The organism is Enterobacter sp. MGH 4, from assembly GCF_000534735.1.
In the GTDB taxonomy this organism is placed as follows: Bacteria; Pseudomonadota; Gammaproteobacteria; order Enterobacterales; family Enterobacteriaceae; genus Enterobacter; species Enterobacter intestinihominis.
In genome coordinates this window covers 1,899,592-1,957,262 of sequence record NZ_KI973289.1, presented here as the reverse complement: position 1 = coordinate 1,957,262, position 57,671 = coordinate 1,899,592, and the positions used below count along the sequence as shown (strand labels likewise).

At 56.7% G+C, this 57,671-nt stretch carries 50 protein-coding genes and 1 pseudogene (2 of these 51 only partly in view); 23 read left to right on the top strand and 28 right to left on the bottom strand.

The genetic code is table 11. From position 1 onward, the window contains the following. The 3 genes and pseudogenes from L350_RS13160 to L350_RS13170 all read right to left on the bottom strand — a co-directional run. Positions 1 to 2,399 (bottom strand): annotated as a pseudogene (locus tag L350_RS13160) (fimbria/pilus outer membrane usher protein) (it extends 144 nt beyond the left edge of the window). Positions 2,400 to 2,421: 22 nt separating this feature from the next. Next, positions 2,422 to 3,096, bottom strand: a complete 675-nt coding sequence (locus L350_RS13165) for a fimbrial biogenesis chaperone (RefSeq protein WP_022647515.1) — start codon at positions 3,094 to 3,096, stop codon at positions 2,422 to 2,424. 69 nt (positions 3,097 to 3,165) lie between these two features. Continuing rightward, positions 3,166 to 3,702: a fimbrial protein gene (locus tag L350_RS13170; RefSeq protein WP_022647516.1), complete on the bottom strand. Its 537-nt coding sequence runs from the start codon at positions 3,700 to 3,702 to the stop codon at positions 3,166 to 3,168. A 256-nt stretch (positions 3,703 to 3,958) separates the two neighbouring features. Between L350_RS13170 and ybiB the strand changes: the two genes are divergently transcribed. Then, positions 3,959 to 4,921 (top strand): DNA-binding protein YbiB, encoded by a 963-nt coding sequence (gene ybiB / locus L350_RS13175; protein ID WP_032624610.1) that lies wholly within the window; start codon positions 3,959 to 3,961, stop codon positions 4,919 to 4,921. A gap of 116 nt (positions 4,922 to 5,037) precedes the next feature. On the opposite strand, the gene ybiJ is transcribed toward ybiB, so the two are convergent. The 3 genes from ybiJ to mcbA all read right to left on the bottom strand — a co-directional run bounded on the left by ybiJ (position 5,038) and on the right by mcbA (position 6,232). After that, positions 5,038 to 5,298 carry a DUF1471 family protein YbiJ gene (gene ybiJ, locus L350_RS13180; protein ID WP_003858474.1) on the bottom strand — a complete coding sequence of 87 codons (261 nt, stop codon included), beginning with the start codon at positions 5,296 to 5,298 and terminating at the stop codon, positions 5,038 to 5,040. 285 nt (positions 5,299 to 5,583) lie between these two features. Then, positions 5,584 to 5,850 (bottom strand): DksA/TraR family C4-type zinc finger protein, encoded by a 267-nt coding sequence (locus L350_RS13185; RefSeq protein WP_022647518.1) that lies wholly within the window; start codon positions 5,848 to 5,850, stop codon positions 5,584 to 5,586. Between the two features lie 118 nt (positions 5,851 to 5,968). Continuing rightward, complete coding sequence (gene mcbA, locus L350_RS13190) at positions 5,969 to 6,232, bottom strand: DUF1471 family periplasmic protein McbA (protein WP_022647519.1); 264 nt, start codon at positions 6,230 to 6,232, stop codon at positions 5,969 to 5,971. Between the two features lie 242 nt (positions 6,233 to 6,474). Between mcbA and rlmF the strand changes: the two genes are divergently transcribed. Next, positions 6,475 to 7,386 (top strand): 23S rRNA (adenine(1618)-N(6))-methyltransferase RlmF, encoded by a 912-nt coding sequence (gene rlmF / locus L350_RS13195; RefSeq protein ID WP_032624608.1) that lies wholly within the window; start codon positions 6,475 to 6,477, stop codon positions 7,384 to 7,386. A gap of 43 nt (positions 7,387 to 7,429) precedes the next feature. Here rlmF and ybiO read toward each other — a convergent pair whose 3' ends face one another. The 6 genes from ybiO to rhtA form a co-directional block, all read right to left on the bottom strand. Further along, positions 7,430 to 9,640, bottom strand: a complete 2,211-nt coding sequence (gene ybiO / locus L350_RS13200) for a mechanosensitive channel protein (protein WP_022647521.1) — start codon at positions 9,638 to 9,640, stop codon at positions 7,430 to 7,432. 120 nt (positions 9,641 to 9,760) lie between these two features. Next, positions 9,761 to 10,483: a glutamine ABC transporter ATP-binding protein GlnQ gene (glnQ, locus tag L350_RS13205; RefSeq protein ID WP_032624607.1), complete on the bottom strand. Its 723-nt coding sequence runs from the start codon at positions 10,481 to 10,483 to the stop codon at positions 9,761 to 9,763. Then, positions 10,480 to 11,139 (bottom strand): glutamine ABC transporter permease GlnP, encoded by a 660-nt coding sequence (gene glnP, locus L350_RS13210; RefSeq protein WP_010428919.1) that lies wholly within the window; start codon positions 11,137 to 11,139, stop codon positions 10,480 to 10,482. Before glnP ends, glnQ begins: the two co-directional genes overlap by 4 nt. A 93-nt stretch (positions 11,140 to 11,232) precedes the next feature. Further along, on the bottom strand, positions 11,233 to 11,976 hold the full coding sequence (glnH, locus tag L350_RS13215; RefSeq protein WP_003858455.1) for a glutamine ABC transporter substrate-binding protein GlnH: 744 nt from the start codon (positions 11,974 to 11,976) through the stop codon (positions 11,233 to 11,235). Positions 11,977 to 12,337: 361 nt separating this feature from the next. Then, positions 12,338 to 12,841, bottom strand: coding sequence for a DNA starvation/stationary phase protection protein Dps (gene dps / locus L350_RS13220; protein WP_000100801.1), 504 nt, complete (start codon positions 12,839 to 12,841; stop codon positions 12,338 to 12,340). Between the two features lie 298 nt (positions 12,842 to 13,139). Then, entirely contained in the window at positions 13,140 to 14,027 is an 888-nt protein-coding gene (gene rhtA / locus L350_RS13225; RefSeq protein ID WP_023305742.1) for a threonine/homoserine exporter RhtA, read from the bottom strand. A gap of 355 nt (positions 14,028 to 14,382) precedes the next feature. Between rhtA and ompX the strand changes: the two genes are divergently transcribed. Further along, the gene (gene ompX / locus L350_RS13230; protein ID WP_003858450.1) at positions 14,383 to 14,901 is read left to right on the top strand and encodes an outer membrane protein OmpX; all 519 of its coding nucleotides are present in this window, start codon (positions 14,383 to 14,385) and stop codon (positions 14,899 to 14,901) included. 116 nt (positions 14,902 to 15,017) lie between these two features. Here the strand turns inward: ompX and L350_RS13235 are convergent, their stop codons facing one another. Both L350_RS13235 and mntS read right to left on the bottom strand, forming a co-directional pair. Further along, positions 15,018 to 16,601, bottom strand: coding sequence for a phosphoethanolamine transferase (locus L350_RS13235; protein ID WP_022647524.1), 1,584 nt, complete (start codon positions 16,599 to 16,601; stop codon positions 15,018 to 15,020). Positions 16,602 to 16,869: 268 nt separating this feature from the next. After that, a complete protein-coding gene (gene mntS, locus L350_RS13240; RefSeq protein WP_022647525.1) occupies positions 16,870 to 16,998 on the bottom strand; it encodes a manganase accumulation protein MntS in 129 nt (42 codons plus the stop codon). Between the two features lie 182 nt (positions 16,999 to 17,180). Here mntS and mntR point away from each other — a divergent pair, with 182 nt between their 5' ends. From mntR to L350_RS13285, 9 genes are all read left to right on the top strand, one after another. Further along, the gene (gene mntR / locus L350_RS13245; RefSeq protein WP_022647526.1) at positions 17,181 to 17,654 is read left to right on the top strand and encodes a manganese-binding transcriptional regulator MntR; all 474 of its coding nucleotides are present in this window, start codon (positions 17,181 to 17,183) and stop codon (positions 17,652 to 17,654) included. Further along, positions 17,651 to 18,760, top strand: a complete 1,110-nt coding sequence (locus tag L350_RS13250) for an anion transporter (RefSeq protein WP_032624606.1) — start codon at positions 17,651 to 17,653, stop codon at positions 18,758 to 18,760. Before mntR ends, L350_RS13250 begins: the two co-directional genes overlap by 4 nt. Positions 18,761 to 18,861: 101 nt before the next feature. After that, positions 18,862 to 19,956, top strand: a complete 1,095-nt coding sequence (locus L350_RS13255) for an HlyD family secretion protein (RefSeq protein ID WP_023305746.1) — start codon at positions 18,862 to 18,864, stop codon at positions 19,954 to 19,956. Then, entirely contained in the window at positions 19,953 to 21,524 is a 1,572-nt protein-coding gene (locus tag L350_RS13260; RefSeq protein WP_023299651.1) for a DHA2 family efflux MFS transporter permease subunit, read from the top strand. The genes L350_RS13255 and L350_RS13260 overlap by 4 nt, the downstream gene beginning before the upstream one ends. Beyond that, positions 21,524 to 23,047: an efflux transporter outer membrane subunit gene (locus L350_RS13265; protein ID WP_032624604.1), complete on the top strand. Its 1,524-nt coding sequence runs from the start codon at positions 21,524 to 21,526 to the stop codon at positions 23,045 to 23,047. Before L350_RS13260 ends, L350_RS13265 begins: the two co-directional genes overlap by 1 nt. 102 nt (positions 23,048 to 23,149) lie before the next feature. Then, positions 23,150 to 24,190 carry an aldo/keto reductase gene (locus tag L350_RS13270; protein WP_023299653.1) on the top strand — a complete coding sequence of 347 codons (1,041 nt, stop codon included), beginning with the start codon at positions 23,150 to 23,152 and terminating at the stop codon, positions 24,188 to 24,190. A 161-nt stretch (positions 24,191 to 24,351) separates the two neighbouring features. After that, a complete protein-coding gene (locus L350_RS13275) occupies positions 24,352 to 25,728 on the top strand; it encodes a glycoside hydrolase family 1 protein (RefSeq protein ID WP_032624603.1) in 1,377 nt (458 codons plus the stop codon). 51 nt (positions 25,729 to 25,779) lie between these two features. Next, entirely contained in the window at positions 25,780 to 27,102 is a 1,323-nt protein-coding gene (locus L350_RS13280) for a PTS sugar transporter subunit IIC (RefSeq protein WP_032624602.1), read from the top strand. A 14-nt stretch (positions 27,103 to 27,116) separates the two neighbouring features. After that, positions 27,117 to 27,833, top strand: a complete 717-nt coding sequence (locus tag L350_RS13285) for a GntR family transcriptional regulator (RefSeq protein ID WP_032624601.1) — start codon at positions 27,117 to 27,119, stop codon at positions 27,831 to 27,833. A 41-nt stretch (positions 27,834 to 27,874) separates the two neighbouring features. Here the strand turns inward: L350_RS13285 and ldtB are convergent, their stop codons facing one another. Then, positions 27,875 to 28,795 (bottom strand): L,D-transpeptidase, encoded by a 921-nt coding sequence (gene ldtB, locus L350_RS13290; RefSeq protein ID WP_003858435.1) that lies wholly within the window; start codon positions 28,793 to 28,795, stop codon positions 27,875 to 27,877. A gap of 222 nt (positions 28,796 to 29,017) precedes the next feature. On the opposite strand from ldtB, the gene L350_RS13295 reads away from it, so the two are divergent. Then, positions 29,018 to 30,613: an ABC-F family ATPase gene (locus L350_RS13295; RefSeq protein WP_022647534.1), complete on the top strand. Its 1,596-nt coding sequence runs from the start codon at positions 29,018 to 29,020 to the stop codon at positions 30,611 to 30,613. Positions 30,614 to 30,705: 92 nt separating this feature from the next. Here the strand turns inward: L350_RS13295 and L350_RS13300 are convergent, their stop codons facing one another. Both L350_RS13300 and L350_RS13305 read right to left on the bottom strand, forming a co-directional pair. Further along, complete coding sequence (locus L350_RS13300) at positions 30,706 to 33,069, bottom strand: glycoside hydrolase family 31 protein (RefSeq protein WP_032624599.1); 2,364 nt, start codon at positions 33,067 to 33,069, stop codon at positions 30,706 to 30,708. Between the two features lie 17 nt (positions 33,070 to 33,086). Beyond that, positions 33,087 to 34,388 carry an MFS transporter gene (locus L350_RS13305; RefSeq protein WP_023299659.1) on the bottom strand — a complete coding sequence of 434 codons (1,302 nt, stop codon included), beginning with the start codon at positions 34,386 to 34,388 and terminating at the stop codon, positions 33,087 to 33,089. 285 nt (positions 34,389 to 34,673) lie between these two features. On the opposite strand from L350_RS13305, the gene L350_RS13310 reads away from it, so the two are divergent. After that, positions 34,674 to 35,747 carry a LacI family DNA-binding transcriptional regulator gene (locus L350_RS13310; protein WP_032624597.1) on the top strand — a complete coding sequence of 358 codons (1,074 nt, stop codon included), beginning with the start codon at positions 34,674 to 34,676 and terminating at the stop codon, positions 35,745 to 35,747. Here the strand turns inward: L350_RS13310 and L350_RS13315 are convergent. The 4 genes from L350_RS13315 to L350_RS13330 all read right to left on the bottom strand — a co-directional run bounded on the left by L350_RS13315 (position 35,744) and on the right by L350_RS13330 (position 41,469). Then, positions 35,744 to 37,000 (bottom strand): DUF1479 domain-containing protein, encoded by a 1,257-nt coding sequence (locus L350_RS13315; protein ID WP_022647538.1) that lies wholly within the window; start codon positions 36,998 to 37,000, stop codon positions 35,744 to 35,746. The two genes, L350_RS13310 and L350_RS13315, sit on opposite strands and share 4 nt — an antisense overlap. Before the next feature lie 150 nt (positions 37,001 to 37,150). Beyond that, positions 37,151 to 37,966: a Cof-type HAD-IIB family hydrolase gene (locus tag L350_RS13320; RefSeq protein WP_032624595.1), complete on the bottom strand. Its 816-nt coding sequence runs from the start codon at positions 37,964 to 37,966 to the stop codon at positions 37,151 to 37,153. Between the two features lie 166 nt (positions 37,967 to 38,132). Then, positions 38,133 to 40,565 (bottom strand): formate C-acetyltransferase/glycerol dehydratase family glycyl radical enzyme, encoded by a 2,433-nt coding sequence (locus L350_RS13325; RefSeq protein ID WP_032624594.1) that lies wholly within the window; start codon positions 40,563 to 40,565, stop codon positions 38,133 to 38,135. Positions 40,566 to 40,569: 4 nt separating this feature from the next. Continuing rightward, positions 40,570 to 41,469 carry a glycyl-radical enzyme activating protein gene (locus L350_RS13330; RefSeq protein ID WP_032624593.1) on the bottom strand — a complete coding sequence of 300 codons (900 nt, stop codon included), beginning with the start codon at positions 41,467 to 41,469 and terminating at the stop codon, positions 40,570 to 40,572. Between the two features lie 127 nt (positions 41,470 to 41,596). Here L350_RS13330 and fsa point away from each other — a divergent pair, with 127 nt between their 5' ends. After that, positions 41,597 to 42,259, top strand: coding sequence for a fructose-6-phosphate aldolase (fsa, locus tag L350_RS13335; RefSeq protein WP_032624911.1), 663 nt, complete (start codon positions 41,597 to 41,599; stop codon positions 42,257 to 42,259). Between the two features lie 98 nt (positions 42,260 to 42,357). On the opposite strand, the gene moeB is transcribed toward fsa, so the two are convergent. Together moeB and moeA are read right to left on the bottom strand one after the other, a co-directional pair. Further along, positions 42,358 to 43,110 carry a molybdopterin-synthase adenylyltransferase MoeB gene (moeB, locus tag L350_RS13340; RefSeq protein WP_032624591.1) on the bottom strand — a complete coding sequence of 251 codons (753 nt, stop codon included), beginning with the start codon at positions 43,108 to 43,110 and terminating at the stop codon, positions 42,358 to 42,360. A 1-nt stretch (position 43,111) separates the two neighbouring features. Beyond that, positions 43,112 to 44,344, bottom strand: coding sequence for a molybdopterin molybdotransferase MoeA (gene moeA, locus L350_RS13345; RefSeq protein ID WP_032624590.1), 1,233 nt, complete (start codon positions 44,342 to 44,344; stop codon positions 43,112 to 43,114). A gap of 189 nt (positions 44,345 to 44,533) precedes the next feature. Between moeA and iaaA the strand changes: the two genes are divergently transcribed. Genes iaaA through gsiD form a run of 5 tightly spaced genes read left to right on the top strand, consistent with a single transcriptional unit; the run spans position 44,534 to position 50,756 of the window. Continuing rightward, complete coding sequence (gene iaaA, locus L350_RS13350) at positions 44,534 to 45,472, top strand: beta-aspartyl-peptidase (RefSeq protein WP_032624589.1); 939 nt, start codon at positions 44,534 to 44,536, stop codon at positions 45,470 to 45,472. An 11-nt stretch (positions 45,473 to 45,483) separates the two neighbouring features. After that, complete coding sequence (gene gsiA / locus L350_RS13355) at positions 45,484 to 47,355, top strand: glutathione ABC transporter ATP-binding protein GsiA (RefSeq protein WP_032624588.1); 1,872 nt, start codon at positions 45,484 to 45,486, stop codon at positions 47,353 to 47,355. A gap of 23 nt (positions 47,356 to 47,378) precedes the next feature. Beyond that, positions 47,379 to 48,917, top strand: coding sequence for a glutathione ABC transporter substrate-binding protein GsiB (gene gsiB, locus L350_RS13360; protein WP_032624586.1), 1,539 nt, complete (start codon positions 47,379 to 47,381; stop codon positions 48,915 to 48,917). Between the two features lie 5 nt (positions 48,918 to 48,922). Next, on the top strand, positions 48,923 to 49,843 hold the full coding sequence (gene gsiC, locus L350_RS13365; protein ID WP_006809475.1) for a glutathione ABC transporter permease GsiC: 921 nt from the start codon (positions 48,923 to 48,925) through the stop codon (positions 49,841 to 49,843). A gap of 1 nt (position 49,844) precedes the next feature. Continuing rightward, complete coding sequence (gene gsiD, locus L350_RS13370) at positions 49,845 to 50,756, top strand: glutathione ABC transporter permease GsiD (RefSeq protein WP_032624585.1); 912 nt, start codon at positions 49,845 to 49,847, stop codon at positions 50,754 to 50,756. A gap of 119 nt (positions 50,757 to 50,875) precedes the next feature. Here the strand turns inward: gsiD and rimO are convergent, their stop codons facing one another. Further along, positions 50,876 to 52,201, bottom strand: a complete 1,326-nt coding sequence (rimO, locus tag L350_RS13375) for a 30S ribosomal protein S12 methylthiotransferase RimO (RefSeq protein WP_023299671.1) — start codon at positions 52,199 to 52,201, stop codon at positions 50,876 to 50,878. Between the two features lie 217 nt (positions 52,202 to 52,418). On the opposite strand from rimO, the gene bssR reads away from it, so the two are divergent. After that, the gene (gene bssR / locus L350_RS13380) at positions 52,419 to 52,802 is read left to right on the top strand and encodes a biofilm formation regulator BssR (protein ID WP_023305760.1); all 384 of its coding nucleotides are present in this window, start codon (positions 52,419 to 52,421) and stop codon (positions 52,800 to 52,802) included. 106 nt (positions 52,803 to 52,908) lie between these two features. Further along, the gene (locus L350_RS13385; protein ID WP_032624584.1) at positions 52,909 to 54,027 is read left to right on the top strand and encodes a PQQ-dependent sugar dehydrogenase; all 1,119 of its coding nucleotides are present in this window, start codon (positions 52,909 to 52,911) and stop codon (positions 54,025 to 54,027) included. Here the strand turns inward: L350_RS13385 and L350_RS13390 are convergent, their stop codons facing one another. Continuing rightward, entirely contained in the window at positions 54,028 to 54,654 is a 627-nt protein-coding gene (locus tag L350_RS13390) for a glutathione S-transferase family protein (RefSeq protein ID WP_032624583.1), read from the bottom strand. Positions 54,655 to 54,897: 243 nt separating this feature from the next. Here L350_RS13390 and dacC point away from each other — a divergent pair, with 243 nt between their 5' ends. Further along, positions 54,898 to 56,103, top strand: a complete 1,206-nt coding sequence (gene dacC, locus L350_RS13395) for a serine-type D-Ala-D-Ala carboxypeptidase (protein ID WP_023299674.1) — start codon at positions 54,898 to 54,900, stop codon at positions 56,101 to 56,103. 86 nt (positions 56,104 to 56,189) lie between these two features. Here the strand turns inward: dacC and deoR are convergent, their stop codons facing one another. From deoR to L350_RS13410, 3 genes are all read right to left on the bottom strand, one after another. Beyond that, entirely contained in the window at positions 56,190 to 56,948 is a 759-nt protein-coding gene (gene deoR, locus L350_RS13400) for a DNA-binding transcriptional repressor DeoR (protein WP_032624582.1), read from the bottom strand. Between the two features lie 67 nt (positions 56,949 to 57,015). Then, positions 57,016 to 57,624 (bottom strand): undecaprenyl-diphosphate phosphatase, encoded by a 609-nt coding sequence (ybjG, locus tag L350_RS13405; RefSeq protein ID WP_022647555.1) that lies wholly within the window; start codon positions 57,622 to 57,624, stop codon positions 57,016 to 57,018. Positions 57,625 to 57,631: 7 nt separating this feature from the next. Beyond that, positions 57,632 to 57,671 carry the 3' end of a phosphatase PAP2 family protein gene (locus L350_RS13410; RefSeq protein WP_032624581.1) on the bottom strand. 689 nt of this gene lie beyond the right edge of the window, so only the last 40 of its 729 coding nucleotides appear in the window; its start codon lies off the right edge, out of view — the gene reads right to left on this strand; the stop codon is at positions 57,632 to 57,634.

Genomic DNA, 57,671 nt, shown 5'->3' with positions numbered 1-57,671 from the left:
TGGCCATCATTCCCGACGATAAATTCGCTGTCCTTGTCCTCGGTGGTAACCGTTGCGCCGAACGGCAGCGGTTTACCGTTTTGCGTGAGCGTCATCAGGACGCGATTGCCCACGCGCGTCGTGAAGCTGGCGCGCACAATGGCTCCGCGGGTTGGCGTCACAATTTGTGCCGCATGGGTGACGTCGGCGTCCTCCGGTAGCGTTTCCGTATCCAGCGCAATAGTGTTGTGGCGATACGCGGTGACGAACGGTACGACGGTGTAGCCGCGGAAGTCGGTTTCAACGCCGGTCTGGTTAGTGATATGCGTGCCGTGCGTACCCGGGGCTTTCACGAGCGCAATGGTCTCACCGAGCGGCTGGCTCAGCGTGATGCCGTTTGCATGGGCAATCACGCCTCCCTGCAAGCCGACGTTCAGTGTTTGCTGATATTTATCCTGACTGACGCCACCGCTCACTTCACCGTATGTCGCTTTGTAGTCGGCGTTAACGCTGGTGGAGTTACCGCTGCCGGTGCTGCTCAGCCCCTCCTGGAGATTCCAGTTCAGGTTGTCTTCTTTCAGGGCCGTACCGTTCAGGCCGATGTTCTGCGTGGTGCCATCTTTCGTGTTGTTCAGGTTGTACGTGGCCCAGGTGTTATGCATCCAGCGATCCAGCGGAACCGAAACGCTCAGCGAGAACTGGTTGTCGTTCGTCACCGCATTACCGTCCAGATCGCTGTCGTGAGTGTTTTTATTCATGCTGTAGCTAAGGCTGTAGCTAACGCCGTGCCAGCTGTTGTTGTAGCTGACGCTCATGGAGGTCATGTCCTGATTCTGGCTCCAGTAGGTTTCCTTCACCATGCTCAGCGTGACCGATCCCCAGCCTTCTGGTAGCGTCTGGTCGATGGTGGCTTCGGTACGGGCGCGGCGCTGCTGTGGCGCAGACCAGTTGTCGGCGCGGGTATACGACTCCATGGTGTCGTCCAGGGTGTAAAACCCCTTGCTGTTGTAGCGATAGCCCGCAAGCGAAAAGTTGGTGCCTGAACCGGCGAAATCTTTGCTGTAGCGTACGCGCCACGATTTGCCTGTGCTGGACTGCTGTTTTTTCAGCAGGGCTCTGGCGCGAGTCACGTCAATGGAGAACGCCCCTAAATCGCCCATGTTTTTCCCGGCGCCTATCGCCTGCGACTGATAATGACTGCTCTGCTGTACGCCGCCGTAGGCCGTGAAGCCGTGGGGTAAACCATAGATGGCGCTCCCCTGAGCAAACGGGGTCTTTTCAACATCTTTGTCATAAGAACGATAACGCCCGGCAGTTACGCTGTAGCGCAGGTTTTTTTCACGCTGCAATACCGGAACGGAGGCAAACGGCACCACGAAATGACTTTCGCTGCCGTCAGTTTCTTTCACCGTGACCTGGAGGTCGCCGCTGCTGCCGGTGGGGTAGAGATCGTTAATTTCGAAGGCCCCCGGCGCGACCGTGTTCTGATAAATCACGTACCCGTTCTGGCGCACCATCACCAGCGCGTTGCTGTGGGCGGTGCCACGAATAATAGGCGCATAGCCTTTTTCGCTGTCGGGAAGCATGTCGTTATCGGATTTCAGCTCCACGCCGGTGTAAGGGACACTGTCAAAAACATCAGCAGGTGATGAGCTCTGGCCAACGGTGATATCGCTTTTCATCGCCACAATATCGCGTTGCGCATAGGTATAAACGGAGGTGAATTTCTGTTCCTCCTCATTGCCTGTGGTGCTGCGATTCCAGGTGGAATAGTTGCGAAGGCGCCATGCGCCAACGTTTAAACCCGGACGCAGGTTCACGTACTGGCTACTGCTATCCTCTTCACCCTGCTGGCGCGCATGGCTCTGGCTGGCGTTGACGCTGTAATTAAGCAGGCCCGCGTTGATCCCTTCGTCAAACTCTTTCGGGTCGATGTAACCGCGTGGCACCTGTCCGAGCGCCTTTTGCGGAATGCTCAGCAGCAGCTGCTGGTTGCGAACGTGAAAGATTGCAGATGAAGCAGGGATGACACCTAGATCGGCACACTGGCCTTTGGCCATGAGCTGAGGAAACTTTTGGGTCTTGATACCGAGGCTTTTTAATTCACCCATGCTAAAGCAAGGTTGTAACGTGTCGTTGCCCTGCGAATCTTTCTCAAGCGTAAAGGTCACGTTGCGGGTATCAATTTTATTATTATTGATAAACACCGCGACCTCATATTTCCCCGGTGCCTGTCCGGGACCTTTTTCATAGACGGACAGATCGGTTTTACCCTGCTGGGGATTATCAATATCCAGCAGGGCGGGGTTAAAATAATCATCAGCCATAACCTGCTGCGCAAAGATGGCTATTGCCAGGCCACAGAGAATGACCAGCAATGAAGACATTCGGCAGGTGAACGGCTTTTTGTGGCTGTACATGATTATTTTATTACCGGAACAATTAATGAACGGATTTCGACCAAGAATGGCTGATGCTGCCGTAATCATTAATAATGGAATACGTCACGTTTGAGCCCCCGACATTACCCGGTATGGCAAAATGTGTTTCTGATTTCGGAACAGCCCAGGTCGCTTTTGTGACTTTCTGACCGTTAAGCGTGACGGTCTGGAAATTCATATAGAAAGGCGTAGGGTTATTCACCACCAGGTCGTTACCTTCGCGATGCCATTCAAGCTTATCCGCCACATCTTCTGGTCGGCCTTTTACCGCGGACGGGCGATACAGCAATTTAATGCGGGTATTAATGGCAATTTGCAGCGTATTTACTCCCTCAACGTGTTTTGAGGAAGGGATCGCTTTGATATTCAACCAGTACAGAGATTCCCTGTCTTCCGGTAAATTTCCGCCCGTGCGTACCACGCGCAGAACGTTATCTTCTTTTGCATCCAGACGGAAAAGCGGCGGGGTGATCAGGAATGGGGCTTTGGCCGGGTTTTTACCGCCGGAATCGACCCAGGACTGTACCAGATAATCCGTCGTATCCGGGTTTGACAGGCCAAGAGATGATTCCTTTTTATCTCCCTGATAGACCAGCCGGGTACCATTAATCACGACACCCGCATGTGCAGAGGCTGCTATCAGTAAAAGAGTGCTCAATAAATAACCGTGGCGCATAAAGATTTCTCAATAAATAGAAGAGATATTAATGCCCGCAAAAGCATTAATATCTCAGGATTGATAAGATCAGTTATAAATAACGGTGAAAGTCGATACAGAGTTGGCAGGGCCTGCGGTAATGGCGGCCTGAGTTTGAATATAACGCGCACCGAATTCCAGGTCGTTAACTGCCGTGCCGGAGGCTAAAGGATATTGCTGCGAAGGCGTATACAGAGTGACAGGCTGCCCGGAAGCATCCATCAACTGAATCGCTACACCGGTTGCCGCATCGGTATCTGGCGTTAATGCCAGCGCGGCATTATTATCCGCATCCGGGGTACCACCGAAGTTAATCGCAGCCGAGGTCACTGTTTCCGGACAATTGGTTAACTTAATATCAAACTTCGTTGATGTGCTGGTAGAGCCTGCGCCGGTAAATACCGTTTTAGACACCTTACCCAACTGAACGTTTAATGGATTACTTAATCCATTCACGACCTGGCAAGCAGAATCGATAATTTCACCGGTGAAATTAATCTGGCCTTCACCGTTAGTTGCCGCAAATGCGGATGCAGAACATCCCACCGTTGCGGCGATAAAAAAACCTAATGCAACCTTGTTCATAGTTAATCCTGATGTGATTCTGGTAAAAGCGTTGCCTGGACGTTTTTACCGTTGACCCTTAATGATTTTTCGATGTTTATTTAATCAAAAAAAGGGTCGCTGCGGATCTTTTGTCCCAATCACAAATAATGTAAATAGTGCTTGAGTTTAATTTTTTTATATGAAAACAGCAGGTTGATAATGATCACAAAACACTATCGGGTCTGTGTTCATCGGGCTATATTGTTAACAAGATAATGCAGTCAGGAGAAATGTCGTGGATTACCGCAAAATTATCAAAGAGGTAGGGCGTGGGAAAAACCACGCTCGCGATCTGGACCAGGAAACAGCCCGCGCGATGTACACGCATATGCTGAATGGCGACGTGCCGGAACTGGAAATGGGCGGCATTTTGATTGCGCTGCGTATTAAAGGGGAAGGTGAGGCGGAGATGCGCGGCTTTTATGAGGCCATGCAGTCGCAGACCATGCGCTTAACCCCGCCCGTCACGAAGCCGATGCCAATTGTGATCCCGACCTACAACGGCGCGCGTAAGCAGGCAAACCTCACGCCGCTGCTGGCTATTCTGTTGCAGAAACTCGGTTTCCCGGTAGTAGTGCATGGCGTGAGCGAAGATCCGACGCGCGTGCTGACAGAAACCATCCTGGCGTTGTTAGGTATTGAACCGACCCTCCATGCCGGTCAGGCACAGGCAAAGCTGGAGGGGAATCAGCCGGTCTATATCCCCGTTAGCGCGCTCTGCCCACCGCTGGAAAAGCAGCTGGACATGCGCTGGCGCATGGGCGTACGTAACAGCGCTCACACCCTGGCGAAGCTGGCGACGCCGTTTGCCGAAGACGCCGCGCTGCGTCTTTCCAGCGTCTCCCATCCGGAATACGTGACGCGAGTCGGGCAATTCTTTGCCGAAATCGGTGGACGCGCGCTGCTGATGCACGGGACAGAAGGCGAGGTTTACGCCAACCCGCAGCGTTGTCCACAGCTGATGCTGATTGAGCCCGCCGGGACGCGGGTCGTTGTCGAACGTGGGGAAGAGAACAGAGATGCGATCCTGCCTGAGTCGAAAGATCCGCAGGTCACCGCGCGCTGGATTGTGCAGTGTCTGGCCGGGAAGGTGCCGGTTCCGCAGTCAATCAAGCTGCAACTGGCCTGCTGCCTGCTGGCTGCAGGGGAAGTCGAGTCCGTGGAAGCCGGGTTGCAGCGCGTGGCGCAGTCATTTTAAGCAAAAAAAAGCCCGTCCAGTGGCGGACGGGCAAACAAGGGTAACAACAACAGGGTCAATGAGGGTTGGAGCATCTCACCAGAGGGTATGGCGAGGGTGGAGCATAATTTGTTCGATTACTTGTAGATAACCGCAGTACCGCTCAGTTTGTTATTACCGTTAGTGGAAGTGATGGTGTATCCACTTGCGCCCGCGGCGGCAGCTTTTTCAGCCAGTTTTGCTTCCAGACCGTCCAGCGTGGTCGCGCCTTCAGCACTCACCACACCGATTTTGTTCAGATCCTGTGCCTGAGTAGAGGAGACTGGCTCTACAGCGAAAGCGCCGAAAGACAGAGCGGACAGGGCAACAGCGGCAACAGCATATTTGATGGTTTTCATAGGTCAATTCTCGCAGGTTATTCTGTTAAGGGGACGATGTTCCGTCGATGTGATAAGTATCACGCTTTTTAGCGGAAGATAAAATCGAAGAGAATTGACGTGGTTGGTCAAAAAAATTGAATGACAAATAACTTATTGATTATTAATAAAATCAGAAGCGCAATTGACACTTCTTGCGGATACGCTTTACAGACACAATCAGAAGGGCACGTTTTGCTACGCGCTTCGCTGAAAGTCGTGAGCGTAAAGTAAACTGTTGGTGCGGTTAACTACGGTAAAGGAAAGTCAACGTAACTGGCTGTCTTTCGATCCTCTACGATTATATCCTGAATGTGAAGCATTTTTTGAATCTTTCTCCTGCTGACAGGTGATGCAAAGCCGTACTCCGGGAATGGCTTTACGTCGTGCCTCAGGAATGGGATCCCCGCACTCTTCGCATTCCGTCAAACTTTCGCCGCGCGGAATTTCACCGCGAGCACGCGCAACCGCATCTTCAATGGTACTGTTGATCTGTTCGTTAACGGCGTCGTCATTCGCCCAGCCGGAAGCCATGATGTTCTCCTGAAAGGGTCAAGTCATGCATTTTAATATGGGGTGAAAAAACGCACAGTCAAGGCGCAGGCAGAGAGAACTGCATCTGCCGGGCAGATGCAGTTTGGAAGGCGGTAAGTTATTTATAGATAGTCGCGGTACCGTACATATGGTTATCGCCACCGGCGGCGTTCACCACGAAGCCTTTAGCGCCTTCCTGACGGGCTTTTTCGGCCAGCTTGTCCTGAAGGTCATCAAGGTTGCTTGCCCGGCTGACAGAGACCGTCCCGGCCGCGCGTAGCTGGCTGGTGTCGGTACTGTCGGTCAGAGGTTGAACGGACAAGGCAGAGAATGATGCGCCTGCCAGCGCACCCGCAATAATAAAGGTCAGATACTTTTTCATAATCACATCCTCAGGGGAAACAACAGGTGATTCCTGTTAAGTTTAGAAGCCTGAGGCGTGTGATTTAGCGCAAAAATTTGATGATGATCTGCTTATTTTTTGAACGATAAATTCTGACAATTTGTTGACAGATCATAGACATACAGGTCGCTGATTTTTGTCGTTTTTTTGTGCGACTCAGACAGATATTTACCCCCGCGCCGTCACAGGGTATCTTACGCGGCTGTTTAAAGGAGAATGCCATGACTTCCCACAAGCCGGGATTGCACCCGCGTAACCGCCACCGTAGCCGCTACGATATGAAAGCCCTGTGTCTGAGCTGCCCTGAATTGCAGAGTTTTATCGTTCAGACACCAGCCGGTGAACCGTCGGTAAACTTTGCCGATCCGCTGGCGGTTAAAACGCTGAACAAAGCGCTGCTGGCCCATTTTTATGGTGTGACGCACTGGGACATCCCTGATGGCTTTCTCTGCCCGCCGGTCCCGGGCCGTGCGGATTACGTCCATCATCTTGCCGATCTGCTGGCGGATGACCACGATGGCGTAGTGCCGAAACAGGCTACCGTCCTTGATATCGGTACGGGCGCGAACCTGATCTACCCCCTGATAGGCGCACATGAGTACCAGTGGCGATTTACCGGCAGCGAGATCGGTGATGAGGCCTTCGCCAGCGCGCAGGCCATTATCAACGCTAACCCGGGGTTAAGCCGGGCCGTTCGTCTGCGTCGTCAGAAGGATGCCGCTGCTATTTTCAACGGCATAATTCATAAGAACGAACAATATGATGCCACCCTGTGCAACCCGCCATTCCACGACTCCGCCGCGTCCGCGCGTGCGGGAAGTGAACGCAAGCGGCGTAACCTGGGCCAGGCCGAAGATGGCGCGCTGAACTTTGGCGGCCAGCAGCAGGAGCTGTGGTGCGAGGGCGGGGAAGTAGCCTTTATTCTGCGCATGATTGCCGAGAGTAAAGGCTTCGGTCGTCAGGTGAAATGGTTTACCACGCTGGTCTCTCGTGGCGATAACCTGCCGCCGCTTTACCGCGCGCTGACCGACGTCGGGGCGGTGAAAGTGGTTAAAAAAGAGATGGCGCAGGGTCAGAAGCAGAGCCGCTTTATTGCCTGGTCCTTTATGGACGATAACAAACGTCGCAAATAATCGTTTCTCGGGCCGGGAAAGGCGAAGCCGCCACCCGGCTCGGTTACAGCGTCGGCTCCTGCGGAGGGAGCGGCGAAGCGGGCGGCGACAATACCTGATACGTCTGCACCGGCGCTCTCACGTTCGCCAGATCGAAGTGTTTTTTCACCATGCTGTCCAGGGCGAAGCGCACCGTCCACTGCTTAAGCGGCTGGGTGGTGAACGACACGCGCAGGGTAAAGGCAGTGTTCGTCAGCCCGACGATGCCCGCAAACGACGGCTCACCAATTACCAGCCCGCGAATATCCTCCATCTCCATCAGTTCGCTCACCGCATCCCGCAGCGCCTGTTTCGCCTTATCTGCATCTTCGTGACGATCGACATCATAATTCGCCACCACCGAACCAATGCCGCGCACAAAGTTGGCAAAGGTGGTGATCGATGACCACGGAATAATGTGGTACGCCCCGGTATCCTGACGTACGCCGACGGAGCGAATGGACATCCTCTCCACCGTGCCGGTGAGCGGTCCGATGGTCACCAGATCCCCGGTGTTCATCCCGTTCTCAAACTGGATAAAAATGCCGGTGATAATATCCTTCACCAGCGTCTGCGAACCAAAGGAGATCGCCAGTCCCAGGGCACCGGCACCCGCCAGCAGTGGGGCGATATTTACGCCGATTTCCGACAACACAATCATGATGGTAATGGTGCTAATGATCACCGCCAGCGCGTTGCGGAACAGCGTCAGCAGTGTGCGGGCGCGGGCGCTTGGCAGGGGCCTGCCGTGGACATCCGACACCAGACGGTTTTCGATAAGGCTTGCCAGCAGCGTCCAGCCGACGGCGGAGAAGAACAAGATCAGCGCGATACGAATAAGAATATCGACGGTCTTTTCCCCGGCGCCGTTATGCAGCCAGTTCCAGAAATCAAACAGTCCCCACGCATTCAGCAGCAGCATAATTGCCACGCAGACCGTCAAAATACGCGCCACCTTCAGCGACACCGATGTCCAGCCATTTACCCGTTTTTGCAGCTCGGGGTAATTACGCTGAACCTGCGGCGACAGGGTGATCGTCTTCGACAGCCAGCGGGAGAGCAGGCCAGAAACAAAGGCCGCGATGCCGATAATCGCCAGGCTTTTGAACGTCGCCCCCATCATAAATTTCAGGCTGTTGCCCGGATCGAACAGCGAGAAGAAACACAGCACAATAAAATAGGCGCTGGCCAGCCAGTGCCACACCAGCGCAAAGGCGCGAATAAAGAGGCTGAAAAAGGAGAGGGAGCGATCGGCCAGGTGAAGCAGACTGTCGGTGATCGCTTTTTTATTGTGGAAGATGAGGTACAGCGCCCAGACGGTAATACAGAGCATGATCAGCACGTTCGCCAGGGCCCCGAACTGCACGTTAACCTGGTTGGAAATAATCGGGACGGCAACCAGCAGGCCATAGCCGATCAACCCGCTCAGCACGCTGAGCCGAACCGCCCAGTATTTGGCGCTCCGATCCGAAATGGCGAACGGGCGAAGTTCCGGCACGCGCGGACAGAATATTAACCGCAGGAGCGCCTTAAAGAACTCGATCAGGGCAAAGGCGTTCAGGAACAGCCCCTGCTGAAAGGCGATGGTTTTGTTCCCGGTATTAAGACGGTCGGCCAGCATCTGGCCGACAAACAGCGTCAGCGCCAGCAGCAGCAAATCGATGATAAAGGCCCCGGTAATCATTGCCGGAAGATGCAGCCAGCTGCTTTTATGCTGATTCTTTTTACGTCCCCAGTGGCCCATCTTCCGGTAAAGCGGCCAGACAGACAGGCGCAACAGCCAGTAAAAAATGAATACCGCGGCGGCCAGAATAGAAAACTGGGTCGCGGCTGCAGAAAAGGTGTGGGGATTAAAAGGCTTATGCGAGGTGCCAACAAGGTTGCGATAGAGCTGGGCAAAACGCGACGACAGGGCTTCCCCGTAGCGGCGACTGATATCGGTGACGTTTTCCAGTACCGTCTTTTCGTCTTCGACTTCCGGCGGCGCGATAGTCGGAACCGGATCCTGAGGCGGTGTGGCGGCCACTTTCCTCAGCTGATCGATAAGCTCCTGCCGGGACGTGTCGTTCTCAAGCACGTCGGCAAGTGCGCTGTAAGCGGCTTTTTTCTTTTCAGCGTCGGGTTCTGGCGGCGCATTTTGCTGGGTGGCGGTGGCTCCGGTGGTGACGCCGGGAATGGTTACAGCAAGTGATGGCGCGCTAAACAGGGTAAACAGTAGCAACAGGATCCACGGCACGGCGTCCTCCGACAAAAATATCGTGCAAAATGATAAGTATAGAGCGCGCGGAGCGGAGGGGAGTTTTTGGGAACAATCCGGCCTAAAAAAGCCGGGCATGCCCGGCTCTGTGTATGGCTATCAGGAGACGTGTTGCAGGAACTCCTGGAGGCGTTGGCTAGGTGGGTTCGCAATCAGCGCCTGCGGATTACCGTCTTCCGCGATGCGGCCCTTATCAATGAAGATCAGACGGGACGCCACTTTTTCGGCAAAGCCGATTTCGTGGGTAACGATCACCATCGTCATGCCTTCTTCTGCCAGATCCTGCATCACTTTCAGCACCTCGTGACGCAGCTCCGGGTCGAGTGCGGAGGTTGGCTCATCAAACAGCATCATCTTTGGCTTCACCGCAAGCGCACGGGCAATGGCCACGCGCTGCTGCTGGCCACCGGACAGCTCGGAAGGATAGTGGTGGGCACGCTCCGCCAGACCCACTTTCGCCAGCAGATCTTTTGCCAGCGTTTCTGCCGCCGCTTTGCTGGCCCCACGCACGCGCAAAGGACCGAACATCACGTTTTCCAGCGCCGTCAGGTGCGGGAACAGGTAGAACTGCTGGAACACCATGCCCGCTTCCTGGCGGATCAGGCGCTCGTCCACTTTCGGATCGTTCACCTTCAGACCATCGACGATCAAATCGCCGCTGGTGATCTCCTCGAGCTTGTTAATGCAGCGCAGCAGGGTGGATTTTCCGGAACCCGACGGCCCGATGATCACCACCACTTCACCCTGCCTGATGTTCAAATCGATATTGTGCAGCACCTGGGTTGGACCAAAGTGCTTGAAAACATTTTTAAATTCAATCACAGGATTTTCATCCTTCTTTCAAGACGACGCAGAACAAAGCTCAGGACAAGCGTGATAATCAGGTAGACAACGGCGACCGCACTCCAGATTTCCAGGGCGCGGAAGTTACCCGCGATGATCTCCTGGCCCTGACGGGTCAGCTCGGCCACGCCGATAACAATAAACAGCGAGGTGTCTTTAATGCTGATGATCCACTGGTTGCCCAGCGGCGGCAGCATGCGGCGCAGCGCCAGCGGCAGGATCACGTGACGGATCGTTTCGCGACGGGAAAGACCTAACGCCAGGCCAGCTTCGCTGAAGCCTTTATGAATCGACAGCACCGCACCGCGGGTGATTTCCGCAATGTAGGCGCCGGAGTTGATCATAATGGTGACGACAGCTGCGCTGAACGGGTCAATGCGCAGATCGTTGAAGGCCATCGGCAGGGCGAAGTAGATAAACATGACCTGCACCACAATGGGGGTGCCGCGGATCACTTCGATGAAAACCAGCGCGATGTGGTTTGCAATCCAGCCGCCGTAGGTGCGGGCGAAACCGGCCACCAGACCGATAATTAACCCGCCAACCAGACCGAGGACCGAAATCCACAAGGTCATTTTAGCGCCTTCAAGCAAGAGAGGAATGGCAGGCCAGATGGCGCTCCAGTCAAACTGCATGATGTATTCCTGTATACCGTGGTGAAAAACGAAAAACGTAGGCCCGGTAAGCGGTAGCGCCACCGGGCGTTACAAACCTGAAGTCAGGTGAAATTATTTAGGCTCGGTACCGAACCATTTTTTGTAGATTTCGTTATAGGTGCCGTTCTCTTTCAGGGTTTTCAGCGCGCCGTTAACTTTATTACGCAGGTCGTCGCTGCCTTTCGGGAACGCAATACCGTACTGCTGAGCTTCCAGAGAATCACCTACCGCTTTGAACTTGCCGTTACCGGCGGTTTTGATGAAGTAAAGGATGTTAGGCGTGTCGTGCAGCACCGCGTCTGCGCGGTTGGTGCCCAGTTCCATGTAAGCGTTGTCGATGTTCGGGAACTGACGCAGGTCTTTGGTTTTGATATTGGCTTTCGCGTAATCAACGGAACCGGTGCCGCTCTTCACGGCGACCACTTTACCGTCGAGATCTTTCACGCTTTTCACGTCGTTGTTATCCGCTTTCACCATCACCAGCAGGCCGCTTTTGTAGTAGCCATCAGAGAAATCGATAGCTTTTTTACGCTCTTCGGTAATGGTGATGCCCGCCAGCGCCAGGTCAACGTTTTTGGTTTGCAGTGCCGGGATAATGCCGCTGAAATCCATTGGCTTCAGGGTGTAATCCAGTTTGAGTTCTTTTGCGACAGCGGCCCACAGATCAACGTCAAAACCAACGTATTTATCACCCTGTTTGAATTCAAACGGTACGAACGCCGTGTCAGTCGCCACAACCAGTTTGTCGGCAGCCTGCGAGGACACCGCAAACGCCAGGGTAAGTGCAGCCAGTGAAACTTTTAATACAGACTTCATAGCATTTCCTTTTATATCCACGGGGCGATCCCCTGCGAGAACCTCAGGCACAATGAAAAAATCGTGCCAGTTTTACAAGCTGTTGTTTTGCAAAGGGGATAATGTCACGCATTGCACAAAAAGCGTGGCAATTCTGTCAGGTTGCACCGGAATGGAGCACCGTTTTGGTGCGCTTCGTTAAGGTCTTCTGACAGGGGGATATTTAGCGCAGAATCTGACGAAAAAACAATCTTCCGTTAACGGTTGTGTGAGGTGATTATTACATTTTATTCACTTTTGCGGCCGTTGCGGACAAAAGTGTGCACCATAAATGTGCAAAACCCCCGCCAGGGGCGAGGGTTATTCAGACAATCAGCAGGGATTATTCGATGTTTGACTCAATGAACCACAGGAACTGATCCAGGTCGCGTGACGCGGCAGTGAAGATATCAGCGGTGTCTTCATCTTTTGCTTCGCCAATCGCTTTACGAACATCATTCGCGACAATCGCATAACGGTCCGCCAGCTCTTTCAGGTGATCCTGAACGGTATGGATATCCAGCGGATAGCTTTTCAGTGGCGTTTTGCTGTTGATCACCTGCGTGGTACCCAGAGCCACACCGCCCAGCTGTACGGCGCGTTCGGCCATGGTATCCAGATGAGTCACCAGTGCTGTGCGGAAGCCATCCAGCATTTCATGAACGGCAATAAAGTTTGCACCGCGCATATTCCAGTGGGCCTGTTTGGTGATCAGCGAAAGATCGATGAACTGGACCACCTGGCGATTCAGCAGCTCAATGGTCGCTTTTTTATCGCTATCCGATACATCGTTACGGGTATAAAGCAGATTAGACGCTTTCGTTTTCACCAGTTTAGCGGTACTCATAATCTCATATCCTCTTGATGTTTGTGTCCCAGGTAATTACGGGATTAAGTATAGCACCGGATTTTTTCTCTGCGGTTTGGCGCTGCCTATCGGTTTAATAGCGAAAGGATGGTTGAAGTTTTAACTTAATGATTTTAAAGTTTTTTATATAAATTGATGCAGATCAATCTTAATTCGTTAAGTGACAAGGCGGGCAGGTGAAATATTTTGGCAATATAAGAGAGTTTGTAAGAAATTATTTGAAGGGCTGACGAGACCTATATTCTGCATGGCCGGTAAGCCATGCAGAATTTAAGGACTAGTTGAGGTCAATCTTATGTACTTTTGGTTCCGGGCGCATGGTCAATGTAGAGCCCATTGACGCCGCGATAATGGAACAGAGCGCCAGCGTCTGCACCAGTGTCAGGGTTTCGCCGAGGAACATCATTCCAGAGATTGCAGCCAGCGCGGGCTCCATGCTCATGAGCGTACCAAAAATACGCGTAGGCAGACGCGTCAGGGCGATCATCTCCAGAGAGTAGGGCAGCGCCGTGGAAAGAATAGCGACCGCCAGCCCAACCGGCAGGATTGACCACTGCCATATTGAGTCCGTTGCTTGTGCCATGCCGATCGGGACAAAGATAACCGCGGCAATCAGCGAGCCTAAGGCGACCGTCGCGGGGCCGTGCTCTTCGCCCGCACGCTGACCAGTGAGAATATACACCGCCCAGCACGCCCCTGCGCCCAGCGCCAGAGCGGCCCCTGTCAAATCGATTTGTGAAACGCTTTGGCCGAGCGGCAGCAGGAACCATAGCCCCAGCACGGCCAGTATGACCCAGATAAAGTCTACCGGGCGACGAGAAGAAAAGAGGGCAACCGCCAGCGGGCCGGTAAATTCAAGCGCGACCGCGATCCCCAGCGGGATAGTCTGAATAGAGAGGTAGAACATGTAGTTCATCCCTCCCAGCGCCAGCCCATAAAAAAGCAGAGGCAGTCGCTGCTCCTTTTTAAACCGTAGCCGCCAGGGTTTAAAGACAACCACGAGGATCAGGGTGCCTAATGCGATACGCAGCGCCGTGACGCCGGGCGCACCAATCAGCGGAAACAGCGATTTTGCCAGCGACGCGCCGCTTTGTATGGACATCATCGCGATAAGTATGACTGCCACCGGCATCCAGACCGACGATTTACGAGGTAAACCTGGCATCCTTTCTCCTGTCAATTTTTGTCAAAAGAGGTAAAAGTCGCAGTGTAATGGAAATAACCTGCAACGGTTGAGCTACTGTTGAAAAAAAATCCAGGGAAAATCCGTAAAATGAGAAAACGTTGCTGATTTTATCGCCTGAAAGATTAGGAATAATCTGGATGAACTAAATGGCGATGACGCGCACTATTAGCATTTACAGGTGAAAATCTGGAGTTATTTGAACGAGATAGCTGATGCTGGAAATGTTCTGTTACAGGAAAGGTCGCATTAGACATCGTGAATGACAAAGAGTTTCACAGATTTTTTTGATATATTTAAAACTTACGGACTTACTTGAAGCACATTTGAGGTGGTTATGAAAAAAATTGCATGTCTTTCAGCACTGGCAGCTGTTCTGGCTGTTTCCGCAGGTACCGCTGTAGCGGCAACTTCAACTGTAACTGGTGGTTACGCTCAGAGCGATATGCAGGGCGTGATGAACAAAACCAACGGTTTCAACCTGAAGTACCGTTACGAGCAAGACAACAACCCGCTGGGTGTGATCGGTTCTTTCACTTACACCGAGAAAGATCGTACTGAAAATGGCTCTTACAATAAAGGTCAGTACTACGGCATCACCGCGGGTCCTGCTTACCGCCTGAATGACTGGGCAAGCATCTACGGTGTTGTAGGTGTGGGCTACGGTAAATTCCAGCAGACCGAAAACCAGGGTCTGAACCGTACTGCAAGCAACAGCGACTACGGTTTCTCCTATGGCGCAGGTATGCAGTTCAACCCAATCGAAAACGTTGCTCTGGACTTCTCCTATGAGCAGAGCCGTATCCGCAACGTTGACGTTGGCACCTGGATCGCGGGCGTAGGTTACCGCTTCTAATCACTTCGGTGAGCCAGTAAAAAATCCGCCCAATGTGGCGGATTTTTTTTGTTTGTACCCTCTCCCCGTGGGAGAGGGCCAGGGTGAGGGCATCAGCCTGCACGAGACGGCAGAGATCACTTACTCTTAATATCGAAAATATCCGTCCCAAGATGGTTATAGTCAACTTTCTGTAACCTGAAGTTGGTAATGTAAACTGGCGGGCCCTTCTTCCCGGAGATAAACGGGTAATCATTTTTTATCTCTTTCGCCTTAATCCCCGTCCACTGTGAGAAGAATTTCAGGAAATCGTTCGCGGAACGGCGCGCTTTGATGATGCGATGCGTTTTGTCATCACTCGACAGCACCATAAACGGTACCTGGAAGTTCTGCTGAAACTTGTCATCGTGGGCCAGATACTGCACCTCTTTACCGCGCTCCTTAAACGCCAGACCGTGGTCAGAGAAATAGACCATCGAGAAGCTATCGCCGCTGTTGCGCAGCTGCGCGTACAGCTTGCTGAGCAGATCGTCGGTTTGCGTCATGGTGTACAGATAACACGAGGTCTCTTTGGATTGCACAAACTCCGCATATTTTCCCCCGGTACGATCGCATGCCTGCGGGTGTGACCCCATCAGGTGCAGGACGATCAGCTGCGGCTGGGTGCGCTGAGTGGCAAAGACCTGCGCGGTCATTTTTAGCAACGCTTCATCTTTTGTGTTTTTATCGGCTTCGAAATCACCGCTTTTCAGGAACTGTACCTCGTCGGCACGCTTCGCGATGCTGGCAATGGCGGTATCATACTCGCCGATCTGCCCCTGGTTGGAGAACCACCACGTCTGAAAACCTGCCCGGTTGGCCAGGGTGACAAAATTATCCTGAAACTGCGGTTTTCCATCCACGACACGGTTGAGCGTCAGACCGAGAGATTTCTGCGTCGAACCGCTGGCCGCCACGTAATCGGTAAACAGCGTACCGTTGACGGAGCTGGCAAACGGCGTGTTATCCCAGTGACCGCCAAACGCGCCGAGCGCATCGCGACGCGCGCTTTCACCGATCACCACTACATAGGTGTGATACTTCGGTTTCACCGCCAGCACGTTCCAGGTGTCTTTCATGGTGGAAAGCTCGGCCATACGCGCCTGCTCGTCGAGCACTTCCTCGTTATTCACTACCACGTCTTTAACGAAGCGAAACACCGGATACCCGGTATCTTTAAGCTTAAACACGCCGCCCCAGGCCAGATTTTGTACCGGCGCAACAAAAAACGTCACTACGCTAAAGGCCAGGCACAGGCTTTCAATTTTACCCCATGTTTTTTTCCCGACCTGCTTACGGCGAACCGCAATCACGCCGAGAGCAAAAATGAAAAGGCCAACCACGTAGTTGTACCACGGGAAGATCGTCAGGATCTCTGTAGACTCTTCCATATTGGTGGAGTGGAGCGCCAGCAGGGTATTAAAGTTCGGCGCGCCATAGGCCTGGCCGAACGGGAAATAGGCGGCAGCCACCAGAGAACAGATCCCGATAAGCACTTTCTGCATGCGCGGTGCGCTTCGCCATAGCAGGTGAAGAATGCAGGTGAACCCGACGGCATAAAGCAGGCTAAAGGGGTAGCCAAGAGCAAAGTTAATCAACAGCGATTGCAAAAAATAGAATCCCGTCCACGGGCTTAGGGCCCGGCTGCGGGTAACAAGTGTATCAATCAGGGTTACGTTCATAGATCACTATCACGAAAACGCCATGTGCTCACCCTGGCGTCAAGGGTCAAAGCCTGCCGGACAGTGCGTGGAAAGGGAATGGAGGTCCGCTTCAGCGAGCCGCAAATTGTGCAGGGCTGCAAGAAGATAGTGCGAGCGTGAATTAAGGTCAACAGTTGCTAAACAGATGTTTTGCGAAGGGGGCTGCAAATCCGCAAAAATAATCAGGAAAAAGCGAGTTTACAACGAAAGTGTGACAGGAAAATGAAGCGGCGTGCCGCGACGCCGCTTAGTGAGAAGATTTGTCGTCCTGATGCGGTTTGGCGTTAAACATATCGCACAGCATGTTCAACAGCATTAGACGCACTTTAAAAGGAGAGTGGGTAAACACGTTCATACACCTCTTGAATTCATTCATAAGACCTCCTGATTCATGATCCCTTCGATCCGTGAAGGGTGACTGCATTACATACAGATATAGCACAGGCTATATTGTATAGCTATGGCTAATTCGTTAATTTTTTGTGCTTGTAGAGCTATGGTTTACAATGTGCGCTCCGTTACAGGGCGCTGGAAGCGTCAACCCATTGAGGAAGCACAATGAACCGTCGCGCAGGTAAGCCAACAACAAAAAAAACGACGCAACTGGTGAACGTTGAAGAGCATGTGGAAGGCTTCCGTCAGGTGCGTGAGGCGCACCGCCGGGAGCTGATTGATGATTATGTCGAACTGATCTCCGATCTGATTCGTGAAGTTGGAGAAGCGCGCCAGGTGGATATGGCCGCACGCCTGGGGGTGTCGCAGCCAACCGTTGCCAAAATGTTAAAACGTCTGGCGTCGGTCGGGCTGATCGAGATGATCCCCTGGCGCGGGGTGTTTCTCACCGCTGAAGGCGAAAAGCTGGCGCAGGAGAGCCGCGAGCGCCATCAGATCGTCGAGAATTTTTTACTGGTGCTGGGCGTCAGCCCGGAAATTGCCCGTCGGGATGCCGAAGGTATGGAACACCACGTCAGCGAAGAGACGCTGGTGAAGTTCCGCGAATTTACGCTCAAATATGGCCCCGCCGCTGAATGAACATCCCCGGCTTGCAGGCCCTGAAACGCGATCGTTTTTTCCATCTTTTACTTATCACTGGCGTTGGGCTCAGCGTCTTTGTGCCCTTCACGCCGCACACCTGGCCGGCGGCCATAGACTGGCGCACCATTATTACCCTGAGCGGTTTGATGATGCTCACCAAAGGCGTGGAGCTGAGCGGTTATTTTGACGTGCTGGGGCGCAAAATGGTGCGCCGCTTCGCCACCGAGCGCAAGCTGGCTCTGTTCATGGTCTTTTCGACGGCGCTGCTGTCGACGTTCCTCACTAATGACGTAGCGCTGTTTATCGTGGTGCCGCTTACGCTCACGCTGCGTAAGCTGTGCGAAATACCGGTTACCCGTCTGATTATCTTTGAAGCGCTGGCCGTCAATGCAGGCTCGCTGCTCACGCCGATCGGTAACCCGCAGAACATTCTGCTGTGGGGACGCTCCGGCCTGTCGTTTACCGCATTTACCTGGCAGATGGCGCCGCTGGCGCTGGCGATCGTGGCGACGCTGCTGGTGGTGGGCTGGTTTGCTTTCCCGAATAAATCTTTGCAGTACCACAGCGGTACCACCGGCCCCCAGTGGCAGCCGCGTCTCGTCTGGAGCTGCCTGGGACTGTATATCGTTTTCATTACCGCGCTGGAGTTAAACCAGGCGCTGGCGGGCGCGCTGCTGGTGGCGTGTGGCTTCCTGTTCCTCGCCCGGCGGGTGCTGGTGAGTGTTGACTGGACGCTGCTGCTGGTGTTTATGGCGATGTTTATTGACGTGCATCTGCTGATCCAGCTCCCGGTATTGCAGACCGTTCTCCATAGCGTCAGCGGTCTGTCGCAGCCGGGACTATGGCTGACGGCGATTGGTCTCTCGCAGGTGATCAGTAACGTGCCGTCCACCATTTTGCTGCTTAACTATGTTCCCCCAACGGTACTGCTGGCGTGGGCGGTCAACGTCGGCGGCTTTGGGCTGCCGCCCGGCTCGCTGGCCAACCTCATCGCCCTGCGGATGGCCAACGATCGCCGCATCTGGTGGCGCTTCCATTTATGGTCAATCCCGATGCTGCTCTGGTCTGCGGCGGTCGGTTTCGGACTATTCCTTCTCATATAGTGCGCAATTTGTCAGTTTTTCCTGGCAAATGTATAGCAACGTCCTAGCTTTAGTGAACGGCATAGTGTGATGCCGCTCACTGACAGGACCGTTGCTGAACTATGGCAGAAGATCAAAATCCACCTGCTGACGAGCAGGATCAAAACAATAACGAGCGCAAGCGCCCGGGCAAAAAACCGTTAATTATCCTTGGCATCGTGGTCATCGTGATGGTGATCGTGGCGCTGGTCTGGTGGTTTTTAACCCGTAACGAAGAGACCACCGACGACGCCTTCACCGACGGCGACGTAGTGACCATTGCCCCAAAAACGGCAGGCTACGTTACCGAACTTCGCGTGCGGGATAACCAGCGTGTAAAGAAAGGGGATGTGCTGGTGGTGATCGATCCGCGTGATACCACCGCCCAGCGCGATCAGGCTCAGGCCCAGCTTGGGCTGGCGGTTGCGCAGTTGCATCAGGCACAGGCGCAGCTGGCGCTCTCGAAGGTGCAATATCCCGCCCAGCGCGATGAAGCCAAAGCCCAGGTACTGAAAGCCCAGGCGGATATGACCAACGCTCAGGCGGAGTACCGCCGTCAGCGCGGCGTTGACCCCCGCGCGACCACACAACAAAGCATCGATGCCGCGAACGCTCAACTGCGGAGTGCCCAGGCGGGTCTGGCCAGCGCGCAGGCGCAGCTGGAGGTGGCGGAGCAGGTCCAGCTGCAAATCCGCCAGCAGGAGACTAACGTCGAAGCCCGAGAACGGCAGGTCGATCAGGCCAGAGCGCAGTTGGAAACCGCCAACCTAAACCTCTCTTATACCGAAGTCCGCGCCCCGTTCGACGGTTTTGTCACCAAACGCAACGTCCAGCCTGGTACGCTGGTGCAGGCAGGCACGGCACTGTTCTCGCTGGTTTCCCCGAACGTGTGGGTGGTGGCGAACTTCAAGGAGTCGCAGCTTGAACGTATGAAGCCGGGCGACAAAGTGACCGTGTCCGTCGATGCCTGGCCGGATATGGCGCTCGAAGGCCATATTGACAGCATCCAGCAGGGCAGCGGCTCGCGCTTCTCCGCCTTCCCGTCGGAAAACGCCACCGGTAACTTTGTGAAGATCGTTCAGCGCGTGCCGGTGAAAATCGTCATTGATAAGGGGCTGGATCCGAACAAACCGCTGCCGCTGGGGCTGTCGGTTGAACCGAAGGTCACCGTGGAATGACGGACAGCAGCCACGAAAACTGGAAGCCCGCCAGTAACCCGTGGGCGGTGGCGATTGTGGTCACCCTGGCGGTGTTTATGGAAATTCTGGACACCACCATCGTCAACGTGGCGCTGCCCCACGTCGCGGGATCGCTCTCGGCCAGCTATGACGAATCTACCTGGGTGCTCACCAGCTACCTGGTGGCGAACGGCATCGTGCTGCCGATCTCGGCCTTCCTGAGCCGGCTGTTTGGCCGCAAGCAGTTCTTCCTGATCTGCATTGTGATGTTCACCATCTGCTCGTTCCTGTGCGGCATCGCCACCGAGCTTTGGCAAATCATCCTGTTCCGTGTGATGCAGGGCTTTTTTGGCGGCGGGTTGCAGCCCACGCAGCAATCGGTGCTGCTCGATTACTTCAAGCCGGAGGACAGGGGCAAAGCCTTTGGCCTTTCATCCATTGCCATTATCGTCGCGCCGGTCCTTGGCCCGACGCTGGGAGGCTGGATCACCGATAACTACTCCTGGCGCTGGGTGTTCTTTATCAATATTCCGGTAGGGATTGTGACGGTGCTGGCCATCTATCAGCTGCTGGAAGATCCGCCGTGGGAGAAAAAGTCGGAAGAGAAGCTCACCGTCGACTGGACGGGGATCGGCCTGATCGCTCTCGGACTTGGCTGTTTGCAGGTGATGCTCGACCGGGGCGAAGATGATGACTGGTTCTATTCGAACTTTATCCGCACCTTCGCGGTACTGACGCTGGTCGGCATTATCGGCGCGATCTACTGGCTGATGTATGCCAAAAAGCCGGTGGTGGATCTGCACTGTATGAAGGATCGCAACTTTGCGATCTCCAGCCTGCTGATGGCGGGGATGGCGATGATCCTCTACGGCAGTTCGGTGGTTATTCCGCAACTGGCGCAGCAGGATTTGGGCTATACCGCCACCTGGTCCGGGCTGGTGCTCTCGCCCGGCGCGGTGCTGATTGTGCTGACTATTCCGCTGGTACTGAAGCTGATGCCGGTGGTGCAGACGCGCTGGATCATCGCCTTCGGCTTTACCTGCCTGGCGGTGTCCTTCTTCTGGTCCCGGACGCTGACGCCGGATATCGATTTCGAAACGCTGGTGCTGTTCCGCAGCGCCCAGTCGATTGGACTCGGGTTCCTGTTTGTGCCCCTCACCACCATCGCCTTTATCTCGATCCCGAGGCGGCTTAACGCCGACGCGGCGGCGCTGTTTACCATGTTCCGCAACGTGGCCGGCTCGATTGGGATTTCGCTCTCGACGGCGGCGATCACCGAGCGCTCGCAGGCGCACAGCGCGCATCTGGCTTACCACGCTTCGCCGTTTAATGAGCAGTTCCAGCTGGCGATACGCGAAAGCGCCCAGGCGATCCAGAACTTCACCACTCAGGTGGGCGATCCGACCGGCATTGCCACCGGGCGGATGTACCAGACCATGATCGAGCAGTCGCGCTTTCTGGCCTACATCGACGTCTTCACCATTCTGAGCGCGGTGGCCCTATTACTGATACCGTTTTGTTTGTTGCTCTCGCCGGTTAAGAGCGAGGGGAGTGCAGGAGCACACTGATGATACACAGACGTTTACACCCCCTGATGATAATGATGCTGCTGGTGGGCTGCGCCGTCGGGCCGGACTACCAACAGCCTGCACCGCCCGCCACCACGCACTGGAACGATAAGGGCGACGGTGCGGTGAAATCGCAAACGTCCTCCGCCGCCACCAACCCGCGCTGGTGGAAAACCTTCGGCTCGCCGCAGCTCGACAGCCTGATTGAACGCGCCATCGCCGGAAATCTGACGCTACAGCAAACGGTATTGCGCATTGCCGGCGCGCGCGAACAGATTAACCAGGCCGGCGGGGCATTTTTCCCGTCGGTGAATGGCAATGTGCAGGCGACGCGCCAGCAGCTTGGGCTGGAAGGGGAGCTGAAATCCCACGGCGTGTATGACCAGTTGAATAATGTCGATCCGCAGTTGCGAAGCGCGTTAGGCCCGCTGACGCAGCCGATTAACCTCTATCAGGGCAGCTTCGACGCTCAGTGGGAAATCGACCTGTGGGGCAAGGTGCGCCGTCAGGTAGAAGCGGCCGAGGCGCAGCAGCGGGCGGCGATCGAGCAGCGTAACGATGCGCTGGTCTCGCTGGAAGCCGAAGTGGCGCGGGCGTGGCTACAGCTGCGAGGGGCGCAGAGCATCATTGCCACGCTTAATACGCAAATTGAAAGCGCGCAGCAGACGCTGGATCTGACCGAAAGCCGCCAGCGGGGTGGGCTGTCACCGCAGATGGACGTGGAGAACGCCCGGGCGCAGCTGGGCAATCTTGAAGCCCAATTGCCACAGTATCAGGCGCAGGAACGCCAGGCGATGAACGGGCTGGCCATCCTGCTCGGCAAACCGCCGGGGGCGCTGGATACCGAATTACAATCCGTGCAGCCGATGCCAGCGTTGCCGGATATTGTGCAAACCGGCATTCCGTCAACGCTGGCGCGTCGTCGCCCGGACGTGCGCGAAGCTGAGGCGAACCTCCATGCCGCTACGGCGCAAATTGGCGTCTCGGTAGCCGAACTGTTCCCAAGCTTCACCCTCTCCGGGCAGTTTGGCCTGCGTAACAGCGAATCCGGCTGGCTGACCGACTGGAGCAGCCACTTTTACAGCTTCGGTCCGCAGGTCTCCATCCCCATCTTCCAGGGCGGTCGGCTGGTCTCCAGCGTCAAGGTGGCCCGCGCACAGCAAGGGGCGGCGGTGCTGGACTATCGTCAGACGGTGCTGACGGCGCTCGGCGACGTTGAAAACGCGCTGGTGAGCTATCGCACTGACCAGCAGCGTGAGGCGGGCCTGGCGAAAACCATCGACGCGCTGCAAAACGCTTTTGATCTCGCCAGCGACAGCTACCGACAGGGGATCGCCAGTTTTATTGACGTGCTGGACGCCCAGCGTCAGCTCGCTCAGGCCGAACAGCAGCGGGCGCAGGCGCAGGTGCAGAGCGCGCTTGACCTGGTGGCGCTCTACAAAGCCCTCGGCGGCGGCTGGGAGCCGTATCAGCAGGTTCAGCTGCCAGACTACAGCGTCTTTGGCGATGCCCCGCGCGGATAGATTCAGAGGATTGGGCAAGAAACGGACAGGAACGCCACATTCGCGATGGCTGGGGGGCGGGTATAACTAACAGACACCCAATCGACATGCGAGGAAAGCGTTATGCGTTATCAAAAACTGGGCAATACCGGACTGTTTGTTTCTGAACTCTGCCTCGGCACCATGACCTTCGGCGGCGAGGGCGGCATGTGGGGCAAGATTGGCCAGCTAAGGCAAAACGAAGCCGAGCAGCTGGTGGGCCGCGCGCTGGACGCGGGCATCAACTTTATCGACACTGCCGACGTCTATTCGGAAGGACGCTCGGAGGAGATCCTCGGGCAGGCGCTGAAAAACCTGAACGTTCCACGTGAAAACGTGGTGGTCGCCACAAAGGTGTTTGGTGAAACGGGCACGGCGGGAGTGAACTCACGCGGCGGCTCGCGCTATCACATTATCGACAGCGTAAAGGAGAGCCTGCGCCGCCTGCAGCTCGATCATATCGATCTCTATCAGCTGCACGGTTTCGACCCCGCGACCCCCATCGAGGAGACGCTTTACGCACTGGATAACCTTGTGCAGCACGGTCACGTGCGATACATCGGCGTCTCGAACTGGACTGCGTGGCAGATTGCCAAAGCGCTCGGTATTTCTGAACGTCTTGGGCTGGCGCGTTTCGCATCGTTGCAGGCGTATTACACCATTGCCGGACGTGACCTGGAGCGCGAGCTGGTGCCGATGATGCAGAGCGAAGGCGTCGGATTGATGGTCTGGAGCCCGCTGGCGGGCGGCCTGCTGAGCGGAAAATACGGTCGTGACGGGCAGAGCGAAACCGGAGGCCGCCGTCTGGAATTTGACTTCCCGCCGGTGAATAAAGATCGCGCCTTCGACTGCGTGGACGTAATGCGCGTCATTGCCGAGCGTAGGGGCGTCTCCGTGGCGCAAATCGCGCTGGCATGGCTGCTGCATCAAAAAGCGGTGACCAGCGTCATTATTGGTGCGAAACGCGTCGATCAGCTGGACGATAATATTGCCGCCACCGGGATCCGCTTAAGCGAAGACGAGCTTAAACAGCTTGATGCCGTCAGCGCGCTGCCGCGCGAATATCCAGGCTGGATGCTGGAGCGGCAGGGGGAATACCGTCGTAGTCAGCTCGCGCAGCAGTAACCTTCCTTTTCCCCGGTGGCGCTTCGCTTACCGGGGCTACTATCTCTGGTCTTTATTTCAACCCACCTCACAAAAAATACTCCTTCTCTTTGCCTGATGTTTCATCTCGATCTATATGACTAGTCATGAAATTTAAATGACTAGTCATATAGGGAGCAATCATGAACAAATCACTGCCAGCCAACTTTTTATGGGGCAACTCGGTATCCAGCATGCAGACGGAAGGGGCATGGAATGAGGGCGGGAAGGGGATGTCGGTATATGACATTCGGGAAGCAGGAGAAAACATCTCCGACTGGAAAGTGGCGACCGACTCCTACCACCGCTACCGGGAAGATTTCGATCTGATGCAGGATCTGGGCATGAACTGCTACCGCTTCCAGATCTCCTGGAGCCGCGTCTGCCCGCAGGGTGACGGCGAGTTCAACGCTGAAGGTATCGCGTTTTACGACCGCTTTATTAACGATCTGCTCGCCCGCGGTATTGAGCCGATGGTCTGCCTCTACCACTTCGATATGCCGCTGGCGCTGGCGCAGGAGTACAACGGCTTCAACGACCGCCGGGTGATGGAGGCCTTTATCCGCTACGGCAAGAAGATGATCGACTGCTACGGCGATCGCGTGAAGTACTGGCTGACCTTCAACGAGCAGAACATTTTCCATATGCCGGAAGCTTTTCGCATTTCCGGTTACATGAAAGGCGAGCAAACCCTGCGCGAGCTGTATGAGCTTCAGCACCATGCGATGGTGGCGCACATGACTCTGACCGAATACCTGCACCAGACTAAGCCAGGCAAGCTGATGGGCGGCATGCTGGCGCACCAGTTGATTTATCCAGCCACCTGCAAACCGCGCGATATCTTCTGCGCCCAGCAGTACGACGAATTCCTCAACCAGAACCTGCTGCGCGTCTTCGCGGGACAGGGCTACAGCCCGGCGGTGATGGCGGTGGTGGAGCAGGAGGGCTTCGGTGATATCTACCGCGCAGACGATCTCGCGCTGTTTGCGCGCACGAAGAACGACTTTATGGCCTTCAGCTATTACGCCAGCAAAACGCTGGACAGCGATGCCATCCCGGAAGGCACGCCGGTGAACCATTACCTGCTGCATGGCGAGAAAAATAACCCGTACCTGAAAGCTACCGAGTGGAACTGGCAGATCGACCCGCTGGGCTTTCGCACCATCATCACCCGCTATGCCAACGACTGGCGGATGCCGGTATTCCCGATTGAAAACGGCATCGGCGTGATCGAGTCCTGGGACGGGGTAAACCCGATCGAGGACACCTACCGCATCGACTACCACCGGGCGCACATCGAGGCGATGAAAGCGGCAATATTCGAGGACGGGGCAGAGGTAATGGGCTACCTAGGCTGGGGCTTAATCGACATTCTCAGCTCGCAGGGTGACATGCGTAAGCGCTACGGCGTGGTCTACGTCAACCGTGAAAATCACGACCTGAAAGACCTTAAGCGCGTGCCGAAGAAGAGCTACGCGTGGTTAAAACAGGTTATCCATACTAACGGACGCGAGATGTAAGCCGTACGCTGCCGGGCCGTTTTTGTGACTGATTGATGGGAATACTCCGCTATGTCTGAAACAAAAATAACACCGCACATGCAGTCTTTTGTCGATAAATTTGTTGAGTTCTCGGCGCGCCTGGCAAACCAGGTACACCTGCGATCCCTGCGGGACGCTTTCGCCACGGTGATGCCGATTTTCATCCTCGCCGGTCTGGCGGTGCTGGTGAACAACGTCGTGTTTCCATGGGTGCTGGAAGGCGACACGCTCACGCAGTTTAAGGTGTGGGGCGAGGCGATTATCAACGGCACGCTGAACATCGCCGCGCTGCTGCTGGCGCCGATGATCGCCTGGTCGCTGGCGCGCAACAAAGATTTCGACAATCCGGTCTCGGCAGTAGTTATCGCCGTCAGCAGCTTCATCATCATGATGCCGATGCGCTTACAGATTACGCCTGTCGGCAGCGACGCCACGGTGAACGTCACCCAGGTGCTGACGTTCGCCAATATCGGCTCGACCGGCATTTTCGCCGGGGTGCTGATTGGGCTGCTCTCAACCGAGCTGTTTATCGCCATTTCACGGCTGAAGGCGCTGCACATTTCGCTGGGGGAGAACGTGCCTCCGGCGGTGAGCAAATCCTTTACCGCGCTGATCCCGACAATCCTCACGCTCTCCCTGTTTGCGGTGCTGGCGGCCATACTGGCGAACGTGCTGCATACGGATCTGATCCATCTCATTACGACATTCATTCAGCAGCCGCTGCGGCTGATCAACACCAGTCTGCCCGGGACGATCTTCATTTACAGCTTCGGTAACTTCCTGTTCACGCTCGGTATTCATCAGTCGGTAGTCAACAGCGTGGTGCTGGAGCCGTTTCTGCTGATCAACACCAACGAGAACATGCTGGCCTTTGCCAACGGCCAGCCGATCCCACACATCATCAACAACATTTTTGTGCCGACCTTTGGCATGGTGGGCGGGACGGGCAGCACTATCTCATTGCTGATCGCTATCTTCATCTTCTCAAGACAGAAATCAGCGAAGCAGGTGGCGCGTCTGTCACTGGCGCCGGGTCTGTTCAACATCAACGAGCCGGTGATTTTCGGCCTGCCGATTGTCTTTAACCTGCCGCTGATGATCCCGTTTGTGCTGCTGCCCGCCATCGGGATTTACTTTGCGTGGCTCTGTACCACGCTGGGTCTGATGTCGCGCTGCGTGGTGATGATCCCGTGGACGACCCCGCCGATCCTCAGCGCCTGGCTGGCGACGGCGGGGGACTGGCGGGCGGTGGTGGTGCAGTTGGCAATCATCGTATTTGGTGTATTCTTCTACCTGCCTTTCCTCAAGGTGGCCGAGCGAGTGGCCTTGAAAAACAGCGGGACAGAACACTAATTTAAGGAAGGAAGATGGCGGCGAAGTACATCACCATAGCGCGGGAAATTAAGAAACGCATTATTACCCAGCAGTACGCCGCCAATGAACCGCTGCCGGACCAGTTCGCGCTGGCGGCGGAGTTCAGCACCAGCCGGATGACCATTCAGCAGGCGATGCGTCAGCTGATTGTCGAAGGGCTGGTCTATACCCGACAGGGGCAGGGCACGTTCATCCGAAAAAATTTCCTCCAGCTTTCCCAGTGGGATCTCTCCGGCAGCGACTACTTCGGGGCGACCAAAACCTGGGAACATTTAGGCACGGTGAGCAGTCAGGTTGTGCACTTCGAACTGCGTTTCCCGAACGAGAAAGAGCAGGCCTCGCTGATGATAAATCCGGATACGCCGATCTATGACTTCATCCGTCTGCGTTTACTCAACGGTGAGCCGATGTCCCTGGACGCCACGGTGATGCCGCTCAATCTGGTGCCCGGCCTGAACAAAGCCCATCTTGAAAGTTCGGTATTCCGGTATGTGCAGGAGACGCTGGGGCTGAAGATCATGGGATCGTATCGTGTGGTGCGGGCGCTGAAGCCCAGTGCGCTGGATATGCAGCATCTGGTCTGTGAGCCAACCGACCCGGTGCTGGAGGTCGAGCAGGTGATCTATCTGGAAGATGGTACGCCGCTGGAGTACGCCCATTGTCACTATCGCTATGATCATGGCGGCATCGTAATTGTGAATAACGGATAAAAAAAAGCGGGCCTCGAGGCCCGCTTTGTTCGTGCTCGCGATTAGTTCAAACGCACCGGCATACCGGAACGGTTCTGAATCGCCTGGTCAACGATGGTCGTGTCAACATCCGCCTGAGAGGTAACGGACTGCACCGCGCTGGTCAGCTTAATCGGTACGATTTCGTTGTTGTTGATCTGATCTTCGCTGGTGGACAGCGGGTTATGCACTTCAATGTAACGGCTGCCGTCCGGCTCTGACGTCGCTTTCACCGGTTCGTTAATGAACTGCACGCGCGTACCGACCGGCACGTTATCGAACAGGAATTTGATGTCTTCATTACGCAGACGTACGCAGCCGTGGCTTACGCGCAGGCCGATACCGAAGTTGGCGTTAGTACCGTGGATGGCATACAGACGACCAATGTACAGCGCGTACAGACCCATCGGGTTATCCGGGCCAGCAGGCACAACGGCCGGCAGCGGTTCACCGGCAGCAATGTACTCAGCGTGCATTTTGGCGGTCGGCGTCCAGGTTGGGCCCGCTTTCTTACGCTCCACTTTGGTGGTCCAGTTCAGCGGGGTGTCTTTACCCAGCTGACCGATACCGATAGGCAGAACGATCACGGTGTTGGTGCCCTTCGGGTAGTAATACAGACGCATTTCGGCGCTGTTAATCACGATACCTTCGTGCACGGTATCCGGCAGGATCAGCTGCTGTGGAATGTTGAGTACGGTACCCGCTTTCGGCAGATACGGGTCAACGCCCGGGTTCGCTTCCAGCATGTTAGACAGGCCGAGCTGATACTGCGCCGCGAAGTATTCCAGCGGCTGAGTGTTACCTTCCGGAACTGTCACCACCTGGTTTTCACCCACCAGACGGCTTCCGTCTGTCGGCAGGGGATACGTCACCGCAGACGCGGTCTTACAAAAACCTACTACGGCTAACGCCGCCGCAAAAAGCGTTGTTAATTTCATGTTCATGTTATGCGAGGTATCTAAGCCATTCTGGCGATGAGTTGAGAAGTCTGAATCTGTAATGGGAGCGCATTATATGTGCATTCCCGTTAACTGGGAATTCAGATGTGTACGAAATCACATTTTTTTCGATTTTGTTAAAGTTTAGTGGATTACCGCAACACAGGATCTCAATTCGGAATTGTGGCATAATGCCGCGTTTATCACACTTTTCGCAGGAATCTCTCCGTGTTAGTTACCAGCAACGTCACTATGCAGTTTGGCAGTAAGCCGCTGTTCGAAAATATTTCCGTCAAATTTGGCGGCGGCAACCGTTACGGCCTGATTGGTGCCAACGGTAGCGGAAAATCCACCTTTATGAAGATCCTCGGCGGTGACCTGGAGCCGACGCTGGGCAACGTGTCGCTCGACCCGAACGAGCGTATCGGTAAGCTGCGTCAGGATCAGTTCGCCTTCGAAGAGTTCACCGTGCTCGACACCGTGATCATGGGGCATGCGGAGCTGTGGGAAGTGAAGCAGGAGCGCGATCGTATCTACGGTCTCGCTGAGATGAGCGAAGAAGACGGTTACAAAGTGGCCGACCTGGAAACGCAGTACGGCGAAATGGACGGTTATTCTGCGGAAGCGCGTGCGGGCGAACTGCTGCTGGGCGTCGGCATTCCTGTTGAACAGCATTATGGTCCGATGAGCGAAGTTGCGCCAGGCTGGAAGCTGCGTGTGCTGCTGGCGCAGGCGCTGTTCTCTAACCCGGACATCCTGCTGCTCGACGAACCGACCAACAACCTGGACATCGACACCATCCGCTGGCTGGAGCAGACCCTGAACGATCGCGACAGCACCATGATCATCATCTCGCACGACCGTCACTTCCTTAACATGGTGTGTACGCACATGGCGGATCTGGATTACGGCGAGCTGCGCGTTTATCCGGGCAACTACGATGAGTACATGACGGCGGCAACCCAGGCGCGTGAACGTCTGCTTGCCGACAACGCCAAGAAGAAAGCGCAGATTGCGGACCTGCAATCCTTCGTGAGCCGCTTCAGCGCCAACGCCTCTAAATCGCGCCAGGCAACGTCGCGTGCCCGTCAGATCGACAAAATCAAGCTCGAAGAGGTAAAAGCCTCCAGCCGTCAGAACCCGTTCATCCGCTTCGAGCAGGACAAGAAGCTGTTCCGTAACGCGCTGGAAGTGGAAGCCCTCACCAAAGGCTTCGATGAAGGCCCGCTGTTCAAAAACTTCAACCTGCTGCTGGAAGTGGGCGAGAAGATTGCTATCCTGGGTGCCAACGGCGTGGGTAAATCCACTATGCTGAAAACTCTGGTGGGCGAAATGCAACCGGATAACGGTACCGTGAAATGGTCTGAAAACGCGCAGATTGGTTACTACGCGCAGGACCATGAATATGAGTTCGAAAACGATCTGACCGTCTTCGACTGGATGAGCCAGTGGAAGCAGGAAGGCGACGACGAGCAGGCGGTACGCAGCATTCTGGGGCGTCTGCTGTTCAGCCAGGACGACATCAAAAAGCCCGCCAAAGTGCTCTCCGGTGGTGAAAAGGGCCGTATGCTGTTCGGCAAGCTGATGATGGAAAAACCGAATATCCTGGTGATGGACGAACCAACCAACCACCTGGATATGGAATCGATCGAATCCCTGAACATGGCGCTGGAGATGTATCAGGGCACCCTGATCTTCGTCTCTCACGACCGTGAGTTCGTCAGCTCCCTGGCGACCCGCGTGATCGAAATCACGCCAGAGCGCGTGGTGGACTTCACCGGTAACTACGAAGATTACCTGCGCAGTAAAGGTATCGAGAGTTAAAAAAATAGCCGGGTGGCGGCTTCGCCTTACCCGGCCTACGCTCTATCCCCTCTCCCTGTGGGAGAGGGTTAGGGTGAGGGCATCAGGCCGCACTAAACCACCCACTCGCCCCCTTCAACCCCGTTCACCCGCAGCGTACGTTTTTCCCCCGTCGGTAATGACACCTTCAGCGCCTTCCATGCCGGACGATAGTCGCCGCGCGTATTCACCTTCAGGTTGATACTTGCGCCGTCGCACACCATCTCCCATTCCACCCACAGCGCATTGCCGTTCAGGTAGCCCCAGCTTTCGCCGTCATCCTCAAACAGCAGCCCGGAGGTGGTGCCGACGCCTTTCACCGGGAACAGTTTTAGCTCGCGGGTATCGTCTTTATCGGCGCACACGTGACGGATGCGTTCGCTGAGCGGCAAACCGGCCCCGGCGCGCACCAGAAGCGGCAGCTTTTCCAGCGGCGCATCAAGGACGATCGATTGCCCGCCCGCATACCACGTGTGGGTGTAAAAATCGTACCAGCCGGTTTCGTTATCCGGCAGCCAGACGCGGCGCTCGCGCTGCCCGGCTTCGACGACGCTGGCCACCAGCAGGTCACGGCCCAGCAGGAAGTCGTCGCACTCTTCAAAGGTCTGCGCATCGTGCTCATGATCGAGGAAGGTCGGGCGCAGCATCGGCTCGTCGTCGGCGTGCGCCTGCCAGAGCAGGGTGTAGAGGTACGGCAGCAGGCGATAGCGCAGTTCAATGGCGCTACGAATCGCAGGGGTCACGCCCGGGTACATCCACGGTTCGTTCACGGTGCGATCGTCATTCCACGAGTGGATGGTAAAGCGCGGATGCATCACGCCGTTCTGTACCCAGCGCACGAACAGCTCGGCATCCGGCTTGTCGCCGGAGAAACCGCCGACGTCGTGACCGACGTTGAACAGTCCGGACAGGCTCATGCCCAGGCCCATGCGGATGTTATAGCGCAGGGTGTCCCAGTTGGTACGGTTGTCGCCGCTCCAGGTCTGAACGTAGCGCTGCATTCCGGCACAGCCGGAGCGGGAGATCAGATACGGACGTTTATCCGGCGCAAAGCGCTGCTGTGCTTCCAGCGAGGCGCGCATCATCAGCAGCGGCATCACCGGGCGAATATGCTTGATGGCGATCTCCTGGCCGAAGCCATAGCAGCGCGCCTCCCCGTCCCACACTTCATACTCGTTGTTGTCGTTCCAGGTGGAGTCGATGCCCATCTCCAGCAACTGCGTGGTCACGCCGTTCTGCCACCACTGCACCGTCTGCGGGTTGGTGAAGTCGAGATGCGATCCTTCGTCATCCCAGAAGCTGGAACATTCAGGCGCATCGGTTTCTGAATCGCGAATGAACAGGCCGCGTTCCGCCACTTCGCCGTAGCGGGGATGATCCTGCAACAGACACGGCTTGATGTTTGCCGCAAGCCGCAGCCCCGCGTCGTGGAACGCCTGGCTCATCACCTTCGGCTGCGGCACTTTGTCGTAGTTCCAGTTAAAGACGTAGCGCTTGCCGTTAATCGAGGTATAGCCGGAGGAGAGCTGGAACGAGTCGCACGGAATGGCATGCTCATCGCACAGGCGGATGAAGTTCATCAGCTGGTCCTGCGCGTCCGGCGCGTCGGTGTAGTGCATGGTTGAGCCGCTGTAGCCCAGGCTCCACTTCGGTCCGAACAGCGTTTTCCCCGTCAGGCGCACGAAGGCTTTCGTCACGTCCAGCACGCGCTTGCCGGTGAAGAGGTAGTAGTCAATATCGCCCGCTTCCGCCTGCCAGCGGCGGTAGGCGGTGTGATAGTTGTCGATCTCGTTACCCAGATCCAGCCAGCAGCTGCTCAGGTTATCGTAGAACAGGCCGTAGCTCACGTCATCGCGACGGGTGAGGGTGAACGGGATGTGCTTGTAAAGCGGATCGGTGCGGGCAGCGTTATAGCCCATCGCGTCCAGGTTACGCATCTCATAGCGTTTGCCGTTACGCTGTAAATCCCCCGCTTTCTCACCCAGACCGTAAAAACGTTCATCCTTGCGACGGCTGAGATAGTGCGCCACGCCGTCACCGTGGGCATTGAGCAGGTAGGCGCTGGTGGGACGGTCGTTAACCAGCGGCTGCCACTCGCCCGCTTCATTGCGGTAGTGCCACTCCAGCCACAGGGGCTGGTGGACGGTGACGCGCAGCTGTTCAGTCGCTACGGTTAACGCATCGCCCTGCTGCGTCAGTGTCCAGGCCGGGCAGGTGAAGCCGCTGACATCGTCACGACGGCGGCCTTCCCACGGTACGTCTTGTTCCGGCGCGATGCTCCAGGTGCGGTCCAGCGCCAGCTGGCCTTTACGCTTGATCAGCACGCGGAACAGATTCTCTTCCAGCACATACAGGCACAGACGGTGCTGGTTATCCACCAGCAGTTCCAGATGATTCGCTGACTGCGTATCGATGGTCCAGTTTTTCAGGGTTTTCATATGCAATACATCCACTATCAGGCGCGCTTGGCGCGACGTTCAGCAATAAATGCCACCAGGAAGAAAGCGCCAATCAGGTCAAAGAAGCCCATGGCGATAAAGAGCGGGTTGAAGCCGATTTTGTCGGCGGTCACCCCAATCAAAAGGGAGAACAGGAAGCTGGCGATCCACGCCGCCGAGCCGCGCATGCCGTTAACCGTCGCCATCTGGCCCTTGTCGAACGACTCCACGACCAGCGCGCTCAGCATGCAGGAGATGATCTGGTGGCCGAAACCGCCGATGGAGATCAGCACGATGGTGATATACGGGTCGCGGGTCACGGCCACAACGGCCAGAGAAATCATCAAAAACGCGCCGGTCACTGAACTTGCCACCACCGAGTTGACGCGGGTGCAGCCGAACCAGCGGGTATAAAGCCGGGTGAGGTAGCCGCTCGCCACGCTGCCGAGGTCGGCGGCGAGGAACGGCAGCCAGGCGAACATCGCGATCTGTTTCAAATCCATGCCGTGCTCTTTGGCGAGGTAAAGCGGCACCCAGAAGCTCAGCACCGCCCAGGCGGGTTCCGCCATAAAGGCCGGAATGGCGATACCGTAGAACCGTTTGTTCTTCGAGACGGTTTTCAGCGCGGTCAGAAAGGGCAGCCTGACCGGTGCGGGTTCGTTATCCTGTTTGATAAACGCCAGCTCGTCGCGGCTCAGGTTCGGGTGCTGCTCCGGGTTGTGATAGAAGATCCACCACAGGATCACCCACAGCAGCGCCAGCACGCCGGTAAACATAAACGCACCCTGCCAGCCGAACGACGCATGAGCGAAGTAAATGATTGGCGGAGCCAGCATCGCACCGATGGAGAAGCCCACGCCCGCCCAACCGGCGGCAACAGGACGCTCTGATTTCGGGAACCATTCACCGATGGTTTTGGCGTTCGCTGGCGTGGCGGCGGCTTCGGACGCGCCCATAAAGAAGCGCAGGATCGCGAGATGCAGCCAGCTCCCGGCACCTGCGTGGAAGATACACATCAGCGCCCAAATCCCGGCGCAGACCATAAAGCCAATCTTGAGGCCGATAACGTCAATCAGCCAGCCGCAAAGGGGCTGGAAAATGGTATAGGCGATCTGGAACGCGCCGACGATCCACGAGTATTGCTCGGTGGTGATACCAAGGCTCTCTTTCAGCTCGGGGGCGAGAATACCTAACGAGTTACGGGTGATGTAGTTTACGGTCACGCCAAGAAGAAACAGCACCAGTACGTACCAGCGCAGATTCTTAATGACGCGACGGGTTTTGCTTGTCGCAACGGTGTTGTTGATGTCCTGACTCATTTTCTTCTCCACAAGACGGACGGTAAGGGACAAAGGTTCAGGTGTCACACAGCGTCAGGCGTTTGAAAGTTATCTGTTTTAGAGTGCTAAGCTGCTATACAACTAGTATGAAAGTTGTGTGACAGGTTCACCTTAAGAGAGAAATTGAGCAGGAAATAGTGGATTTTGTGCAAACTTTCTCATAACCGAGGTTTAATTTTCGGCATTATGGCCTTCTCGCAAGTTATTACCTGATAAAGATGTTGTGAAAATTTTTTCATTTCACATCCGGAGCCAGATCACAAAATGGATAAAAGGCTTAAAATCACCGAAATCGCCGCCCGTACCCGGCTCTCCATCAGCACCGTTTCCCGCGTGCTGGCGGGGAAGGCAAACACCAGCGAAAAAGCACGGGCAACGGTGCTGGCATGCGCGCGTGAGCTGGGGGTAATAGAGGGCATGGCGGCGGGGCGTCTGTTGCTTAACAGCCTGATGGTGTTTGCCCCGCAGCGGGCGTTTGACGAGCGGTCTGACATCTTTTATTACCGCGTCATCCAGAGCGTGAGCAAAGGGCTGGCCTCGCACGAGGTTCGCCTGCGTTACTGTGCGCTGGAGGAGAACGACAGCGACGCCCAGCTGTTTCTGGCCCGCACGAACGAAGTGGACACCCAGGCGGCGATCCTCCTCGGTATCGACGATCCGCATATCCACGATCTGGCGGTAGACGTGGGCAAACCCTGCATGCTGATTAACTGCCGGGACCGCCACATGCGCCTGCCCGCCGTCGCGCCGGATCACCGCGCCATTGGCGAGCGGGCGGCGGAGTACCTGTTCGAGATGGGGCACCGGGAGGTGATGAATGTGCTGTGTTTGCGTCGCTATACCATGGAGCTGCGCCTGTCGGGGATCCGCGACGCGTGGCACGGCCATAACCTCAGGTTTAGCGACCGGCGCGATCTGCTGATGGTGCCAAGCTTTAGCGCCAAAGAGACGGAGCAACTGGTGAGTGAGTGGCTTCACCAGCAAAAAGGGAAAGATCTGCCGACGGCGTTCCTGGTGGGCGGCGACTTTATGGCGGCGGGGACCATCAGCGCCCTGCAAAAACACGGTCTGCGCGTGCCGCAGGATGTCTCGGTGATGAGCATCGACGGGTTTAATCTCGCGGCGATTCAGGATGTGCCTCTGACGGCGGTGCATGTCCCGCGCGATGAGCTGGGAACAGAAGCGGTATATATGCTCCAGCAGCGGCTGATGCGCCCGGACGCGCCGGTCGGAACATTGCTGCTGAACGGCACGCTGGCCGTGCGGGAATCGGTACGGCGGATACGTCAGGGAAAACGACGCACCGCCGTTGAGCGGGAAGGGCTTTACGACAGTTAAGCCATGCCCAGCGCGCGCTTGCCGTGGATGTTCAGATCGTTCACGGTGAAACGGTCCTGCCAGCTTTTCTCATAATCCTCGCGCGGGAAATCTCCCGGTGACGCGCCGGTTTCCAGCGCTTCCTTGACCTTTTTCGCGTAGGCGAGGTTTTTCTCGCACATCGGCGCGGCAGGAATATACATCACGTTGCCCCAGCCCTGTTGGTTTTCCACCGGCGCGACCGAGTGGATCACATCGCAGTGCCACCAGACAGAATCACCGGCTTCCAGCGCGGGAATGCTGGTCAACGCTTCGATGAGCAACGGATGCCACTTCTCAGAAATCGGCAGCACGCGCCCCGGCGCCACGCCGCACAGTTCGTCTTCCGGCACGTCGTCCAGCAGCGGACGCAGCAGAATGTAAGCCATCGCTTCCGGGATCGGCACCACGTGCAGCAGCCCCTGGCCGGGGATCATGTCCGACAGTGCCGTCCAGCCCTGGAAGGTGCGGAACACGGAGCATTTGGTGGTGTTATCCACCGTGTACTCTTCCACCTCGGTACGGTGCGCAGCATTCCACGGATCGTATTTCTCAACGTTGCCGTCAAACACGCGGGCAAAGACCTGCTGATAAGCGGGCAGCAGCCAGCGCTCCAGCGCGCCGGAATCGGTGTGTGCGCCAAGTCCTTTCGAGGTTGTTCCTGGTGGGCGGCGGCGAATGCGGTCCGGATAAATTACGCTCACGTCCGGGTCGAACCACTGCTTACCGTTGCTCTCAAATGTCCATAAGCGGTTCAGGAACGACTGTACCTGTGCCATCTCTTCACTCTGGCGCGCCTGCATTTGCGCCTGAGACCAGTAGATCGGATAAATCTCCGGGCGAGAGGCCGTTAAGGTGCCGAAGAAGTTATCGCCGGGTCCTTTGTAAACCTCGTCAAACTTATTCAGATCGAGGTAGTCGAGCATCGATTGATCCCATGCCAGCGCCTGCTCGCGCGGGAAGTGGCTTTTGATCACCGCGCAGCCGCGACGTTTAACCGCTTCGCGCTGTTCGGCGGTGATCGTACCGTTTTTCACATCCGTAAAGGGGATTACCGGCCATACGGATTCACCTTTATTTTTAAGGGCGTTAATTTCCGCCACGCGTGCGGCGATTTTGTCGCTAAGCCGGTCGAACACTGCCTGCACGTCACCGATCTGGGCCCGTAGCGCGCGTTTCATCTGACGAATTGCCGCTTTGTGGTCCGCTGGCAACGTTTCGCTGGTAAAGGTCATAACTGCCTCGCATCTTTCATTCGAAAGTAAAAGTGTCTACAAGTGATACTTTAAGTTAAAAATAAGTTAATGCAAGTTTAAAACCTTGACGGGCGCCACAGGATGGAAAAAGAGTGAAGGGGCCGGAGCGAGGCTCCGGCAGGTAGGGGATCAGACGTCGAACGGGGAGTGGGCGTCGAGCACGGCCTGAATCACATTCAGCGCGCCCTGATGGTTGTTATCGTCGGTAGTGTAACGGCTGACCGCTTGAATGCTTTCCGCCGCATTGCCCATCGCAAATGAATATTTCACCAGCTTCAGCATTTCCGCATCGTTGCCGCTGTCGCCAATGCCCACGCACGCCTGCGGGGAGACTTTCCAGCGTTTCAGCAGACGACTGATGCCGTTGGCTTTGTGCAGGCCCGGGATAATCAAATCGACAAAACCGAAGCCGCTGGTAACCGGCTTCATGATGCCGTCCAGGGAGACATGCAGTTTATCGACCAGGTTCGGGATATCGCTGTCCGGCAGGTTCAGGGAGAATTTAAACAGCACGTCGTCAATGTCGCGGTAATCGCTGATGGGTTTTAAGCGATGGTAGTGTTTCGACATCAGCTTCACGAACGCTTCTGGAGCCTTATCGCTGACGTACGCGCTCTCCAGCCCGCAGGCCACAAAATTCAGCCCTTTGTCTTTCAGTAGTTCACCAATGACGATCTGCGACTCATGACGCGTTAGCTCACCGTGGAAAATCTGTTCGCCGTGGTCGAACACCAGCGCGCCGTTTTCCGCGACGAAGGAGATCTGATCTTTCAGCTCCGGGAAAAAGGAGATGAGCTGGTAATACTGGTTGCCGCTGGCGACAACAAATTCGATGTTACGGGCTTTAAGCTGCTCAAACTGTGCCTGGAAGCGGTCACGATCGTACTGCTTGGCATCATCAAGGAAAGTTCCGTCCATATCGGTGACGATAACTTTTACGGTCATACTGTGCTCCTGGGTCACTGCGTTTTGAAACATTCTAATAACAAGGTGACGGGGAGCACAAATTTAATTTCGAATGAAAGTCAGAAAGCCGGGTGGCGGCTTCGCCTTACCCGGCCTACGGGGAGACAATGTAGGCCCGGTAAGCGCAGCGCCACCGGGCGTTTTTTTACAGTGTATGCTCGGTACGGGCAATAATATCGTCCTGCGCATCCGGTGACAGGGCGGTGAAGAACGCCGAGTAACCCGCGACGCGCACCACCAGGTCACGATACTGATCAGGGTGTTTCTTCGCTTCCAGCAGCGTTTCGCGCGAGACAATGTTGTACTGAATATGCCAGCCCTTATGCACCTCGAAGAAGGTGCGCAGCAGCACCATCAGCTTCTGGCGATCGCTGTCGTTTTCCAGCGTCGACGGGTTCAGCTTCTGGTTAAGCAGCACGCCGCCGAGGATCGCTTCCGTCGGCAGTTTACCCACGGAGCCAATCACCGCCGTCGGGCCGAGGTGGTCGGTACCGGAGGCCGGGCTTGCCCCTTCCGCCAGCGGGGTGTGCGCTTTACGTCCGTCCGGCGTCGCCATGGTTGCTGCGCCAAACGGCACGTTTGCGGAGATAGACGACGTGCCCGCGTAGTAGTTACCCCCAATCGGGCCACGGCCGTAGCGTGGGTTGTGATACTGCTTCAGCTCTTCAATGTAGGTTTCGTAGGCACGGGTCAGCAGCAGGTCCACGCTGTCGTCGTCGTTGCCGTACTTCGGCGCGCCGTTGATCAGGCGCTGGCGCAGCTGCTCGTGGGTCAGCCCCTCGAAGTCATCCGCCAGCGCCGCCGCCAGCTGTTGCTGACCGATAACGCCCTGGTCAAACACCAGCTTCTTCACCGCGGCCAGGCTGTTACCGAGGTTGGCGATCCCCACCTGAAGGCCGGAAACCCAGTCGTACTTCGCGCCGCCCTGCTTAATGCTTTTCGCGCGTTCGATGCAGTCATCCACCAGCGCCGAGCAGAGAATATCGTGGACGTTCTCTTCCAGCATGGTGTCCACCACGTACTCGATCTCAATGGATTTGCGGGTGTAGTAGCGGATCTGGTTATCCCACGCCGCCATCACTTCGTCGAAATTGCCGAAATTACCGGCCGAAAGCGCTTTTTCCTGCGGCAGGAATACCTGGCCGCTGGTGGCATCGCGACCGCCTTCCAGCGCTGCCAGCATCACGCGGGCGAAGTTGATAAAGCTCATGCCGGTGCAGCGATAGCCCCACTTTCCGCCGACGGCGGTTTCGATGCAGCCAATCGCCGCATAGTCATACGCGTCCTCTCGTTCCACGCCGAGCTTGATAAATTCCGGGATGACGATTTCATCGTTGTTAAACGCCGGCATCCCGAAGCCGCAGCGGATCACCTGCACGCAGGCGTCGAGGAAGTCGTTGCTCATGCCAGCGTGGTAGCGCACGCTCAGGTTTGGCTGGGTGGAGCGCAGACGGCCGCAGGATTCCAGAATTGCGTAGGAGAGCGGGTTGACCGCGTCCATTGGCTCGCCGTTGACCAGCTTCTGGCCGCCGATGGTGACGTTCTGATACAGCGGGCTGCCCGCAGAGGCTTTGGAGTGCGAGCCGGAGCGGATTTTGTTCACCTCCAGCAGCTTCAGCCAGCAGCTGTGCAGCAGCTCGATGGCGTGCTCGCGATCCAGGCTCTGGTCCAGCTCCACGTCGCGGCGATAGTACGGGTAAAGGTACTGGTCCATACGGGCAAAGGAGACGGAGTGACCGTTGGACTCAATTTGCAGGATCAACTGAATGAAGTAGCACAGCTGTAGCGCCTGCCAGAAGGTTTTTGGCGGCTGGTGGGCGATGATGTCGCAGTTTTCCGCCATCGCCAGCAGCTCGTCGCGGCGGCTGTCGCGGGTTTCGCTGGCGGCCATCTCACGAGCCAGATCGGCGAAGCGCCTGATGTGCAGGCTTACGGCTTCCAGCACGATATCAATGGCTTTCAGGAACTGATCGCCGTGCAGATCGTCCAGTACCGTCAGGTTGATGCGCGAGCGGCGCTCGGCTACTTTCGCGCGCAGGCCGTTGAGCCCTTTCTCCAGCACCAGCGGGAAATTCACCGCCAGGTGTGCGTCACCGGAGGTCATGTTACCTTCCGCTTTGATGATGCCGGTTTCCAGCAGGCCCTTCTGCTCGTCGGTAAACATACCGTAGCAGCGATCCTGTACCGTCTGGCCGCGCCACCACGGGCAGATTTCATGCAGAACGCGTTTATTCTCTTCGCTCACCGCAAAGCCTGCACCTGGACGGTCCGCCAGATCGTCAATCTCTTTCTCAATCCAGGAGACGGTATATTCCGGGAAGATCGGCGCGGCACGCACTTCGCTGGCCTGGTTACCGATAATCAGCTCGTCGTGCTTGATCCAGATGGTACGTTTTGCCAGGTGGTGGGCGAGGGCCAGCGCGCGACGTACCGGGATCGGCTTGTCCAGATGCTGCTGATACATTTCGGTATAGTGCTGCGCGCGTTCGGTACAGACCGGCGGCTTAACGATATGCACCAGAGCCGTTTTGTGCGCCTTGATGCGCTCGCTGAGGGTGTTGAGATTCAGGGTGGTCATAAGTTTATCCTCGTAAGGTCGCGGTTAACCCTTTCTGGCAGGCATACTGCTGCGCGAAGTCCAGCAGGGCAGGGTTATCCAGCGGTTTGTCAGGGGCAGAGTAGGGTTGGCCGAGCAGGGTGTATTTGTTCATGCCCAACGTGTGATACGGCAGAAAATGAATATCATCGACGCCGAGTTCATCGGCGGCGAAGTTGGTAATGGCGGTAACCGACGCTTCATCGGCGTTAAAGCCCTGGATCAGCGGCACGCGGATGGTGATCTTCTTCCCGACGGTAGCCAGGCGCCTCAGGTTGTCCAGGATCCGCTTAGCAGAGCCATCGGTCCACTGCTTGAACACCTCGCCATCGACATGTTTCAGGTCCGCCAGGAACAGATCGACATACGGCAGTGAAGGCTCGATATAATGCCAGGGCACGTGAAGGCAGGTTTCAACCGCGGTATGAATGCCTTGTTCATGGCTGGCTTTAAACAGGGCGTGCGCCAGGTCAGGATTCATAAACGGCTCGCCGCCGGAAAGGGTGATCCCGCCGCCGCTGCGGTCGTAGAAGGGCTTGTCGCGCAGCACGGTGGCCATAATCTCCTCCACCTGCTTCTCTTCACCGCAGACGGTAAGCGCCTGCGTCGGGCAGCAGTCGGTGAGGGCAGTGAGCGTTTTTTCACTTAATTTTTCACGATGGATGATCAACCCGTTCAGGGCGCGTTCAACACACCCTGGCGCGGCCTGCTGACACAGGTCACAGCCGTCCAGACACAGACGGGCGTCAAACAGGACGTCCCGCGTGCGGGAGCGGCTTTCCGGGTTCTGGCACCAGCGACAGCCCAGCGAGCAGCCTTTCAGGAACACCACGGTTCGAATACCGGGGCCGTCGTGGGTGGAGTAACGCTGTATGTTGAAGATCATTTTTTTGCCCTCTGATTACATATGAAGATTAAATTACTTTCGAATGAAAGTTATCTTGATATGGGTCAATTCATGAGCAGGTTTTCTCGTGATAGGGTAAATGCAGGCTAATTTTGAGGGTGACATCATGGAACTTTATCTCGACACATCTGACGTTGCGGCAGTCAAAAAGCTGGCGCGTATCTTCCCGCTGGCGGGCGTGACCACTAACCCAAGCATTGTGGCGGCGGGTAAAACGCCTCTGGAAGAACTGCTGCCCGCGCTGCACGACGCGCTGGGCGGCAAGGGCCGGCTGTTCGCCCAGGTGATGGCGAAGACCGCCGAGGGGATGGTGGAAGACGCACGTAAGCTGCGCGCGATAATCAATGACCTGGTGGTGAAAGTGCCCGTGACCGCTGAAGGGCTGGCGGCGATCAAAATGCTGAAAGCAGAAGGGATCCCAACCCTGGGTACCGCGGTATACGGCGCAGCGCAGGGGATGCTCTCCGCGCTGGCGGGTGCTGAGTATGTGGCCCCTTACGTGAACCGCGTGGACGCGCAGGGCGGGGACGGGATCCAGACGGTGATTGAACTGCAACAATTGCTGACGCTGCACGCACCGCAGTCAAAAGTGCTCGCCGCGAGCTTTAAAACCCCGCGCCAGGCGCTGGACTGCCTGCTGGCAGGGTGCGAGTCCATCACGCTGCCGCTGGACGTGGCGCAGCAGTTTATTACCTCTCCGGCAGTAGATGCGGCAATTGTGAAGTTTGAGCAGGACTGGCAGGGGGCGTTTGGGCGGACGTCTATTTGATGCTGTTGCCGGGTGGCGCTGACGCTTACCCGGCCTACGATTTTCTCCCTCTCCCTGTGGGAGAGGGCCGGGGTGAGGGCATCAGGCCGCAGCAGGGTTTAACCTCCGCACACCTCACACCCCGGATTACGCATCAGCTTCATCTCGCGGAACTGACAGGTCATCGCGTCATACATCACGATTTTGCCCGCTGCGGGCGTGCCGTAATGCGCCAGCACCTTGATCGCCTCCATGGCCTGCAAGGAACCGATAACCCCAACCAGCGGCGCCATCACGCCCGCCTCGACGCAGGTCAGCGCATTCTCGCCAAACAGACGGCTCAGGCAGCGGTAGCAGGGCTCTCCCTCAGCGTAGGTGAAAACGCTGATTTGCCCCTCCATGCGGATGGCCGCGCCGGAAATTAGCAGCGTTTTATGGGCAAAGCAGCCCGCATTGAGCTGGTTGCGAATGGCGACGTTATCGGTGCAGTCCAGCACCAGGTCATGCCGAGCAATCTGCGCAAACAGCGCGTCGTCATCCAGCATCGCGTCAATCAGGGTGAACTGAACGTTGGGGTTAATTCGCGCCAGCGCCGTGCGCGCAGATTCCACTTTCGGCTGACCAACCGTCGCGTCGCTGTGCAGCGTCTGGCGTTGCAGGTTCGACACCGACACGGTATCGAAATCCAGTAGCGTCATGCGGCCGACGCCCGCCGCAGCCAGATATTGCGCCGCCGCGCAGCCCAGCCCGCCAAGGCCGACAACCAGCACGCTGGCCGCCTTGAGCGCTTCCTGACCCTCGAAATCAAACCCGCGCAGCACGATCTGGCGGTTGTAGCGCATCATCTCCGGGTCGCTCAGTTCCACCGTCATGTCAGCCTCCGAACAGGTGGTTAAAGCGTTCCACTTCAACCCATTCGCCCGCCTCAACGTGGCCGCGATCGCGCTCCAGCACGATAAAGCAGTTACCCTGGCTGAAGGAGCTAAAGATGTGCGAACCCTGATGCCCGGTGGTGCTCACCTCCAGCTCGCCATCGGCGTTGCGCGCCAGAATGCCGCGCTGGAAATCGAGACGGCCCGGAGATTTTTTGAGGCGCGTTGCCGCCCGCACGCGCACACGTTCCGGCAGCGGGTCGGCATTGTTGCCTGAAAGCTTCGCCAGCAGCGGGATCACCAGCTGGTAGAAGGTCAGCGCGGCAGAGACCGGGTTACCCGGCAGGCCACAGAACCAGCTGTGCGGAAGTTTGCCAAACGCGAACGGTTTGCCCGGTTTAATCGCCAGCTTCCAGAAGGCGATTTCACCCAGCTCTTCAAGCAGGGTTTTGGTGTAATCCGCTTCGCCAACCGAAACGCCGCCGGAGCTGATCACCACGTCGGCAGAGGCGTCCGCGTCGATAAACGCCGTGCGCAGTTTCTCCGGATCGTCAGGAATGATGCCGAGGTTAATCACCTCGCAGCCCAGTTGCTCAAGCATCAGGTGCACCGCCAGACGGTTGGTGTCGTAAATCTGCCCCTCGTTCAGCGGCTGACCCGGAAGCTGTAGCTCGTCTCCCGTTGAGAACACCGCCACGCGTACCTTGCGGACAACGTCAATCTCCGCGATGCCAAGCGATGCCAGCACCGGCAGTTCGGCGACCGTCAGTTTTTGCCCGGCGGCAAAGACCGTTGCGCCGAGGGTAATGTCTTCCCCGATGTGGCGGATATTCTGTCCCGCTTTGACGCTGGCGGTAAAACGCACGCCGTCGTCCGTTAGTTCGGTCTCTTCCTGCATCACCACGGCTTCACAGCCCTTTGGCACCGGCGCGCCGGTCATAATGCGCACGCAGGTGCCCGCTGGCCACTCACCGTTGAACGGCTGCCCGGCAAAGGCTTTACCTGCCACCGGCAGCGGCTGACCCGTTTGCAAATCCGCCAGACGTACGGCATAGCCGTCCATCGCCGCGTTATCGAACCCCGGCACGTTCAGCGGCGAGACGATATCGCGCGCGGCAATACGGCCAAAACAGCGCACAAGCGGCAGCGTCTCAACGTCGTACAGGGGAGTAATACGATCAAGCATCTGCGAGAGTGCCGTCTCAAGCGGCATCAGTCCGGCGGTAAAATCCATGGTGGGCTCCTGCGGAGTAACAACGAAAGCGCTCATTATGGCAGAAAAGTGCGGCTAACTGTATGACCCGATGGGTGTACGCTTTACATCACAGTTGCGTCTTTCTATATTCAAAAATCATCTGAAGATTCGTCGACGATAATGATATTTATAGAAAAAGCAGCCAGCCAGGCTGATGGGTGATGCGAAATGAGTAAAGCGGTTATCGCAATTCATGGCGGTGCCGGGGCAATCACCCGTGCACAGCTCAGTCCCGAGCAGGAGAAGCGTTATATTGATGCGCTGAACGCCATTGTGGAAACATGCCAGCGCATGCTGGAAGCGGGCGAAAGCGCGCTGGACGTGGTGACCGAAGCGGTGCGCCTGCTGGAGGAGTGTCCGCTGTTTAATGCCGGTATTGGCTCGGTCTTTACGCGCGATGAAACGCATGAACTGGATGCCTGCGTGATGGACGGCATCACCCTGAAAGCGGGGGCGGTGGCGGGCGTCAGCCGACTGCGCAATCCCGTACTGGCCGCGCGTCTGGTGATGGATCAAAGCCCGCATGTGCTACTGACCGGGGCGGGGGCGGAGAAATTTGCCGTCGAGCACGGGATGGATACGGTCTCGCCCGATCTTTTTTCCACCGAGGAGCGTTACCGGCAGTTGCTGGAGGCCCGTACAGCGGGGATGACGCAGCTGGACCATGCCGCGCCGCTCGATGAACGCAGCAAAATGGGCACGGTAGGCGCGGTGGCGCTGGATAAAGCCGGTAACCTCGCCGCCGCGACCTCGACAGGCGGTATGACCAACAAGCTTCCCGGACGCGTCGGCGACAGTCCGCTGCCGGGGGCCGGGTGTTACGCTAATAACGCCACGGCGGCGGTGTCATGCACCGGAACCGGCGAAGTGTTTATCCGCGCGCTGGCGGCCTACGACATTACCGCGCTAATGGATTACGGCGGATTAAGCCTGAGTGAGGCCTGCGAGCGGGTAGTAATGGAGAAACTGCCAGCCCTGGGCGGAGAAGGTGGCTTAATCGCGGTGGATCGGGAGGGCAACGTGGCGCTGCCGTTCAACAGTGAAGGGATGTACCGGGCGTGGGGGTATGCCGGCGATGCGCCCAGCACAGGCATTTATCGTGAATAAGGGGGCATTGCGTGCCGCACAGTGAAGAGCTGGACAACTGCGAAGTGCTGGCTGTCCACCAACTGAATATTGCCTTTCAGGAAGAGCGGCAGTTCATCCCTGCAGTACAGAATTTATCGTTTTCGCTCAGGCGCGGCGAGACGCTGGCGATTGTCGGCGAGTCCGGATCCGGTAAATCGGTTACCGCGCTGGCGCTGATGCGTCTGCTTGAGCAGACGGGCGGGCAGGTCACCAGCGAGCGGATGCTGTTGCGCCGTCGCAACCGTCAGGTTATCGATCTCAACGAGCTGAGCGCGTCCCGGATGCAGGGGGTGCGCGGGGCGGATATTGCGATGATTTTTCAGGAGCCGATGACCTCCCTGAACCCGGTCTTCCCGGTGGGCGAGCAGATTGCCGAATCTATCCGCCTGCATCAGGGACTGAGCGGTGATGAGGCGCTCAACGAAGCTAAACGGATGCTGGAGCTGGTACGTATCCCTGAGGCGCACGCGATTTTGTCCCGCTATCCGCATCAGCTTTCCGGTGGCATGCGCCAGCGGGTGATGATTGCGATGGCGCTGTCGTGCCGTCCGGCGGTGCTCATTGCGGACGAACCCACCACGGCGCTGGATGTCACCATTCAGGCCCAGATCCTGCAACTGATTAAGGTGTTGCAGCAGGAGATGGAGATGGGGGTGATATTCATCACCCACGATATGGGGGTGGTGGCGGATATTGCCGATCGGGTGCTGGTTATGCATCAGGGCAATGCCGTGGAAACCGGCTCGGTGGAGCAGGTCTTTCATGCGCCGGTGCATCCTTATACTAAAGCGCTGCTGGCGGCGGTCCCGCGTCTGGGCGCCATGAATGGCAGTGATTTTCCGCGCCGTTTTCCGCTGTTCTCTCAGACCGAACAGGGCCAGCAGGAAGACGAAACCGAGCAGAACACGGTGGTTTCCGGCAGGCCGATCCTTGAAGTGCGTGACCTGGTGACCCGTTTCCCGCTGCGCAGCGGGATCCTTAACCGCGTGAAGCGCGAAGTGCATGCGGTTGAATACGTCAGTTTTGATCTCTGGCCGGGCGAAACGCTGGCGCTGGTGGGGGAGTCCGGCTGCGGTAAATCCACCACCGGGCGGGCGCTGCTCAGGCTGGTTGAGTCGCAGGAGGGGAGCATCACCTTCAACGGTGAGCGCATCGATACACTCCCCAATGGTAAATTGCAGGCGGTACGCCGGGATATTCAGTTTATTTTTCAGGATCCTTATGCGTCGCTCGATCCGCGCCATACGGTGGGGTACTCGATTATGGAGCCGCTGCGGGTGCACAACCTGCTCGACGGTGAAGCCGCGCAGCGCCGCGTCGCGTGGCTGCTGGAGCGCGTGGGCCTGAAACCGGAGCATGCCTGGCGTTATCCGCACGAATTTTCTGGCGGTCAGCGACAGCGTATCTGCATAGCCCGGGCATTGGCCCTGAATCCGAAAGTGGTGATTGCGGATGAGTCCGTGTCAGCGCTGGATGTCTCCATCCGCGCGCAAATCATCAATCTCCTGCTCGATTTACAGCGGGATTTGGGCATTGCGTTTCTGTTTATCTCTCACGATATGGCGGTGGTTGAGCGGATCAGCCATCGCGTGGCGGTGATGTACATGGGGCAAATTGTTGAAATTGGCCCCCGTCGGGCGGTATTTGAAAACCCGCAGCATCCGTACACCCGCAAGCTGATGGCCGCCGTACCGGTTGCCGATCCTGAGCATCGTCACGCCCAGCGCGTGCTGTTGCAGGACGAAATGCCGAGCAATATTCGTAAACGGGGCGAAACTCTGGAGCGCGTGGCGCTGCGTGAAGTCGGTCCCGGTCATTTTGTCGCACCCCCGCGTCAGGGCAATGCATTCTCGCGGTTATAACTTACAACAGGCAGGAGAACACAATGGTTCCTTTTGTTGCTCGTCAATGGCTGCTTGCCGCGAGCGTGACGGCTGCGCTGGCCGCCGCCCCCGCGATCGCGGCGAAAGACGTGGTGGTGGCTGTGGGGTCTAACTTCACGACGCTGGATCCGTATGATGCTAACGACACCCTTTCTCAGGCGGTGGCAAAATCCTTCTACCAGGGGCTGTTCGGCCTGGACCGCGAGATGAAGCTGAAAAACGTGCTGGCGGAAGGTTATACCGTGTCGGACGACGGGCTGGTCTATACCGTTAAGCTCCGTACCGGCGTGAAGTTCCAGGACGGCACCGACTTCAACGCCGAGGCGGTTAAGGTCAACCTGGACCGAGCCAGCAATCCGGAAAACGGTCTTAAGCGCTATAACCTGTATAAAAATATCGCCCAAACCGAGGTGGTTGATCCGGCGACGGTGAAGATCACCCTCAAAGAGCCATTCTCGGCGTTTATCAATATCCTGGCGCATCCCGCGACGGTGATGATTTCCCCTGCGGCGTTGAAGAAATACGGCAAAGAGATTGGCTTCCACCCGGTGGGGACCGGACCGTACGAACTGCTTACCTGGAACCAGACCGATTATGTGAAGGTGAAGAAATTCGCCGGATACTGGCAGCCGGGGCTGCCGAAGCTGGATACCCTCACCTGGCGGCCGGTCGTGGACAACAATACCCGCGCCGCGATGCTGCAAACCGGCGAAGCGCAGTTTGCCTTCCCGATCCCCTACGAACAGGCAGCGCTGCTGGCGAAAAACAGCAAGCTGGAGCTGGTGGCCAGCCCGTCGATTATGCAGCGCTACATCAGCATGAACGTCACGCAAAAACCGTTTGATAACCCGAAGGTGCGCGAAGCCATCAACTACGCCATTAACCGCCAGGCACTGGTGAAGGTGGCCTTTGCCGGCTACGCCACCCCGGCGACGGGCGTGATGCCGCCAACCATTGAGTACGCGCAGAGCTATCAGCCGTGGCCGTACGATCCGGCGAAAGCGCGGGAACTGCTGAAAGAGGCGGGCTATCCGAACGGCTTTAGCACCACGCTGTGGTCGTCGCATAACCACAGTACCGCGCAGAAGGTGCTGCAATTTACCCAGCAGCAGCTGGCGCAGGTGGGCATTAAAGCCAGGGTCACGGCGATGGATGCCGGACAGCGCGCGGCGGAAGTGGAAGGCAAAGGACAGAAAGAGAGCGGCGTGCGGATGTTCTACACCGGCTGGACGGCTTCAACCGGTGAAGCGGACTGGTCCCTGTCGCCGCTGTTTGCTTCCCAGAACTGGCCGCCAACGCTGTTCAATACCGCGTTCTACAGTAATCCGCAGGTGGATAAGGATCTGGCCGATGCCCTGAAAACCACCAAACCGGAAGAGAAAGCGCGCCTGTACAAAGAGGCGCAGGACATTATCTGGAAAGAGTCGCCGTGGGTGCCGCTGGTGGTGGAAAAACTGGTCTCAGCCCACAATAAAGCGCTGACCGGTTTTTACATCATGCCGGATACGGGCTTTAGCTTTGATGACGCGGATCTAAAATAAAACTCATGCTGAATTATGTGTGTAAACGCCTGCTGGGGCTTATCCCGACGCTGCTGATTGTGGCCGTGCTGGTGTTTTTGTTTGTCCACATGCTGCCCGGCGATCCGGCGCGTTTGATTGCCGGACCGGAAGCGGATGCCACGGTTATCGAACTGGTGCGTAAACAGCTCGGTCTTGACCAGCCGCTGTATCGGCAATTTCTGCGCTACATTGGCAATGTCCTTCAGGGCGATTTCGGCATCTCGATGGTGTCGCGTCGTCCGGTGTCGGAGGAGATTGCCAGCCGCTTTATGCCCACCTTCTGGTTAACGATTGCCAGTATGAGCTGGGCGGTTGTGTTTGGCCTGGGCGCGGGGATTGTCGCCGCCGTCTGGCGCAACCGCTGGCCGGATAAGCTCGGTATGGCGCTGGCGGTCACCGGTATCTCTTTCCCGGCGTTTGCGCTGGGTATGCTGCTGATGCAGATTTTCTCCGTCGAGCTGGGCTGGTTGCCCACCGTCGGGGCCGACACCTGGAAGCACTACATTCTGCCCTCTATGACGCTTGGCGCAGCCGTTGCGGCAGTGATGGCCCGCTTCACCCGCGCCTCGTTTGTCGACGTGCTGAGCGAAGATTACATTCGCACCGCGCGGGCAAAAGGGGTGAGTGAGAAATGGGTCATTCTGAAGCATGGTTTTCGTAATGCGATGATCCCGGTGGTCACGATGATGGGGCTACAGTTCGGCTTCCTGCTGGGCGGCTCTATCGTGGTAGAGAAGGTCTTCAACTGGCCGGGGCTGGGGCGTCTGCTGGTCGACTCGGTCGATATGCGTGACTACCCGGTGATTCAGGCGGAAGTCCTGCTTTTCTCGCTGGAATTTATTCTTATCAATCTCGTGGTGGACGTGCTGTACGCCGCCATTAACCCGGCCATCAGGTATAAGTAAGATGCGATTACTGAACTGGCGTCGCCAGGCCATTTTAAACGCTATGCCGGGGATCAGGCCGGACCATATTCGCACCCCGTGGGTTGAGTTCTGGCGTCGATTCCGTCGTCAGCCCGTCGCTATGGTCGCCGGGTTGTTTGTGTTACTGCTGATCCTGGTGGCGATTATCGCCCCCTGGATAGCCCCGTTTGATGCGGAAAATTACTTCGATTACGACCGGCTGAACGATGGACCGTCGATGATGCACTGGTTTGGCGTGGACTCGCTCGGGCGCGATATTTTCAGCCGCGTGCTGGTAGGGGCGCAGATCTCGCTGGCGGCCGGGGTCTTTGCTGTGCTGATGGGCGCAGCAATTGGCACCGTGCTTGGGCTGGTGGCCGGGTACTATGAAGGCTGGTGGGACCGCATCATCATGCGTATCTGCGACGTGCTGTTTGCCTTTCCCGGTATTCTGCTGGCGATTGCCGTGGTGGCGGTGATGGGCAGCGGCATGGCGAACGTCATCATCGCCGTGGCGGTATTCACGATTCCCGCTTTCGCGCGCCTGGTACGTGGCAACACGCTGGTGCTGAAGCAGCAGACCTTTATCGAGTCGGCCCGCAGCATGGGAGCCGGCGATGCCACTATCCTGTTCAGCCATATTCTGCCGGGAACGGTCTCGTCTATCGTGGTCTATTTCACCATGCGCATAGGCGTGTCGATTATCTCGGCGGCCAGCCTGTCGTTTCTGGGGTTAGGCGCACAGCCGCCGACGCCGGAGTGGGGCGCGATGCTGAACGAGGCGCGGGCGGATATGGTGATCGCCCCGCACGTGGCGATCTTCCCGAGCCTGGCGATTTTCCTGACCGTGCTGGCGTTTAACCTGCTGGGGGATGGGCTGCGCGACGCGCTGGATCCGAGGATTAAGGGGTAGGTTTTTGCAGGAACTTACCCCTCACCCTAACCCTCTCCCCTGAGGGGAGAGGGGACTGCTCGGTGCGGTCTGTTCCCCCTCGCCCCTTTGGGGAGAGGGCCGGGGTGAGGGGTTAAAGATTAAACCCGGCTGCCCCACAAATCATACTCGTCGGCGTTTTCAACCTTCACGCGAATAATATCGCCCGGCTTGACGTTGGTTTCCCCGTTCAGGTACACCGCGCCGTCGATTTCAGGCGCATCCGCCATGCTGCGGCCAATCGCGCCTTCTTCGTCCACTTCGTCGATAATGACCAGAATTTCGCGGCCCACTTTCTCCTGCAAGCGTTCAGCAGAGATCTGCTGTTGCAGCTGCATAAAGCGGTTCCAGCGTTCCTCTTTGACCTCTTCCGGTACCTGGTCCGCCAGCTCGTTGGCCGTTGCGCCTTCAACCGGGCTGTACTTGAAGCAGCCCACGCGATCCAGACGCGCTTCTTTCAGGAAGTCGAGCAGCATCTGGAAATCTTCTTCGGTTTCACCCGGGAAGCCAACGATGAAGGTGGAGCGCAGGGTCAGTTCAGGGCAGATCTCGCGCCACTGCTTGATGCGCGCCAGCTGGCGGTCAACGGATCCAGGACGCTTCATCAGCTTCAGAATGCGCGGGCTGGCGTGCTGTAACGGGATATCCAGATACGGCAGTATTTTGCCTTCCGCCATCAGCGGAATCACGTCGTCAACGTGCGGGTAAGGGTAGACGTAGTGCAGACGCGTCCAGATCCCGAGCTTAGCAAGCTGCTCGCACAGGCCAACCATGCTGGTTTTTACCGGCTCGCCGTTATGGAAGCCGGAGCGGTGTTTGACGTCCACGCCGTAGGCGGAGGTGTCCTGGGAGATGACCAGTAACTCCTTCACGCCCGCGTCGGCCAGGCGTTTGGCTTCTGCCAGCACCTCGCCAATCGGACGGCTCACCAAATCGCCACGCATCGACGGGATGATGCAGAAGGTGCAGCGATGGTTGCAGCCTTCGGAAATTTTCAGGTAAGCATAGTGGCGCGGCGTCAGCTTCACGCCCTGTTCCGGCACCAGGCTCAGGAACGGGTTGTGCTTTGGCTTTGGTACGTAGTGATGAACATGTTCCAGCACCTGCTCGTAGCTGTGCGGGCCGGTGATCTCCAGTACCTTCGGGTGCACTTCGCGGATCTGATCCACCTTCGCGCCCAGGCAGCCGGTGACAATCACTTTGCCATTTTCCGTCAGGGCTTCACCAATGGCTTCCAGTGACTCCTGGACCGCGCTGTCGATGAACCCACAGGTGTTGACGATCACCATGTCGGCGTTGTCGTAGCTTGGCACCACGTCATAGCCTTCAGTGCGAAGTTCAGTCAGGATGCGTTCGGAATCCACCAGGTTCTTCGGGCAGCCCAGGGAGACAAAGCCGATTTTCGGCGGGTGCGTAACATTGCTCATAGGTTAAAAATTCATCAATTATGGAGTTATCAGGGCGGGATTTTACAGCGTATCGCGGGGGATTTATACACTCTTGATGGCGCAGTTGAGGCGGGCAATCGTTGTAACATTGTAAAGAATGTTAATCAGTTATCGTTTATTGATCTCAGGCATCACATTGTACAAAAAATGACCTTATTATTAATAGGGTAACATGGCTGACAGAGGAGGAAATAGCATGTCCGTTGACAGACTGAAACGCGATCTGCTTAACAAGCTGATCAACGCCCGAATCGACCTGGCTGCATATCTGCAACTCCGCAAGGCGAAAGGGTATATGTCAGTCAGCGAAAGCGAAAATCTGCGTGATAATTTCTTTGAACTTTGCAATTTCATGCGTGAAAAAGCACCCATCCTGAAAGCGTACTGCGCTGAAAACGAACTAGTGGCGCTGCGCCGCGCCGCCGAGGTGCTTTCCATCGCCGGGGTCTGTTTGATGAACGGACGTCACGACTGCCCGAATTTTATTGCCGTTAACGCGGAGAAGCTTGAAAACTGCCTGACCACGCTCGCGCTTTGCATCATGTGTCTGAACAAGCCGGAAACGCTTGCCCGACACTGAACCCGGGGGAGGCAACTCCCCCTTTTGATTAAGCTTTTGTAAAAGTGTTAACGCACCCGGGAACAGTGGCTAATCTTTAAGCCATATGCCGATAAAGGAGTGCGTTATGCCTCGATCCTCGCTGCTTTTCCTCCCTGTACTGTTATTCCCGCTTTCGCTGCTTGCGGCGCCCGAGACGGTTAAGGTCGACGTGCTACAGACAAAACTGGATCACCCCTGGTCGCTGGCGTTTCTGCCTGATAATAAGGGGCTGCTGATCACGCTAAAAGACGGGCAGCTTAAGCACTGGCAGGCAGGGAAAGGGCTCTCCGATCCGATTATCGGCGTGCCGAAGGTCTGGGCGAGCGGCCAGGGCGGATTGCTGGACGTGGTGCTGGCCCCGGATTTTGAACAATCACGGCGGATCTGGCTCAGCTTCGCCGAGGCGGGTGATGATGGAAAAGCGGGCACCGCGGTGGGCTACGGGCGGTTGAGCGATGACCTCTCGCGCATTGAGGGCTTCCAGGTGGTGTTCCGACAGATGCCGAAGCTCTCTACTGGCAACCACTTTGGTGGACGGCTGGTGTTCGACGGCAAAGGCCATCTCTTTATTGGCTTAGGTGAAAACAACCAGCGCCCGACGGCGCAGGATCTGGATAAGCTTCAGGGCAAGGTGGTGCGCCTGACGGAGGACGGGAAAGTGCCGCCGGATAACCCGTTTGTGAACACCGCCGGTGCACGGCCTGAAATCTGGTCTTACGGCATTCGCAACCCGCACGGGATGGCGATGAACCCGTGGAGCGACGCGCTGTGGCTTAATGAACACGGCCCTCGCGGCGGGGATGAGATCAACATTCCTGAAAAAGGCAAAAACTACGGCTGGCCGATGGCGACGCACGGGATCAACTACAGCGGCCTGAAAATCCCGGAAGCGAAAGGCGAGCACGTTGAGGGCACTGAAAAACCGCTGTTTGTCTGGAAAGTGTCGCCCGCCGTCAGCGGCATGGCGTTCTACAACAGTGACGTCTTCCCGCAATGGAAAAACAAGCTGTTTATCGGCGCGCTGAAGGAGAAAGACGTCATCGTGCTGAGCGTGAAGGGCAATACCGTGACGGAGGACGGGCGCATTCTTGGGGATAAAGATCAGCGAATTCGCGATGTGCGCGTCGGGCCGGATGGTTATCTGTACGTGCTGACCGACGAGACGGACGGGCAGCTTTGGAAAGTCAGCCCGTCCGGGTCGTAATCAGGTCACCGGGATCATCACCACGTTGCGATACGCCGGGCGCTCGCTGAGCTGCTGGATCCAGCGCTGAAGGTGAGGGCGCGGGGTCCAGCTGAGACCCATGTTAGTGAGGTTCCAGACGAAAGGGGCGACGGCGATATCGCCCACGCCGAACGTGTCGCCGGAGAACCAGGTCTGCTTCGCCAGTTCGTCGTCCATCATCGCAAACAGCGACTCGCACGCGTCCTGGGCGGCATGAATGGCGGGATAATCACGATCGGCTTCCGGCGTACGGATAAGCCCCATCAGGATCACGCGGTGCGTTGGGGAAAGCGTCTGGTTTGCCCAGTCCATCCATTTTTCGCCCTGCGCGCGCTGGGCTGGATTTTCTACCCACAGCCGACCCTGGCCGTACTGCGCGGCGAGGTATCGCACGATGGTGTTAGACTCCCACAGCGTGGCGTCTGTCTCGTCATCGCGCAGTAGCGGCACCAGTCCGTTTGGGTTCATCGCCAGGTAGTCCGCGTCTTTATTCACGCCAAACTCCAGGCCCGCCATAACCTGCTTAAACGGTAAATCCAGCTCTTCCAGCGTCCAGAGCACTTTTTTCACGTTGGTCGAATTGTTCCTGCCCCACAGCGTAATCATATTTACTCCCGATGAGATGTGAATCCGAGTCAGCTTTTCGCCATGGTGAGATAAACCTAACAATTACGCAACAGATGCTAAAAAAAACACCGCAATCAAAGCGTATCTGAATGTTATTGCATAAACTTTAAAAACTTTACCTGGAACAGGTTTCTTTGAAGGCTGTAGTGCGCTATTACTCATCGCTTCTTGCGACACGGTGATTGTGACGTGATTTTTAGAATGGACACTCGGGTGGCATTTATGACGCAAAAAACTTCCTCTCTGCGCAGCCTGGCGGCAGGCTCGGCGCTGCTTTTCCTTTTTGCCCCAACGCTCCATGCGGCGGAACAGACAGCGCCCGAAGCGCCGCCTGTTGATGCGCGCGCCTGGATCCTGATGGATTACGCCAGCGGGAAAGTGCTGGCGGAAGGTAACGCCGACGAAAAACTCGACCCGGCGAGCCTGACGAAAATTATGACCAGCTATGTGGTCGGCCAGGCGTTGAAAGCGGGCAAGATCAAGCTGAATGACATGGTCACCGTCGGGAAAGATGCCTGGGCGACCGGTAACCCGGCGCTGCGCGGCTCGTCCGTGATGTTCCTGAAGCCTGGCGACCAGGTCTCCGTGTCCGATCTGAATAAAGGGGTTATTATTCAGTCGGGAAATGATGCCTGTATTGCGCTGGCCGATTACGTCGCGGGCAGTCAGGACTCATTTATTGGGCTGATGAATGGCTACGCGAAAAAACTGGGTCTGACCAATACCACTTTTAAAACTGTTCACGGCCTGGATGCGCCGGGTCAGTTCAGTACCGCGCGCGATATGGCGCTGCTGGGCAAAGCGCTGATCCATGACGTGCCGGATGAGTACGCTATCCATAAAGAGAAAGAGTTTACCTTCAACAATATCCGCCAGCCTAACCGTAACCGTCTGCTGTGGAGCAGTAACGTTAACGTGGACGGCATGAAAACCGGTACAACTGCCGGGGCCGGATACAACCTGGTGGCTTCTGCGACGCAGGGCGATATGCGCCTGATCTCAGTGGTGCTGGGAACGAAAACCGACCGTATTCGTTTTAACGAATCCGAAAAACTGCTGACCTGGGGTTTCCGCTTCTTTGAAACCGTCACGCCGATTAAGCCGGACGCTACCTTCGTGAGTCAGCGCGTCTGGTTTGGTGATAAAAGTGAAGTGAACCTGGGAGCGGGTGAAGCGGGTTCCGTCACCATTCCACGCGGTCAGCTGAAAAACCTGAAAGCCAGCTATACCCTGACCGAGCCACAGCTCACCGCACCGCTGAAAAAAGGTCAGGTGGTCGGGACGATAGATTTCCAGCTTAACGGCAAATCTATTGAGCAGCGTCCGCTGGTGGTAATGGAAGCGGTGGAAGAGGGCGGCTTCTTCAGCCGGATGTGGGACTTTGTGTTAATGAAATTCCACGGCTGGTTTGGCAGCTGGTTCAGCTAAGTTTTTGCCGGGTGGCGGCTTCGCCTTACCCGGCCTACAACGGCTCGAACGTAGGCCGGGTAAGCGCAGTGCCACCCGGCATAACCTCAATACATCAACTTCACCTGCTGCGCTTTCGCGTATGCCACCAGCTCGTCATCCGGGCGGCAATCACTGACGATGGCGTCAAAGCGCGACAGTTCTCCCATCCTTGCCGGACGGACCTTGCCAAATTTACTGTGATCAACCACCAGCACATGCTGCTGCGCGGCGTTGAGCGCCCACTGTTTCACCGGTAACTCTTCAAGATTAAAACAGGTTGCCCCCTGTTTCACATTCACGCCCGCCGCAGAGTAAAAGGCGATATCAGGGCATACATTGCTCAGCGTGTCCTGAATATTCAGCGGCTTGAAGATGGCGTTGCTGGCATGAAACTCGCCGCCACACAAAATCACCCGGCATGCTGGTTTCTCCTGCAAAGCCAGGAAGGTGTTTAGCGAATAACAGACGGCGGTAAAGGGAACGGTTCTGTCGATGGCCTCGATGATCCACGGGGTTGTCGTACCGCAGTCAAAAAAAAGCGTTTGATGCGGCTGCACCAGCGAGGCGGCGAGCCGCGCGGCTTTGCGCTTCTCCTCCACCAGGCGTGTTTTTTGATCGCTTAACAGATAATGGCTGGCGCTACGCGGCTCCAGAACAATATACCCGCCAAGCAGCACAACGGGGGCGCTGTCGCTGTTCAGATCGCGACGAATGGTCATTTCAGACACGCCAAGCAGGGTAGCGGCTTCCTTAAGATGCAGCTTATCGCTGCGCTTCAGCGCCTGGAGCAGCTGAGCAATGCGGTCATCGCGACGTGTTTCCATAGATCCTCGGGCTAAAAAAGTGAGCCCCCGCAGGGCGGGGGCTCAAGTGTAACCTGACGGACCGGGGTTAGTCACGTATCCAGCCTTTGCGGATCGGAAGGGCAAACAGAACGCGATAGGCCTGTGATAATCCACGATAAAGCGCCGGGCCAAAGAGGCTCCACAGGATGGCTGCGCTGACGCAGCCCATCAGCCCCACCAGGAAACCGCCGACCATATCCAGCGGCCAGTGCACCCCCAGGTAGACGCGGGACCAGGCGATGGCGACTGCCACGCCCATCAGCACTACGCCGGACCACAGGCGATGCCAGAACAGGAAGGCCAGCGCAAAGGTGAAGATCACCGTGCCGTGATCGCTCGGGAACGAGTCATCCGGCGCATGGTGCAGGAAGTTGTAGCCGACGCGATCGACAAACGGACGATCGTGCGGGAAGGCGTGACCCAGCACGTAGCTTGCCAGCACGCTCACGCCAATTGCCATTGCCATTTTGATCACCAGATGGCGCTGGGCGGTGACCTGTGTACGAGGTCCCCATAACCAGAGGATCACCGCCAGCGCCGGTACAATGCTAATCAGATCTTTCGCAATGAAGGTGGCGAGATCGATCATCCATTCCGGTGACGACGGTGTGGCGTTGAGCAGGTAAAACAGTTCGTAGTTCAGATTTTCTAACATAATCTCGTTACTCTTTAGCAAACCGGGCGGAAACCAGCCCGTAAACC

Bases quoted from the DNA above. Each gene is read 5' to 3' on its own strand.
- moeB (WP_032624591.1), bottom strand. From the start codon at position 43,110: ATGACGGTGGAACTGAGCGACCCGGAGATGATGCGCTACAACCGCCAG.
- rlmF (WP_032624608.1), top strand. From the start codon at position 6,475: ATGACTTCCCACAAGCCGGGATTGCACCCGCGTAACCGCCACCGTAGC.
- L350_RS13305 (WP_023299659.1), bottom strand. From the start codon at position 34,388: ATGAGTCAGGACATCAACAACACCGTTGCGACAAGCAAAACCCGTCGC.
- L350_RS13255 (WP_023305746.1), top strand. From the start codon at position 18,862: ATGGCAGAAGATCAAAATCCACCTGCTGACGAGCAGGATCAAAACAAT.
- L350_RS13325 (WP_032624594.1), bottom strand. From the start codon at position 40,565: ATGACCACCCTGAATCTCAACACCCTCAGCGAGCGCATCAAGGCGCAC.
- L350_RS13320 (WP_032624595.1), bottom strand. From the start codon at position 37,966: ATGACCGTAAAAGTTATCGTCACCGATATGGACGGAACTTTCCTTGAT.
- L350_RS13300 (WP_032624599.1), bottom strand. From the start codon at position 33,069: ATGAAAACCCTGAAAAACTGGACCATCGATACGCAGTCAGCGAATCAT.
- mcbA (WP_022647519.1), bottom strand. From the start codon at position 6,232: ATGAAAAAGTATCTGACCTTTATTATTGCGGGTGCGCTGGCAGGCGCA.
- rhtA (WP_023305742.1), bottom strand. From the start codon at position 14,027: ATGCCAGGTTTACCTCGTAAATCGTCGGTCTGGATGCCGGTGGCAGTC.
- L350_RS13310 (WP_032624597.1), top strand. From the start codon at position 34,674: ATGGATAAAAGGCTTAAAATCACCGAAATCGCCGCCCGTACCCGGCTC.
- gsiC (WP_006809475.1), top strand. From the start codon at position 48,923: ATGCTGAATTATGTGTGTAAACGCCTGCTGGGGCTTATCCCGACGCTG.
- mntR (WP_022647526.1), top strand. From the start codon at position 17,181: ATGAACCGTCGCGCAGGTAAGCCAACAACAAAAAAAACGACGCAACTG.
- gsiB (WP_032624586.1), top strand. From the start codon at position 47,379: ATGGTTCCTTTTGTTGCTCGTCAATGGCTGCTTGCCGCGAGCGTGACG.
- mntS (WP_022647525.1), bottom strand. From the start codon at position 16,998: ATGAATGAATTCAAGAGGTGTATGAACGTGTTTACCCACTCTCCTTTT.
- L350_RS13270 (WP_023299653.1), top strand. From the start codon at position 23,150: ATGCGTTATCAAAAACTGGGCAATACCGGACTGTTTGTTTCTGAACTC.
- iaaA (WP_032624589.1), top strand. From the start codon at position 44,534: ATGAGTAAAGCGGTTATCGCAATTCATGGCGGTGCCGGGGCAATCACC.
- L350_RS13260 (WP_023299651.1), top strand. From the start codon at position 19,953: ATGACGGACAGCAGCCACGAAAACTGGAAGCCCGCCAGTAACCCGTGG.
- L350_RS13285 (WP_032624601.1), top strand. From the start codon at position 27,117: ATGGCGGCGAAGTACATCACCATAGCGCGGGAAATTAAGAAACGCATT.
- ompX (WP_003858450.1), top strand. From the start codon at position 14,383: ATGAAAAAAATTGCATGTCTTTCAGCACTGGCAGCTGTTCTGGCTGTT.
- glnH (WP_003858455.1), bottom strand. From the start codon at position 11,976: ATGAAGTCTGTATTAAAAGTTTCACTGGCTGCACTTACCCTGGCGTTT.
- L350_RS13280 (WP_032624602.1), top strand. From the start codon at position 25,780: ATGTCTGAAACAAAAATAACACCGCACATGCAGTCTTTTGTCGATAAA.
- ybjG (WP_022647555.1), bottom strand. From the start codon at position 57,624: ATGTTAGAAAATCTGAACTACGAACTGTTTTACCTGCTCAACGCCACA.
- L350_RS13330 (WP_032624593.1), bottom strand. From the start codon at position 41,469: ATGATCTTCAACATACAGCGTTACTCCACCCACGACGGCCCCGGTATT.
- L350_RS13165 (WP_022647515.1), bottom strand. From the start codon at position 3,096: ATGCGCCACGGTTATTTATTGAGCACTCTTTTACTGATAGCAGCCTCT.
- L350_RS13315 (WP_022647538.1), bottom strand. From the start codon at position 37,000: ATGACCTTTACCAGCGAAACGTTGCCAGCGGACCACAAAGCGGCAATT.
- L350_RS13385 (WP_032624584.1), top strand. From the start codon at position 52,909: ATGCCTCGATCCTCGCTGCTTTTCCTCCCTGTACTGTTATTCCCGCTT.
- deoR (WP_032624582.1), bottom strand. From the start codon at position 56,948: ATGGAAACACGTCGCGATGACCGCATTGCTCAGCTGCTCCAGGCGCTG.
- L350_RS13275 (WP_032624603.1), top strand. From the start codon at position 24,352: ATGAACAAATCACTGCCAGCCAACTTTTTATGGGGCAACTCGGTATCC.
- gsiD (WP_032624585.1), top strand. From the start codon at position 49,845: ATGCGATTACTGAACTGGCGTCGCCAGGCCATTTTAAACGCTATGCCG.
- glnP (WP_010428919.1), bottom strand. From the start codon at position 11,139: ATGCAGTTTGACTGGAGCGCCATCTGGCCTGCCATTCCTCTCTTGCTT.
- fsa (WP_032624911.1), top strand. From the start codon at position 41,597: ATGGAACTTTATCTCGACACATCTGACGTTGCGGCAGTCAAAAAGCTG.
- dps (WP_000100801.1), bottom strand. From the start codon at position 12,841: ATGAGTACCGCTAAACTGGTGAAAACGAAAGCGTCTAATCTGCTTTAT.
- L350_RS13390 (WP_032624583.1), bottom strand. From the start codon at position 54,654: ATGATTACGCTGTGGGGCAGGAACAATTCGACCAACGTGAAAAAAGTG.
- L350_RS13235 (WP_022647524.1), bottom strand. From the start codon at position 16,601: ATGAACGTAACCCTGATTGATACACTTGTTACCCGCAGCCGGGCCCTA.
- dacC (WP_023299674.1), top strand. From the start codon at position 54,898: ATGACGCAAAAAACTTCCTCTCTGCGCAGCCTGGCGGCAGGCTCGGCG.
- bssR (WP_023305760.1), top strand. From the start codon at position 52,419: ATGTCCGTTGACAGACTGAAACGCGATCTGCTTAACAAGCTGATCAAC.
- rimO (WP_023299671.1), bottom strand. From the start codon at position 52,201: ATGAGCAATGTTACGCACCCGCCGAAAATCGGCTTTGTCTCCCTGGGC.
- ybiJ (WP_003858474.1), bottom strand. From the start codon at position 5,298: ATGAAAACCATCAAATATGCTGTTGCCGCTGTTGCCCTGTCCGCTCTG.
- moeA (WP_032624590.1), bottom strand. From the start codon at position 44,344: ATGGATTTTACCGCCGGACTGATGCCGCTTGAGACGGCACTCTCGCAG.
- L350_RS13170 (WP_022647516.1), bottom strand. From the start codon at position 3,702: ATGAACAAGGTTGCATTAGGTTTTTTTATCGCCGCAACGGTGGGATGT.
- L350_RS13250 (WP_032624606.1), top strand. From the start codon at position 17,651: ATGAACATCCCCGGCTTGCAGGCCCTGAAACGCGATCGTTTTTTCCAT.
- L350_RS13185 (WP_022647518.1), bottom strand. From the start codon at position 5,850: ATGGCTTCCGGCTGGGCGAATGACGACGCCGTTAACGAACAGATCAAC.
- ldtB (WP_003858435.1), bottom strand. From the start codon at position 28,795: ATGAACATGAAATTAACAACGCTTTTTGCGGCGGCGTTAGCCGTAGTA.
- L350_RS13265 (WP_032624604.1), top strand. From the start codon at position 21,524: ATGATACACAGACGTTTACACCCCCTGATGATAATGATGCTGCTGGTG.